General features: G+C 58.4%; 54 protein-coding genes, 1 rRNA gene, 1 other RNA gene and 1 riboswitch (1 of these 57 only partly in view). Of the genes, 24 read left to right on the forward strand and 32 right to left on the reverse strand.

Annotation, left to right across the window (positions count from 1 at the left end):
* Positions 1-1,382: ribosomal RNA gene (locus ACYCZ5_RS07480) — 16S ribosomal RNA — on the reverse strand; the annotation flags it as partial.
* 483 nt (positions 1,383-1,865) lie between these two features.
* Between ACYCZ5_RS07480 and tsaD the strand changes: the two genes are divergently transcribed.
* Positions 1,866-2,891 (forward strand): tRNA (adenosine(37)-N6)-threonylcarbamoyltransferase complex transferase subunit TsaD, encoded by a 1,026-nt coding sequence (gene tsaD / locus ACYCZ5_RS07485; RefSeq protein WP_461544173.1) that lies wholly within the window; start codon positions 1,866-1,868, stop codon positions 2,889-2,891.
* Here the strand turns inward: tsaD and plsY are convergent.
* Entirely contained in the window at positions 2,879-3,499 is a 621-nt protein-coding gene (plsY, locus tag ACYCZ5_RS07490; protein WP_461544174.1) for a glycerol-3-phosphate 1-O-acyltransferase PlsY, read from the reverse strand. The two genes, tsaD and plsY, sit on opposite strands and share 13 nt — an antisense overlap.
* A 76-nt stretch (positions 3,500-3,575) precedes the next feature.
* On the opposite strand from plsY, the gene folB reads away from it, so the two are divergent.
* From folB to ACYCZ5_RS07515, 5 genes are all read left to right on the forward strand, one after another.
* Positions 3,576-3,926, forward strand: coding sequence for a dihydroneopterin aldolase (gene folB / locus ACYCZ5_RS07495; protein ID WP_461544175.1), 351 nt, complete (start codon positions 3,576-3,578; stop codon positions 3,924-3,926).
* 97 nt (positions 3,927-4,023) lie between these two features.
* Entirely contained in the window at positions 4,024-4,668 is a 645-nt protein-coding gene (locus ACYCZ5_RS07500) for an outer membrane beta-barrel protein (RefSeq protein ID WP_461544176.1), read from the forward strand.
* A gap of 121 nt (positions 4,669-4,789) precedes the next feature.
* Positions 4,790-5,011, forward strand: a complete 222-nt coding sequence (gene rpmE / locus ACYCZ5_RS07505) for a 50S ribosomal protein L31 (protein ID WP_461544177.1) — start codon at positions 4,790-4,792, stop codon at positions 5,009-5,011.
* 67 nt (positions 5,012-5,078) lie between these two features.
* Positions 5,079-6,509 (forward strand): M48 family metalloprotease, encoded by a 1,431-nt coding sequence (locus tag ACYCZ5_RS07510; RefSeq protein WP_461544178.1) that lies wholly within the window; start codon positions 5,079-5,081, stop codon positions 6,507-6,509.
* Complete coding sequence (locus ACYCZ5_RS07515) at positions 6,510-8,156, forward strand: ArnT family glycosyltransferase (RefSeq protein ID WP_461544179.1); 1,647 nt, start codon at positions 6,510-6,512, stop codon at positions 8,154-8,156. It abuts the gene before it with no gap.
* Between the two features lie 7 nt (positions 8,157-8,163).
* Here the strand turns inward: ACYCZ5_RS07515 and ACYCZ5_RS07520 are convergent, their stop codons facing one another.
* From ACYCZ5_RS07520 to aroC, 3 genes are all read right to left on the reverse strand, one after another.
* Positions 8,164-9,831, reverse strand: a complete 1,668-nt coding sequence (locus tag ACYCZ5_RS07520) for an ArnT family glycosyltransferase (RefSeq protein ID WP_461544180.1) — start codon at positions 9,829-9,831, stop codon at positions 8,164-8,166.
* Between the two features lie 273 nt (positions 9,832-10,104).
* Positions 10,105-10,584 (reverse strand): hypothetical protein, encoded by a 480-nt coding sequence (locus ACYCZ5_RS07525; protein ID WP_461544181.1) that lies wholly within the window; start codon positions 10,582-10,584, stop codon positions 10,105-10,107.
* 8 nt (positions 10,585-10,592) lie between these two features.
* Positions 10,593-11,687, reverse strand: coding sequence for a chorismate synthase (gene aroC, locus ACYCZ5_RS07530; protein WP_461544182.1), 1,095 nt, complete (start codon positions 11,685-11,687; stop codon positions 10,593-10,595).
* A 90-nt stretch (positions 11,688-11,777) separates the two neighbouring features.
* Here aroC and ACYCZ5_RS07535 point away from each other — a divergent pair, with 90 nt between their 5' ends.
* Positions 11,778-12,554: a TatD family hydrolase gene (locus ACYCZ5_RS07535; RefSeq protein WP_461544459.1), complete on the forward strand. Its 777-nt coding sequence runs from the start codon at positions 11,778-11,780 to the stop codon at positions 12,552-12,554.
* Between the two features lies 1 nt (position 12,555).
* Positions 12,556-13,326, forward strand: coding sequence for a tRNA threonylcarbamoyladenosine dehydratase (locus tag ACYCZ5_RS07540; protein WP_461544183.1), 771 nt, complete (start codon positions 12,556-12,558; stop codon positions 13,324-13,326).
* Here ACYCZ5_RS07540 and ACYCZ5_RS07545 read toward each other — a convergent pair.
* The 3 genes from ACYCZ5_RS07545 to thpR are packed head-to-tail and all read right to left on the reverse strand — an operon-like array spanning position 13,323 to position 15,284.
* Positions 13,323-13,751, reverse strand: coding sequence for a pyrimidine dimer DNA glycosylase/endonuclease V (locus ACYCZ5_RS07545; protein ID WP_461544184.1), 429 nt, complete (start codon positions 13,749-13,751; stop codon positions 13,323-13,325). The genes ACYCZ5_RS07540 and ACYCZ5_RS07545 overlap by 4 nt on opposite strands.
* Positions 13,752-13,754: 3 nt before the next feature.
* Complete coding sequence (gene corA, locus ACYCZ5_RS07550; RefSeq protein WP_461544185.1) at positions 13,755-14,714, reverse strand: magnesium/cobalt transporter CorA; 960 nt, start codon at positions 14,712-14,714, stop codon at positions 13,755-13,757.
* Positions 14,715-14,741: 27 nt separating this feature from the next.
* Positions 14,742-15,284 (reverse strand): RNA 2',3'-cyclic phosphodiesterase, encoded by a 543-nt coding sequence (thpR, locus tag ACYCZ5_RS07555; protein WP_461544186.1) that lies wholly within the window; start codon positions 15,282-15,284, stop codon positions 14,742-14,744.
* Between the two features lie 89 nt (positions 15,285-15,373).
* On the opposite strand from thpR, the gene ACYCZ5_RS07560 reads away from it, so the two are divergent.
* Together ACYCZ5_RS07560 and ACYCZ5_RS07565 are read left to right on the forward strand one after the other, a co-directional pair.
* Positions 15,374-19,192 carry a DUF3683 domain-containing protein gene (locus ACYCZ5_RS07560; RefSeq protein ID WP_461544187.1) on the forward strand — a complete coding sequence of 1,273 codons (3,819 nt, stop codon included), beginning with the start codon at positions 15,374-15,376 and terminating at the stop codon, positions 19,190-19,192.
* A gap of 11 nt (positions 19,193-19,203) precedes the next feature.
* Complete coding sequence (locus tag ACYCZ5_RS07565; protein ID WP_461544188.1) at positions 19,204-20,823, forward strand: hypothetical protein; 1,620 nt, start codon at positions 19,204-19,206, stop codon at positions 20,821-20,823.
* A gap of 10 nt (positions 20,824-20,833) precedes the next feature.
* Here the strand turns inward: ACYCZ5_RS07565 and phoR are convergent, their stop codons facing one another.
* From phoR to ACYCZ5_RS07600, 7 genes are all read right to left on the reverse strand, one after another.
* Positions 20,834-22,129, reverse strand: coding sequence for a phosphate regulon sensor histidine kinase PhoR (phoR, locus tag ACYCZ5_RS07570; RefSeq protein WP_461544189.1), 1,296 nt, complete (start codon positions 22,127-22,129; stop codon positions 20,834-20,836).
* Between the two features lie 65 nt (positions 22,130-22,194).
* Positions 22,195-22,884 (reverse strand): phosphate regulon transcriptional regulator PhoB, encoded by a 690-nt coding sequence (gene phoB / locus ACYCZ5_RS07575; protein WP_461544190.1) that lies wholly within the window; start codon positions 22,882-22,884, stop codon positions 22,195-22,197.
* Positions 22,885-22,970: 86 nt separating this feature from the next.
* Positions 22,971-24,422 (reverse strand): high affinity choline transporter 1, encoded by a 1,452-nt coding sequence (locus ACYCZ5_RS07580; protein ID WP_461544191.1) that lies wholly within the window; start codon positions 24,420-24,422, stop codon positions 22,971-22,973.
* An 89-nt stretch (positions 24,423-24,511) separates the two neighbouring features.
* A complete protein-coding gene (locus tag ACYCZ5_RS07585; RefSeq protein WP_461544192.1) occupies positions 24,512-25,114 on the reverse strand; it encodes a peroxiredoxin C in 603 nt (200 codons plus the stop codon).
* An 81-nt stretch (positions 25,115-25,195) separates the two neighbouring features.
* Complete coding sequence (gene msbA, locus ACYCZ5_RS07590) at positions 25,196-26,950, reverse strand: lipid A export permease/ATP-binding protein MsbA (RefSeq protein ID WP_461544193.1); 1,755 nt, start codon at positions 26,948-26,950, stop codon at positions 25,196-25,198.
* A 27-nt stretch (positions 26,951-26,977) separates the two neighbouring features.
* Positions 26,978-27,562 carry a hypothetical protein gene (locus ACYCZ5_RS07595; RefSeq protein WP_461544194.1) on the reverse strand — a complete coding sequence of 195 codons (585 nt, stop codon included), beginning with the start codon at positions 27,560-27,562 and terminating at the stop codon, positions 26,978-26,980.
* 79 nt (positions 27,563-27,641) lie between these two features.
* Positions 27,642-29,456, reverse strand: coding sequence for a TonB-dependent receptor domain-containing protein (locus ACYCZ5_RS07600; RefSeq protein ID WP_461544195.1), 1,815 nt, complete (start codon positions 29,454-29,456; stop codon positions 27,642-27,644).
* A 118-nt stretch (positions 29,457-29,574) separates the two neighbouring features.
* Positions 29,575-29,764, reverse strand: a riboswitch (cobalamin riboswitch).
* 90 nt (positions 29,765-29,854) lie between these two features.
* Between ACYCZ5_RS07600 and ACYCZ5_RS07605 the strand changes: the two genes are divergently transcribed.
* The 5 genes from ACYCZ5_RS07605 (at position 29,855) to ACYCZ5_RS07625 (ending at position 31,872) form a co-directional block, all read left to right on the forward strand.
* Entirely contained in the window at positions 29,855-30,055 is a 201-nt protein-coding gene (locus ACYCZ5_RS07605; RefSeq protein WP_461544196.1) for a hypothetical protein, read from the forward strand.
* On the forward strand, positions 30,052-30,366 hold the full coding sequence (locus tag ACYCZ5_RS07610) for a cell division protein ZapA (protein WP_461544197.1): 315 nt from the start codon (positions 30,052-30,054) through the stop codon (positions 30,364-30,366). Before ACYCZ5_RS07605 ends, ACYCZ5_RS07610 begins: the two co-directional genes overlap by 4 nt.
* A 13-nt stretch (positions 30,367-30,379) precedes the next feature.
* Positions 30,380-30,558: non-coding RNA, 6S RNA (gene ssrS, locus ACYCZ5_RS07615), on the forward strand.
* A 52-nt stretch (positions 30,559-30,610) separates the two neighbouring features.
* On the forward strand, positions 30,611-31,075 hold the full coding sequence (locus ACYCZ5_RS07620) for an EVE domain-containing protein (protein WP_461544198.1): 465 nt from the start codon (positions 30,611-30,613) through the stop codon (positions 31,073-31,075).
* Positions 31,075-31,872 (forward strand): sulfite exporter TauE/SafE family protein, encoded by a 798-nt coding sequence (locus tag ACYCZ5_RS07625; protein ID WP_461544199.1) that lies wholly within the window; start codon positions 31,075-31,077, stop codon positions 31,870-31,872. Before ACYCZ5_RS07620 ends, ACYCZ5_RS07625 begins: the two co-directional genes overlap by 1 nt.
* Before the next feature lies 1 nt (position 31,873).
* Here ACYCZ5_RS07625 and ACYCZ5_RS07630 read toward each other — a convergent pair whose 3' ends face one another.
* The 5 genes from ACYCZ5_RS07630 to ilvD form a co-directional block, all read right to left on the reverse strand.
* Positions 31,874-33,376: an alanine/glycine:cation symporter family protein gene (locus ACYCZ5_RS07630; RefSeq protein WP_461544200.1), complete on the reverse strand. Its 1,503-nt coding sequence runs from the start codon at positions 33,374-33,376 to the stop codon at positions 31,874-31,876.
* A gap of 154 nt (positions 33,377-33,530) precedes the next feature.
* Positions 33,531-33,845 carry a c-type cytochrome gene (locus ACYCZ5_RS07635; protein WP_461544201.1) on the reverse strand — a complete coding sequence of 105 codons (315 nt, stop codon included), beginning with the start codon at positions 33,843-33,845 and terminating at the stop codon, positions 33,531-33,533.
* Positions 33,846-33,986: 141 nt separating this feature from the next.
* Positions 33,987-34,586, reverse strand: a complete 600-nt coding sequence (locus ACYCZ5_RS07640) for a c-type cytochrome (RefSeq protein ID WP_461544202.1) — start codon at positions 34,584-34,586, stop codon at positions 33,987-33,989.
* A 28-nt stretch (positions 34,587-34,614) separates the two neighbouring features.
* The gene (locus ACYCZ5_RS07645) at positions 34,615-35,238 is read right to left on the reverse strand and encodes a nucleotide-binding protein (protein WP_461544203.1); all 624 of its coding nucleotides are present in this window, start codon (positions 35,236-35,238) and stop codon (positions 34,615-34,617) included.
* A 24-nt stretch (positions 35,239-35,262) separates the two neighbouring features.
* The gene (ilvD, locus tag ACYCZ5_RS07650; RefSeq protein ID WP_461544460.1) at positions 35,263-37,113 is read right to left on the reverse strand and encodes a dihydroxy-acid dehydratase; all 1,851 of its coding nucleotides are present in this window, start codon (positions 37,111-37,113) and stop codon (positions 35,263-35,265) included.
* Positions 37,114-37,169: 56 nt separating this feature from the next.
* Here ilvD and lgt point away from each other — a divergent pair, with 56 nt between their 5' ends.
* The 8 genes from lgt to ACYCZ5_RS07690 all read left to right on the forward strand — a co-directional run bounded on the left by lgt (position 37,170) and on the right by ACYCZ5_RS07690 (position 44,133).
* Complete coding sequence (gene lgt / locus ACYCZ5_RS07655; protein ID WP_461544204.1) at positions 37,170-37,958, forward strand: prolipoprotein diacylglyceryl transferase; 789 nt, start codon at positions 37,170-37,172, stop codon at positions 37,956-37,958.
* Positions 37,955-38,923: a phospholipase A gene (locus ACYCZ5_RS07660; protein WP_461544205.1), complete on the forward strand. Its 969-nt coding sequence runs from the start codon at positions 37,955-37,957 to the stop codon at positions 38,921-38,923. The genes lgt and ACYCZ5_RS07660 overlap by 4 nt, the downstream gene beginning before the upstream one ends.
* A gap of 63 nt (positions 38,924-38,986) precedes the next feature.
* Positions 38,987-40,276: an HlyC/CorC family transporter gene (locus ACYCZ5_RS07665; protein WP_461544206.1), complete on the forward strand. Its 1,290-nt coding sequence runs from the start codon at positions 38,987-38,989 to the stop codon at positions 40,274-40,276.
* 122 nt (positions 40,277-40,398) lie between these two features.
* The gene (locus ACYCZ5_RS07670) at positions 40,399-41,613 is read left to right on the forward strand and encodes a type II secretion system F family protein (protein WP_461544207.1); all 1,215 of its coding nucleotides are present in this window, start codon (positions 40,399-40,401) and stop codon (positions 41,611-41,613) included.
* A 51-nt stretch (positions 41,614-41,664) separates the two neighbouring features.
* Positions 41,665-42,528 (forward strand): prepilin peptidase, encoded by an 864-nt coding sequence (locus ACYCZ5_RS07675; protein ID WP_461544208.1) that lies wholly within the window; start codon positions 41,665-41,667, stop codon positions 42,526-42,528.
* Positions 42,525-43,121, forward strand: coding sequence for a dephospho-CoA kinase (coaE, locus tag ACYCZ5_RS07680; protein ID WP_461544209.1), 597 nt, complete (start codon positions 42,525-42,527; stop codon positions 43,119-43,121). The genes ACYCZ5_RS07675 and coaE overlap by 4 nt, the downstream gene beginning before the upstream one ends.
* 71 nt (positions 43,122-43,192) lie before the next feature.
* On the forward strand, positions 43,193-43,951 hold the full coding sequence (gene zapD, locus ACYCZ5_RS07685) for a cell division protein ZapD (protein ID WP_461544210.1): 759 nt from the start codon (positions 43,193-43,195) through the stop codon (positions 43,949-43,951).
* Positions 43,948-44,133 carry a DNA gyrase inhibitor YacG gene (locus ACYCZ5_RS07690; RefSeq protein WP_461544211.1) on the forward strand — a complete coding sequence of 62 codons (186 nt, stop codon included), beginning with the start codon at positions 43,948-43,950 and terminating at the stop codon, positions 44,131-44,133. The genes zapD and ACYCZ5_RS07690 overlap by 4 nt, the downstream gene beginning before the upstream one ends.
* On the opposite strand, the gene ACYCZ5_RS07695 is transcribed toward ACYCZ5_RS07690, so the two are convergent.
* The 6 genes from ACYCZ5_RS07695 to ACYCZ5_RS07720 form a co-directional block, all read right to left on the reverse strand.
* Positions 44,115-45,059, reverse strand: a complete 945-nt coding sequence (locus ACYCZ5_RS07695) for a Nudix family hydrolase (RefSeq protein WP_461544212.1) — start codon at positions 45,057-45,059, stop codon at positions 44,115-44,117. The genes ACYCZ5_RS07690 and ACYCZ5_RS07695 overlap by 19 nt on opposite strands.
* Positions 45,046-45,909 (reverse strand): ATP-binding protein, encoded by an 864-nt coding sequence (locus tag ACYCZ5_RS07700; protein WP_461544213.1) that lies wholly within the window; start codon positions 45,907-45,909, stop codon positions 45,046-45,048. The genes ACYCZ5_RS07695 and ACYCZ5_RS07700 overlap by 14 nt, the downstream gene beginning before the upstream one ends.
* 30 nt (positions 45,910-45,939) lie before the next feature.
* Complete coding sequence (gene argJ / locus ACYCZ5_RS07705) at positions 45,940-47,157, reverse strand: bifunctional glutamate N-acetyltransferase/amino-acid acetyltransferase ArgJ (protein ID WP_461544214.1); 1,218 nt, start codon at positions 47,155-47,157, stop codon at positions 45,940-45,942.
* Between the two features lie 7 nt (positions 47,158-47,164).
* Positions 47,165-47,662, reverse strand: a complete 498-nt coding sequence (locus ACYCZ5_RS07710) for a Crp/Fnr family transcriptional regulator (RefSeq protein ID WP_461544215.1) — start codon at positions 47,660-47,662, stop codon at positions 47,165-47,167.
* A gap of 22 nt (positions 47,663-47,684) precedes the next feature.
* Complete coding sequence (secA, locus tag ACYCZ5_RS07715) at positions 47,685-50,399, reverse strand: preprotein translocase subunit SecA (RefSeq protein ID WP_461544216.1); 2,715 nt, start codon at positions 50,397-50,399, stop codon at positions 47,685-47,687.
* A gap of 83 nt (positions 50,400-50,482) precedes the next feature.
* The gene (locus ACYCZ5_RS07720) at positions 50,483-51,406 is read right to left on the reverse strand and encodes a M23 family metallopeptidase (protein ID WP_461544217.1); all 924 of its coding nucleotides are present in this window, start codon (positions 51,404-51,406) and stop codon (positions 50,483-50,485) included.
* A 32-nt stretch (positions 51,407-51,438) separates the two neighbouring features.
* Here ACYCZ5_RS07720 and ACYCZ5_RS07725 point away from each other — a divergent pair, with 32 nt between their 5' ends.
* Entirely contained in the window at positions 51,439-51,861 is a 423-nt protein-coding gene (locus tag ACYCZ5_RS07725; protein WP_461544218.1) for a DciA family protein, read from the forward strand.
* Here ACYCZ5_RS07725 and ACYCZ5_RS07730 read toward each other — a convergent pair.
* From ACYCZ5_RS07730 to ACYCZ5_RS07755, 6 genes are all read right to left on the reverse strand, one after another.
* Positions 51,858-52,055, reverse strand: coding sequence for a hypothetical protein (locus tag ACYCZ5_RS07730; protein WP_461544219.1), 198 nt, complete (start codon positions 52,053-52,055; stop codon positions 51,858-51,860). The two genes, ACYCZ5_RS07725 and ACYCZ5_RS07730, sit on opposite strands and share 4 nt — an antisense overlap.
* 12 nt (positions 52,056-52,067) lie before the next feature.
* The gene (lpxC, locus tag ACYCZ5_RS07735) at positions 52,068-52,979 is read right to left on the reverse strand and encodes a UDP-3-O-acyl-N-acetylglucosamine deacetylase (RefSeq protein ID WP_461544220.1); all 912 of its coding nucleotides are present in this window, start codon (positions 52,977-52,979) and stop codon (positions 52,068-52,070) included.
* An 86-nt stretch (positions 52,980-53,065) separates the two neighbouring features.
* Positions 53,066-54,226 (reverse strand): cell division protein FtsZ, encoded by a 1,161-nt coding sequence (ftsZ, locus tag ACYCZ5_RS07740; protein WP_461544221.1) that lies wholly within the window; start codon positions 54,224-54,226, stop codon positions 53,066-53,068.
* 66 nt (positions 54,227-54,292) lie between these two features.
* On the reverse strand, positions 54,293-55,522 hold the full coding sequence (gene ftsA, locus ACYCZ5_RS07745; RefSeq protein ID WP_461544222.1) for a cell division protein FtsA: 1,230 nt from the start codon (positions 55,520-55,522) through the stop codon (positions 54,293-54,295).
* Positions 55,523-55,541: 19 nt separating this feature from the next.
* A complete protein-coding gene (locus tag ACYCZ5_RS07750) occupies positions 55,542-56,246 on the reverse strand; it encodes a cell division protein FtsQ/DivIB (protein ID WP_461544223.1) in 705 nt (234 codons plus the stop codon).
* A protein-coding gene (locus ACYCZ5_RS07755) for a D-alanine--D-alanine ligase (RefSeq protein WP_461544224.1) crosses the window boundary here: on the reverse strand, positions 56,236-56,973 show its 3' portion. It continues 174 nt past the right edge of the window; the window shows 738 of its 912 coding nt (coding positions 175-912); the start codon falls outside the window, past its right edge; its stop codon occupies positions 56,236-56,238. Before ACYCZ5_RS07755 ends, ACYCZ5_RS07750 begins: the two co-directional genes overlap by 11 nt.

The raw sequence follows: 56,973 nt of genomic DNA on the forward strand, positions 1-56,973 counted from the left end.
GAACGTATTCACCGCGACATGCTGATCCGCGATTACTAGCGATTCCGACTTCATGCTCTCGAGTTGCAGAGAACAATCCGGACTACGATCGGCTTTCTGAGATTGGCTCCCCCTCGCGGGTTGGCGACCCTCTGTACCGACCATTGTATTACGTGTGAAGCCCTACCCATAAGGGCCATGAGGACTTGACGTCATCCCCACCTTCCTCCGGTTTATCACCGGCAGTCTCATTAAAGTGCCCAACTAAATGATGGCAATTAATGACAAGGGTTGCGCTCGTTGCGGGACTTAACCCAACATCTCACGACACGAGCTGACGACAGCCATGCAGCACCTGTGTCCAGGCTCCCTTTCGGGCACCAATCCATCTCTGGAAAGTTCCTGGCATGTCAAGGGTAGGTAAGGTTTTTCGCGTTGCATCGAATTAATCCACATAATCCACCGCTTGTGCGGGTCCCCGTCAATTCCTTTGAGTTTTAACCTTGCGGCCGTACTCCCCAGGCGGTCAACTTCACGCGTTAGCTGCGGTACTAAAGAAGTCTCCTTCCCCAACACCTAGTTGACATCGTTTAGGGCGTGGACTACCAGGGTATCTAATCCTGTTTGCTCCCCACGCTTTCGTGCATGAGCGTCAGTATCGACCCAGGGGGCTGCCTTCGCCATCGGTATTCCTCCACATATCTACGCATTTCACTGCTACACGTGGAATTCTACCCCCCTCTGCCGTACTCTAGCCTTGCAGTCACAAATGCAGTTCCCAGGTTAAGCCCGGGGATTTCACACCTGTCTTACAAAACCGCCTGCGCACGCTTTACGCCCAGTAATTCCGATTAACGCTCGCACCCTACGTATTACCGCGGCTGCTGGCACGTAGTTAGCCGGTGCTTCTTCTGACGGTACCGTCATTAGACACAGTTATTAACCGTGTCCGTTTCTTCCCATCTGAAAGAGCTTTACAACCCGAAGGCCTTCTTCACTCACGCGGCATGGCTGGATCAGGCTTGCGCCCATTGTCCAAAATTCCCCACTGCTGCCTCCCGTAGGAGTCTGGGCCGTGTCTCAGTCCCAGTGTGGCGGATCATCCTCTCAGACCCGCTACAGATCGTCGCCTTGGTAGGCCTTTACCCCACCAACTAGCTAATCTGATATCGGCCGCTCCGAAAGCGAGAGGTCCTTGCGGATCCCCCCCTTTCCCCCTCAGGGCATATGCGGTATTAATCCGGCTTTCGCCGAGCTATCCCCCACTTCCGGATACGTTCCGATATATTACTCACCCGTTCGCCACTCGCCACCAGGTGCAAGCACCCGTGCTGCCGTTCGACTTGCATGTGTAAAGCATGCCGCCAGCGTTCAATCTGAGCCAGGATCAAACTCTTCAGTTTAATCTAGCTATTTTGTTGCAAGTTCTTTCGAACCCGCAGATCTCACTCAAAGCGAATTTACATTTCTGTATCTCCGATCAGTGCGAGGTACTTCTGTATGTCTTGAGTTCGACCCACATCACCTAAGCGATATGCGTCCGCCTCCACACACGTACCCACACTAATCGGTTGTTTTTTCTAACTTTTAAAGAACTTTTTCCGTCTTTCCTTCACCACCGTGGCAGCGAAGAGGTGCGCATTATAGAGACTAAATTATTTCCGTCAACCTAATTTTCACACTATTTATTTCTGCTACTGAAGCGCGATCTTTTTATCGACCTCAAGCAAACGCACTGCTTTGTTTGCTTCACTTCAACTCCGCAACAGCGAAGAGGCGCGCATTATAGGGAGCAAAAATATTGCGTCAATACTTTATTGAAATATTCTGGAAATAATTATCTGGGCACACGATGCCTACGATCAGATTCACTACAATGCTCATATATGAACACTCTCATCCTTGGCATCGAATCCTCCTGCGACGAAACCGGACTTGCGCTCTACCAAGCCGGACAAGGCTTGCTGGCACATACACTGCATAGCCAGATCGCACTACATAATGAATATGGCGGCGTGGTGCCCGAACTCGCTTCACGCGACCATGTGCGCCACGCGCTGCCGCTGTTACGCCAGGCACTACATATAGCCCAGCGCTCGCTGAATGACATCGACGCAATCGCCTTTACCCAAGGCCCCGGCTTGTCCGGCGCATTATTAGTAGGAGCCAGCATCGCTAATGCACTGGCATACACATTGGATGTGCCGACCATAGGCGTGCACCATCTTGAGGGCCACCTGCTCTCGCCGCTGTTATCCGATCCGGCACCATCTTTCCCGTTCGTTGCGCTGCTGGTTTCAGGCGGGCATACGCAACTTATGCGCGTCGATGGCGTGGGGCAGTACACATTGCTCGGTGAATCGATGGACGATGCTGCGGGTGAAGCGTTCGACAAGAGCGCGAAGCTACTGGGACTGGATTACCCGGGCGGCGCCCTGCTGGCCAAGTTGGCGCAGAACGGCACGCCTGGCCGTTTCAAGCTACCTCGCCCGATGCTGCACAGCGGCGATCTCGATTTCAGCTTCAGCGGCCTCAAGACTGCCGTGCTACTGGCCGTACAGAAGAATACGAATGACGATCAGACACGCGCCGATATCGCGCATGCCGCACAAGAAGCCATAGTGGACGTACTCGCCAGCAAGGCATTGTCTGCGCTGGGACAGACCGGATTGGACCAGCTGGTCGTCGCTGGAGGTGTCGGTGCCAACAAAGCATTGCGCGAACGACTGGATACCGCCGTCTCCCGCCGCGGGGGACGCGTGTTCTATCCTGATATGGAGTTCTGCACCGATAACGGCGCGATGATCGCCTTCGCGGGTGCGATGCGCTTACAAAGACAGGCGGGACAGCGCGACTACCGCTTCAACATCAAGCCGCGCTGGGATCTGCGGGAACTGAATTACGCGGACTGAGCTTCCTTCTTCTTGCCGCCGATCTTGCTTTCCTTGCCGGACATCAGGTTCTGGATGTTCTTCTTGTGACGCCAGATCAGCAGCATGGACATCAGCGCTGTCGCGAGCACCAGCTCAGGACGCAGATGCACCAGCATGGCATACACGGGAGCCGCGATCGACGCGACCAGCGCCGACAACGAGGAATAACGGAACACCACCGCCACCAGCAACCAGGTTGCCAGCACCGCCAGGCCCATCCAAACGCTCAACGCCAGCAAAACCCCCAGCGCGGTCGCTACGCCCTTGCCGCCCTGGAACTTCATGAACACCGGGAACAAGTGACCGAGAAAGACTGCCAGCGAGACCAGCGCTACCAATATCAATCCATCGCCATTGTGCGGCGCGAACTTGATAGCCAGATAAACCGCCAGCCAGCCCTTGGCCGCATCACCCAGCAAGGTCAGGATCGCCGCCGCCTTTTTGCCGCTGCGCAACACATTGGTCGCCCCGGGATTGCCGGAACCGTAAGTGCGAGGATCAGCCAGACCGAATGCTTTGCTCATCAGTACAGCGAACGAAATGGAGCCCAGCAGATAGGCGAGCACAACAAAGATCAGGGTGGTCATCTGTAATACCTTAAAATGCGGAGCGCGGATTCTACTCGAATGCGCCCTTGCAACCAAACAAGCACCAGACCTACATATGGACATCATCTTCCTGCGCGAACTCAAGGTCGTGACACTGATCGGCATCTACGAAAGGGAAAAACGCGTCCCGCAGACTTTGCAGATAGATCTGGACATCGCCCTGCCCAACAGCCGCGCCTGCCAAAGCGACGACATCAACGATGCGCTGGACTACGCCCAAGTCGCCCAACATCTGCAGAAGGTACTAAGCGAAGGGCACTTCTCCCTGCTCGAAGCGCTGGCCGAGCATATCGCCCAGATCATCCTCAAGGATTTCAATGCCCCATGGGTCAGGGTCAGTGTCGCCAAGCTGCAAGCCATCCGCAACTGCAAGCAGGTCGGCATCAGCATCGAGCGAGGACAGTGATATAACCATATTGACCTATAGGAATACGGCGTGCCAGTATGCGTCCCGATTCATAGACTCCATTCTTGAACGGCGCACAAGCACAAAGGAAAACCTGATGATTTTCAAGTCAATCTGCCTAGCACTTGCATGCATCGTAACGACACTGCCAGCCCAGGCAGCGAATATCTTCTCTACAAAATACGACTCATATATCAGCCTCAGTTCTGGCCGCTCAAATTCCCCCGGCACCTGCGCCTACATATTGGCGAACGGCGCCAGTTGCTCAGAGAAAGATACGGTATACCGCGTTGCGTATGGACATCAATTCACCTCCAACTGGGGCATAGAAGTCGGTTACGGGGATTTTGGTCGTGCAAGCGAAAAGGGCACCCTACCTGCTACGCCATCCGGTGTTCCCGGAAGTGGCCCCATCCCTTATACATGGGAATGGAGCGCCATAGGCTGGGAGGTCGCCGGAACAGGCACCCTGCACTTGGGCGACTCGCTCTCCATAACCGGAAAGCTAGGAGTTCTCAGCGCAGACATAGGCTCGGAAATAATAGTCACAACCAGCACCAATGAGATCTGGCACAGCGTCACCAGAGACACCAGCACCAATATCAGCCGCGGCCTTGGCATCCGCTATGATTTCAATAAGGATTTTGCACTTCGACTGCAGCACGAGAGCTTCGGAGAACTCGGCAAGACCAAAAAAATCAAGACAACCACCACCTACCTAGGCTTCCTGCTCAAATTCTGACAATACAGGTGTGCATAAAGCATTTGCCCACCCCCCTGTTTTTATGGATAATGCGCGCCCTTATACATATACATCCGTGCGCGTACCCAAGCCGCGCCCAACCTAAAGCAAGGAACACAAAATGAGAGCAGACATCCACCCAACATACGCTGAAGTCGAAGTGACTTGCAGCTGCGGCAACAAATTCAATACCCGCTCCACCATCGGCAAGCCGGCTCTGCACGTTGAAGTCTGCTCCGAGTGCCATCCGTTCTACACCGGCACACAGAAGATCGTGGACACCGCGGGCCGTATCGAGAAGTTCCGCAACAAGTACAACATGGGCGGCAAAGCCGCTGCTTAATGGAATGTCGTTAAGCGCATAGAATAAAAGGCAGCGCAGGCTGCCTTTTTTCTTTCCGGGAGGACATATGTCTCGATCGATCTCTTTCCTGTTCTTCGGTATCGCCGCACTGGCGCTCGCCGGTTGCGCACAGAATCCGGTGACCGGGCAGCAGGATTTCGTGATGATGTCCGAAGCCCAGGAGATCAGCCTGGGCCGCCAAGCCGATGCGGATGTGCGCAAGCAATACAAGGTCTATCCCAATTCCGCCCTGCAAACCTATGTCGACCGCGTCGGTCAGGACCTGGCCAAGCACAGCCACCGCAACAATCTGCGCTATCGCTTCACTGTCCTCGACTCCCCCGAGATCAACGCCTTCGCACTGCCCGGCGGCTATGTCTACATCACGCGCGGCATCATGGCTTACCTCAACTCGGAAGCAGAGATGGCTGCGGTATTGGGACATGAGATCGGCCATGTGACGGCACGCCACGGCGTACGCCAACAGAGCGCATCGCAAGCGACCAACCTCGGCATCCAGCTGGCATCCATCCTCGTTCCTGAATTGAACAATCAGGCATTTCACGACGTAAGCAATTTGCTGGGCGGTGCGCTGCTGTCCGGCTATGGACGCGAGCACGAACTGGAATCCGACCGTCTCGGCGCGCAGTATCTGGCGCGTACGGAATATGATCCGCAAGCAATGATCCGCGTAGTCGGCGTATTGAAGAACCAGGAACTGTTCGATGCCGAGATCGCCAAACAGGAAGGCCGTGAACCGCGCCGTTATCACGGCACCTTCGCCACCCACCCCGACAACGACACGCGCCTGCAGCAAGTAGTCGGCGAAGCCAAGACTCTCACCGTCGTGGATCCCGCCGAGAACCGCGAGGAATATCTGCGCCAGACTGCAGGACTCATTTTCGGCGACAGCGTGGACGAAGGCGTGGTGCGCGACAACCGCTTCATGCACCGCGACCTAGGCATCACACTCATCTTCCCCGCAGATTGGAGTGTGAAGAATCTGCCTGCCCAGCTGCTCGCGCTCAGTCCGAACAACGATGCGCTGCTGCAATTCATGCTGGACCCAAAACCTTCCGGCACCGCCGTGGAATACGCCCGCAGCAAACTAGGCAGGAACGCCAAGATTGCGACCGTGCAGATCGACGGCCACACTGCCGCGCTGGGCGAGATCGACAACACCCTGCTCGGCGTAATCTATGATGCGGGACGGGCTTTTCTGATCCAGGGCAACACCAAGGCGGCACAGACTTTCGCCGCCAATCGCGCAGCGATGGAAGCCACAATCCGCAGCTTCAAGATGTTGAGTGCAGAAGAACGCAAACAGATAAAGCCGTTGACGTTGCAACTCGTCACGGCAAAGCAAGGCGACACCTATGCGGCGCTTGCACAGCGCTCGCCATTGGGGCGCAATGCAGAAAGATACCTGCGCCTGATCAACGCGCAATACCCGCAAGGTGAACCGGTCGCGGGGCAACTGATGAAGGTCGTCGAATAAATGTACGAATACTTCACCAAGCTGAAAGAGCCGGAGATCACACCGCTCAAAGCGGCGTTATTGCTGGCGTTATGTGCCGTCTGGATCTTGACCGGCCTGATCGGACACGACCCGTGGAAACCGGATGAGCTGTATGGCTTCGGCATCGTCTATCACTTCGTCACCAGCGGCGACTGGCTGGTGCCCACCCTCGCCGGACAGCCATATCTGGATAAACCGCCGCTGTATTACTGGACCGCTGCCGCGTTCGCGCAAATGTTCTCCTCGTGGCTGCCGCTACACGACGGTGCGCGACTGGCCACCGGCCTCTACACCGCTCTCACCCTGCTGTTCGCCGGACTGACTGGACGCGAACTGTTCGGCAACAACCGCGGCTGGCCCACCGCCATCATCCTCATCGGCTGCCTCGGCATGCTGGTACGCGGCCATGAGATCCTCACAGACAACGCACTGCTCACCGGTAGCGCGATGATGTTGTACGGCTACGCCTTGAGCCTGCGCAGGCCGCAACTGGCCGGACTCATCATGGGCATCGGCCTGGGCATCGGCTTCATGAGCAAAGGCGTCATCGCGCCCATCCTGTTCTCCGCGATCAGCCTGAGCCTGCTGTCGTTCAGCAACTGGCGCACGCGCACCTATCTCACCACGCTGGGCATCGCCGTGCTGAGCGCCTTGCCGTGGCTGTTGATGTGGCCGATGATGCTGCACCAGCATTCAATCGAGCTGTTCCACGAGTGGTTCTGGACGCGCAACATCGGACGCTGGTTCACCTTCGCTGCCCACGGGCAATTCAACGACACCTTCTATTACCTCAAGTCGCTGCCCTGGATGGCCTGGCCTGCCGCACCGCTCGCCGCATGGACGGTATGGGAAGCACGCAAACGCATGTGGCATGAAGCGGAGTTCCAGTTACTGCTGGTCAGCTTCATCGTGATGCTGGTTGCCCTGAGTTTCGTGCCGGACATCAACGACCAGAACGGCATGCCGATGTTGCTACCCATCGCCTTGCTCGCCACCGCATCACTCTCGACCTTGCGTCGCGGTGCGGCCAACGCGCTCGACTGGTTCGGCATCATGACCTTCGCGCAGATCGCCATCCTGATGTGGTGGGGTTGGGCCGGTCTGCTGCTCGGCTATCACGCCAAGATCGTCAACATGCTGCGCGACTATCAGCCCGGCTTCGAGGCGGAGTTCTACAGCACGCCGTTCTGGATCGCGATCACGGTGACTGTACTGTGGGTGTTCCTGATCTGGCGCGTGGGCCGTTCGGTGCGTCGCTCGCTCATCAACTGGGCCAGCGGTGTCACCTTGCTGTGGATACTCACCATGACGCTGTGGCTGCCCTGGCTGGATAACGGCAAGAGCTACCGCTACATGATCAACGATCTGAACGCCAACCTGCCCAAGCGGTACAACTGCGTCGGCGGTTTGCACATCGGTCAGAGCGAACAGGCCATGCTAGAGTACTTTGGGAAAATCCGACTCGACTACAGCCCGCGCAAGTGCGACCTGTTGCTGGTGCAAGGCGGCGCAGTGGCCAAGCCGATAGAAGACGAGATCGGCTGGGAGAAGTTGTGGGAAGGCGGACGACTGGGCAACACGCAGGAACGTTTCCGCCTCTATCAGCGCCTGCAGCGCATACGCTGAGTCGGTTTCAGCGCGGCCGGTTCACGGCAAGGATACGGATATCTTCCAGCGGCTCTTCACCGCGCGCTAATCGCAGGAAACGTGGAAAGGTGCCGGTCTTGTGCACCACCCAGTCGCCCTCTGCAATCTGCTCGTAACGCCCTAGCTTCGATGTGATCGAAGCCATATCCTTCTCGCTGACTAACAGGTAGTACTTACCGGAAGCCGGCAGCTGTTCCGGGCTGACGGCGGTGAACACCGGCGTGCTGTTGTACACCGCCAGTTCGCGTGAAACGATACCCATGTTGTAGCTGTAGATTGGGGCAGCTGGCATATCTGCCAATCGCTTGTTCGCGTTGTAAGCCACGCTATATGCGGCAAATGTCAGCGCCGAAGTCAGCACTAGGAAGGCATACAAGGCCAGCATGCCGAACAGCGGAAACACCAGCAACACATTGGCACGCATCTGCTGCCGCAGCACGACCGCATACCCCAGCATCGCCAACACCATCGCCGCCACCAGCGACAGCACCGCAGCATGTCCCACATGCACACTCAAGCCGACCGCCAATGCCAGCAGTAAAAGCGTGAATGCAGCTTGCGCAACCAGCAGCGCCCAACCCTCCGGCAAGTTCCGCAGGCGGTCCGACAAAAACTTGCCGCACAGGATGGCCGCAAACGGGAACAGGATCACCGTGTAGTGATCGAGCTGAAAGCTGGTGGCGCTGAACAATGCAAAGGTCACAAAGAACGCACCACACAAGAAAACGAAACCCGAATTCTCATCCACCGACCGCTGCGCGAACTTGCGCACACCCGAGAACATCGACGCGATGAACACCGCCACCCAAGGCAGGAACGCCCACAGGAACACCAACACGAAATAGTAAGGACTCCCGCCCCCGCTCGTATCCTGTATCGGCCCGGAATTGAAGAAACGCCCGAACTGACTATCCCACAAGAAGAACTTGATACCGGAAACATTCGTCTGCCCGAACACCACCTTCTCCGGATGCGCATCGAACTGCAGATACAAGGCAGCCAGTTCCGGCGCGGTGAACAGCAACGACAGCCCGAACGCCAACCACCACTTCACACTCCTCAACTTGCGCCACTGCTTCTGATACATCCACAAGATCACCAACCCGCTGGTGATGGTGATCATCGTGAACACGCCCTTGGTCATCACCGCACCCGCCGTGAACGCCGCGCCGAGCAACAGATACTTCAACCGGGACTGCGCGTCATAACGCAACCAGTAGTAACACGCCCCCATGATGAAGCCGGTCAGGTAAGTCTCCGCCTTCACCTCGATGGAAGAATCCATCAGATGAAACACCGACACATACACCAACACCGACAACCAAGCCGCCTCGCGCCCATAGAACAAACGCGCGATGCGATAAGTGTAATAACCGCCGACGATATGGAACAAAAAGCCCGGCAGGATGTAAGCGAACGTACTCACCCCCAAAAACTCGAATGACAACGCCGTAAGCCAGAACGGCATATGCGGCTTGTCCAGCCAGTCCTTGCCGTCCAGCATCAGGTTCGCCCAATCGTTGCTCAGCGCGATGTGCTGTGACAGCGCCGCATAGGTGATGGAGTCACCACCATTGATGATGGGGGAAAGCATCGCTGCTGCATTGACGAGCAGCGCGAAGAGGGAGAGGTATTTGATATGCGAAAGATTCATGAACCAGCAGCCCTACAAAATTATCTAGTAACGAATGAGTACCGCCCATTTCCCTTGAGCGCCGCCGAGTAGCGCAGGTAAGTCAGGGGGAGTCGGCGAGGACTGTCTGAGCGCGTAGCGCGAGTTCCGCAGCCACCTGACTTGCCAAGCAACTCAGGGGACCCACGAAGTGGGCGGCAAACCAGGGTCGCCTTTTCTTTGGTTACTTTCTTTGGGCGAAGCAAAAGAAAGTACCTTGCCGTCGGGCAACCCCGACGGTTTATGACGAGCCCGCTACGCCTTCTTGTTTACTTTGGATTGACCAATATCAAACACATCTGAATCCAGAACGAAGGTCTCTCTCATCCCATCCGCAGTCATCGATGTCCATAGGATTTCCCGTTGAATCAGGGATTCAACGCCAGCGCCAGGAAGAGATAAGTTATTTACTTGCCCCCAAGTTAGAACACAACCACCACCCATAACAAATGCAGAAACAACAGCTTTTTCGTCTTGGCTTAGTCGGATATATAAGTCTTCTGCATGTTTTCTTTTAGCTTTTCGCTCAGCAGACTCAGAGAATATGGAGTGAAGTGCTGACGCAACTAAACGCACAATGGGGAAAAAAATAATTGAACAGAATGCGGCAATTACCCAGTCTCCCCAGTAGAGGTAGATACAAAGCCCCAACAAGCCAGCAGCAGAGGTGGCAACACTACGGCCAAAATCGGTTTCGGCGTAAACCCGCTCTGCCCATTTATCAAGAGTACTCAAGAGCTCCCCTAGCGCAACTTCACCGTCTCACAAACCACATCCGAATTCTGCCCCCGATTCCTCAATGCATGATCCATCAACACCAACGCCACCATCGCCTCCGCGATCGGCGTAGCCCTGATCCCCACACAAGGATCATGCCGCCCCTCAGTGGAGACCTTCACCGCCTCCCCCGCCTTGTTGATGGAGTTGCGTTCGATGCGAATACTGGAAGTCGGCTTGATGGCATAGCGCGCCACGATGTCCTGCCCGGTTGTGATGCCGCCGAGAATGCCGCCGGCGTGATTGGAGGCGAAACCGTTGGGGGTGAGTTCATCGCCGTGCTGGCTGCCTTTCTGCGTGACGCAGGCGAAGCCGTCGCCGATCTCCACGCCCTTCACCGCATTGATGCCCATCAGCGCATGTGCGATGTCGGCGTCGATGCGGTCGAATACCGGCTCGCCCCAGCCCACCGGCACATTGTGCGCGATGACGGCGAGCTTGGCACCGATGGAATCGCCGGACTTGCGCAGATTGTCCATATAGTCTTCCAGCTGACCGACATAACTGGCGTCGGCGACGAAGAAGCTGTTGCCTTCGGCGCGCACATCGCCCCAGCTCTTGAACGGCACCCTGATCTCGCCGAGCTGTTCCAGATAGCCGAACACTTCCACGCCGTAGGTCTCACCCAGCCATTTCTTGGCGATGGCACCGGCTGCGACGCGCCCCGCCGTCTCGCGTGCCGAGGCGCGACCGCCGCCTCGATGGTCGCGGATGCCGTATTTCTGCCAGTAGGTGTAGTCGGCGTGGCCGGGACGGAAGGTGTCGGCGATGTTGCCGTAGTCCTTGCTGCGCTGGTCTTCGTTGCGGATGAGCAGCGCGATGGGCGTGCCGGTGGTCTTGCCTTCGAACACGCCGGACAGGATCTCGACCGTGTCCGATTCGCGGCGCTGGGTGACGTGGCGCGAGGTGCCCGGCTTGCGGCGGTCGAGGTCGGTCTGGATGTCGGCCTCGCTCAGCTCCATGCCGGGTGGGCAACCGTCGACGATGCAGCCGATGGCCGCGCCGTGCGATTCGCCGAAAGAAGTGACTGTGAACAGGGTGCCGAATGTGTTTCCAGACATGGTGTTATCTCGCTTAATTGATTGGGCAAGTTTAACATGGCGGCACTTACCTAAAACACCGTCATTCCCGTGCAAGCGGGAATGAAGAATATGTTCATTGATACCCACTGCCACCTTGACGCTGAAGAATTCGGCGACACACAAACTGACATCGTGCGCGCCGCACTGGATGCCGGTGTGCACCGCATCGTGGTGCCCTCGGTTGCGCGCGCCAATTTCGACACCGTGCGCGAACTGTGCCAGCGCCTCCCGTCTTGCTCACCCGCCTACGGCATCCACCCGATGTACACCGACGATGCGCTGCCGGATGACCTGACGGCGCTGCGCGACCTGCTGCAGCAACATCGCCCCGTCGCTATCGGCGAGATCGGGCTGGATTTCTTCATCGACCATTTCGACCGCGCGCGGCAGGAGTATTTCTTCGTCGAACAGCTCAAGCTTGCGAAAGAGTTCGACCTGCCGGTGTTACTGCATATCCGCCGCGCGCAGGATGTGATCCTCAAGCATCTGCGACAGCACAGGGTGGTGGGCGGCATCGCGCACGCCTTCAACGGCAGCCGCCAGCAGGCGGACGAATTCATCAAGCTCGGTTTTAAGCTCGGCTTCGGCGGCGCAATGACTTACTCGCGCGCCACCAAGCTGCGCGAACTCGCCGCCACCTTGCCGCTGGAAAGCATCGTGCTGGAAACGGATGCGCCGGACATCCCGCCCGATTTCCTCGAACGCAGCCAGCCGAACAAGCCGGAATACATCGCGCGCATCGCGCAGACGCTGGCCGATCTGCGCGGCATGTCCATCGAAGAGATTGCGCGCATCACGACAGAGAATGTATCTTCCGCGCTCCCCGACCTACCCGTGACCCGCTGACATGCCGCACCGCCATCCCCTCGACGACCTGCACGAACGCCGCTTCGGCGGCCTTGACCGCCTCTATGGCGACGGCTCACGCATGACTTTGCACAAGACGCGCGTCGCCGTCATCGGCGTGGGCGGCGTGGGTTCATGGGCGGTGGAGGCGCTGGCGCGCAGCGGAATCGGCAACATCACGCTGATCGACTTCGACCATGTGGCTGTGTCGAACGTGAACCGGCAGATCCAGGCGTTGGACAGCACGCTGGGCATGGCCAAAACCGAGGCGCTCGCCACGCGCATCGCGGACATCAATCCCGCTTGCCGGGTAACGGCGGTGGATGATTTTCTGACCGAGGAGAACATGCGGCAACTGCTGCCGGCGGATGCGTTCGATGCGGTGATCGATTCCTGCGACGAGGTGAAAGTAAAGGCGGCGCTGATCGTGCATGCGCGTTTCAACAAACTGAAACTCATCGTGTGCGGTGCGGCAGGCGGCAAGCGCGATGCATTGAAACTGCGGCGCGACGATCTGGCACGCACCACGCACGATGCGCTGCTGGCACGCATCCGCACCATGCTGAAGAAGGATTTCAACATCCATCCGCGCAGCAACGGCAAGTTCGGTGTGACCTGTATCTATCTGGAGGAACCGTCGCAGCGCGGCGCGGCCTGCTCGACCGCCGACCTGAGTTGCTCTGGCTATGGATCGGCGGTGACGGTGACGGCAGCCATGGGATTTGCGGCTGCTAGCTGGTGCATCGACAAGTTGCTAATCGTCAAATACTAAACAACCTCCCACGCTTCCACTTCACCCGCCACCGCCCTGAACAAGGGATGCAGCGCCGGTTGCCCGCACTGCCGCAAACGCTCACACGCTGCCGAATCACGCACTTGCAACTTGTTGCGCAGATGCGCCAGCTCGTATGCAATCTGTCCCTGCGTGACCGTGATCTTCCTGCGCGTGGTCTGCGGCCCGATCTTGCTGGCATCAAATTTATAACCGCGCCGCTCGGCTTCGCGCTGCACTGCGCGCAAATAGTCGGCGATGGCGGCCAGCGGCTCGGGGTGCGCGCGGAAGCGCTGCAGTTGCGGGTGATGGCGATAACCCTTGGTCTCGCCGCGCAACACCTTCTGCGCCAGCAGCGTCTCGCGCCACAAAGCAACCAGCCCTTTGACATCGAGATGTTGCGGGTGCAGCGACCAGATGCGCATGGCTTATCTCAACCAGCCTTTGCGCCAGAATATCAACAGCGGGACGATGACCGTGAATGCCATCAGTGACAGCGCGAAGGGGTAACCCAGCTTCCATTGCAACTCGGGCATGAAGCGGAAGTTCATGCCGTAGATGGACGCGATCAATGTGGGCGGCAGCAAGGCGACCGACACCACTGAGAACAGACGCACGATCTTGTTCTGGTTGATGTTGATGAAGCCGATGACGGCATCCATCAGGAAGTTGATCTTGTCGAACAGGAAGGCGGTGTGCCCGTCCAGCGAGTCGATGTCCTGCTGGATCTGGCGCACCTCGTCGACCTGTGCGGCACTCAATGATTTGGTGCGCAGCAGGAAGGACAATGCACGGCGGATATCCATCACGTTGCGGCGGATACGCCCGTTCACATGCTCGGCATGGGCGATCTCGGCCAGCGCCTCGCGCGCCTGCGCATCGCTCAAAGTGTCGTTCAACACACTCCGGCTCACCCGCCCCAGATCGGCATACACTTCTTCCAGCGCATCGGCGGAGTACTCGATGTCCATGCCGAACAGGTCGATCAGCACATCGCGACTGTCCTCTATCGGCCCGGATTCAGACTGCATGCGCAGCCGCAACAAGCGGAAGATGGGCAGGTCTTCTTCGTGGATGCTGATCAGTGTCGTGTCCGCCAGCACGAAGGCCACCGCTACGCTGTGCGCGTGACTTTCGGTACCCAGCAGGAAATCGGAACGCAGATGCAACCTGCCTTCCTGTTCATAGAAACGCGCACTGGCTTCGATGTCGCGCAGATGCTCGGGGCTGGGCAGATGTAACCGGAACGACTGCTGCACATGCGCCACTTCTTCGTCGGTCACACCGTGCATGTCTATCCAGACCGGCTTGAGCGCGGCCAGATCGGCATCCGTCTCGATGGACAGACGCTGCAGGCGACCGTTGTTCAGCGTGAATGCGTAGAGCATGTTCCTCCTCCAAATGTAGCAACCATTCTATGCCTGCACCCCGAAGCGGCACAGCACTTCGTAACGCGCACCTTGCGCATCCCCCAGCGATTGCACCAGCACGAATTCGCGGCAGCGCCAGCGCACGGACGGCATGGGCGGCAGCGGCGCATCCGTCCATTGCGCATGGCGCAACAGCGTGACATGCGGTTTGTATGGCCGCTGTTCAAAATGGAATGCATGCTTGCGCAGACTCTCCTCCAGTCGGGCGACCAGCACGACCAATTCATCCGGTGTCGTCGCGGGTGCCGCGTAGACGATGTGGTTATGCCCCCAGTAATGTGCGCCGACCAGATCGAGATCGAATGGCTGAGAATCCAGCTCTTGCGCGATTAGGCACAAGGCTTCCAGCCGCGCTTCTGGCACTTCACCCAAAAATGCCAAGGTGCAATGCAGGGTCTCATCGCGCATGGCTTTGCCGCCGCACAAGGCTTGCAGCGGCGCCTGCCATGCCGACAGCGCGGCACGCTCGGTGGCGGCGGGCCACAGGGCAAAGAACACCCGGCGGGTAGTTTCAGGGGCGGATTCCATGCGATAGATGCTACCGCCATATGCGCGTCGGGGTCGAGTAAGAACGCACATTCGGGTAGAATGCGCGCCTTGTAACAGGGGCTACCTGCATGAACGCGCGTTTACGTGAAATACCCTACAACTACACCTCCTTCTCCGACCGTGAGATCGTGCTGCGCCTGCTCGGCGCCGAAGCCTGGGAGATCATCAACACCCTGCGCGCGGAACGCCGCACCGGACGCTCGGCACAGATGCTGTATGAAGTGCTGGGAGATATCTGGGTCCTGACACGCAACCCCTATCTGGAAGACGACCTGCTCTCCAACCGCAAGCGCCGCCATGCCCTGATCGGTGCGCTGCACCATAGACTGAACGCCATCGAAGCGCGCAGACAGGACAACGAAGTGGTCAAGCGCCTGCTCGAACTCACCACTGCTGCGGTGGAAAGCTTCGCCGAAGATTTCGAGATCACGCTGAAACTGCGCAAGCGCACGCTGCGCTCGCTGGCGCGCATCACCCGCCGCGACAACATCCAGTTCGACGGACTGGCGCGCGTATCGCATGTCACCGACGCCACCGACTGGCGCGTGGAATACCCCTTCGTGGTGCTCAATCCGGACAACGAGGACGAGGTCGCGCCGCTGGTGCGCGCCTGCATCGAACTCGGCCTGACCATCATCCCGCGCGGCGGCGGCACCGGCTATACCGGCGGCGCCGTACCGCTGGATAAGTATTCCGTGGTGATCAACACCGAGAAACTGGATGCGATCTCGGCGGTGGAACCCATGGTGCTGCCCGGTCACGACCAACCCTATGCCACCATCCATTGCGGCGCGGGCGTGGTGACGCGGCGCGTGATGGAAGCGGCGGAAGCAGCCAATCTGGTGTTTGCGGTCGACCCAACCTCGGCGGACGCTTCCTGCATCGGTGGCAACGTGGCCATGAACGCGGGCGGCAAGAAAGCCGTGCTATGGGGCACCGCGCTGGACAATCTGGTGTCGTGGAAGATGGTCGCGCCGGACGGACGCTGGATGCAGGTCGAGCGCATGGACCACAACTTCGGCAAGATCCACGATGCCGAACATGCCACCTTCCGCATCAGCCGTTACGACCGCCACGACAAACCGATGTCGGGTCAGCCTGTGACCCTGACCATTCCGGGCAACGCCTTCCGCAAGACCGGACTGGGCAAGGATGTGACCGACAAGTTCCTGTCCGGCCTGCCCGGCATCCAGAAAGAAGGCTGCGACGGCATCATCACCTCGGCGCGTTTCGTGCTGCACCGCGCACCGGAACACACGCGCACCGTGTGCCTGGAGTTCTTCGGCCAGGTGCGTGAAGCGGTGCCCGCCATCGTGGAGATCACCTCTCTGCTCGACAACCGCGCTGGCAAGCAAGTGCTGCTGGCCGGACTGGAACATCTGGACGAGCGTTATCTGAAGGCGGTCGGCTACGCGACCAAATCCAAACGCGGCGCCCGCCCGAAGATGGTGCTGATCGCCGACGTGGTGAGCGACGATGAAGCGGCGGTCGGTGCCATGGCATCGGAGATTGTGCGCATCGCCAACTTGCGCCACGGCGAAGGCTTCATCGCCGTCTCCGCCGACGCGCGCAAGAAGTTCTGGCTGGACCGCGCGCGCACCGCCGCCATCGCCAAACACACCAACGCATTTAAGATCAACGAGGACGTGGTGATCCCGCTGCCGCGCATGGGCGACTATTGCGACGGCGTGGAGCGCATCAACATCGAGTTGTCGCTGCAGAACAAGATCAAGTTGCTGGATGCGCTGGATGAATTCTTCGCGGGCGAGTTGCCGCTGCATTATCAGGACGACGCACAACTGGGCGATGCCGAGTTGCTGGGTGAGCGTCCGCAGGCCGCGCGCAAACTGTTGACCGAAGTGCGCGCACGCTGGAGCTGGCTGCTGCAACATCTGGATGCGCCGCTGAGCGACTGCCCGTTCGCACCGGAAGACAAGCAGGACGCCGTCACCGTGTTCGACGCGGTGCAACGCCATCTGCTGCGCGCCTCCTGGAAGCGCGAACTGCGCGAACCGCTGCGCAATATCTTCAGCGGTAGCACTTACCAACTCATCCTCGACCAGTGCAATGCCACCCACCAGCGCGTGCTGAAGAGCCGCGTGTTCGTAGCACTGCATATGCATGCCGGCGACGGCAACGTGCATACCAACATCCCGGTCAACTCCGACGACTATGCCATGCTGCAACAGGCGAACGGCGCGGTGGATCGCATCATGCAACTGGCGAAAGACCTCGGCGGCGTGATCTCCGGCGAGCACGGCATCGGCATCACCAAGTTCGACTTCCTCGATGAGAAAGAGATCGCGCCGTTCATCGCCTACAAGCACAAGGTCGATCCGGACGGACGGTTCAACCGCGGCAAGCTGATGCCGGGCAGCAATCTGGAACGAGCCTACACACCCAGCTTCAACCTGATGGAACTGGAGAGTCTGATCCTCGAAAAGAGCGAGCTGGGCGACATCTCCGACTCGATCAAGGATTGCCTGCGTTGCGGCAAGTGCAAACCTGTGTGCTCCACGCATGTGCCGCGCGCCAACCTGCTTTATTCGCCGCGTAACAAGATCCTCGCCACCTCGCTGCTTATCGAGGCCTTCCTGTACGAAGAGCAGACGCGGCGCGGCGTGTCCATCCGCCACTTCGACGAGTTCAACGATGTGGCCGACCATTGCACCGTGTGCCACCGCTGCGAGAAACCCTGTCCGGTCGACATCGACTTTGGCGACGTCTCGGTCTCCATGCGCAACTTCCTGCGCAAGCAGGGGCAGAAGCGGTTCAATCCGGTCACCTCAACCTCTATGCTGTTCCTCAATGCCACCGATCCGGCCACCATCAAACTGGTGCGCAAGGTGATGATCGAATGGGCGTACAAGGGGCAGCGTTTGGCGCACCGGTTAGCCAAGCGCTTCGGGCTGCTCAACGGCCAGACCAAACAGCCGCCTGCCACCGTGGGCAAACCGCCACTCAAGGCGCAGGTGATCCACTTCATCAACAAGCCCATGCCGGGCGGCCTGCCGAAGAAGACGGCGCGCGCCTTGCTCGACATCGAGGACGACACCGTGGTGCCAGTGATCCGCAATCCGCATACCCTGAACGAGGAATCGGAAGCGGTGTTCTATTTCCCCGGCTGCGGTTCCGAGCGTCTGTTCTCGCAGGTGGGATTGGCGACACAGGCCATGCTCTACAACCTGGGCACGGTCACTGTGTTGCCGCCCGGCTATCTGTGCTGCGGTTATCCGCAGACGGCTTCCGGCAATGCCGACAAGGGCAGCCAGATCACCACCGACAACCGCGTGCTGTTCCACCGCGTGGCTAACACGCTGAACTATCTGGACATCAAGACGGTGATCGTGTCCTGCGGCACTTGCATGGACCAGCTGCTGCAATACCAGTTCGACAAGATATTCCCGGGCTGCCGCTTGCTCGACATCCACGAGTATCTGCTGGAGAAGGGCGTGAAGCTGGACCAGCCGACCGGCGTGCGCTACATGTATCACGAGCCTTGCCACACACCGATGAAGACGCACAAGTCACTGGACGTGGTGAAGTCGCTGATGGCGACCGACGTGCCGCTGAACGACCGTTGCTGCGGCGAAGCGGGCTCCTTCGGTGTAGCGCTGCCGCACATCGCGACGCAGGTGCGCTTCCGCAAGGAAGAGGAACTGCGCAAAGGCAGTGCCGACCTGCGCGCTGACGGCTACGAAGGCGAGGTGAAGATACTGACTTCATGCCCCGCCTGCCAACAAGGCCTGTCGCGCTATACTGATGACGTGGACGCCGCTGCCGACTACATCGTGGTGGAGATGGCCAAACACCTACTGGGCGAGAACTGGCAGGCGGAATACGTGATGTTGGCCAACGAGGGCGGCATCGAGCGCGTGTTGTTATAGAAAGGGTGAGCATGCTGGCACTGGAACCGACTGACGATCTGGCCAAACCGGCATTCCACGATGTCGAAGGTTGCAAGAAGTGGTTGAGCCAGCTGCAACTGACCAACATCGGCATCGCACAGGGCACGCTGCGCAAGCAAATAGACGAACTGAATCGCTACGCGATGAAGGGAGAGATACGCCTCGCCATCCTCGAACAGTTGCGCACCCCTGTCGCGCAACTGCAAAGCGATTTTGCCAATCGCCTCATCGGCAAACCCTTGCCGCTCACGGACGACGAACACATGCTGCTGACCGCGCTCGGCAGCATGTGGCAAGCCATGCAGAATGGCTACTTGCGCTGCCTGCAGAGCGCGGCCGCCGGCGATGCGCAGATGGAGAAGCGGCGCGCCAAGCTATGGCAACGCAGCCTGTACTACGGCATGCAGCAGATCGCGGAATACACCCGCGCCGGATACGAACCGGATCGCGCCACTTGGCAGCAATTCCATGCGCTGTATCTGAACATCGAATCTTCCGGACTACAGAACGAGTCCGTCAAGGATGAGCATTTCCACGACAAGTATCCGCTCAGCTGCCAGACGCTGTATCTGACCACCCTGCTGATGCACCGCGCGCGCTTGCTCGGTCTGACCCGCGAGCAACGGTATACGGCAGAGCATTGGTTGCTGCTGTGGGCAGACACACTTGTCCTGTTGCAGCGCTGCACGGCCACCAAGGAAGATGCGCCGCCGCTGGTGGTGGATCTGGAAAGCTATCGCGGTCTGCAATCCGCCGCGCATGCCCGTGCTTCGGCAGGTATGCGCTGCCTGCCGATGGTGCCGCTATCAAAGCAGATCCGCATCAAGACCATCCTGCTGCAACAGGGCCAGACACCGAAGAAGGTAGACCTGACCACCGACTTGTCCGGCAAGGAATGTATCGATCTGCTGGGTAGATTGCACCAGTGCTGGTGCGAGGCAAGAGCGGACACGCTGGTGGAGATGCCGCGCGAAACGAGTTCGGCAAATATGTGCGTCGGCCTGGAAAAGATCTACTCCCATATCGCGGGCAAACCGTTCAAGCCGGTGAAGGATGTGGGCAAAGCCATGCAGGATGCGCAGGTTCAGATCGCCACCTTCGGTCGCGTGCTGGATGAGACCGGGCAGCATGACCTGAAAGAACTGGGCTTCCTGCCCGAGGATTGGCTGGTGGAAGAGAACACCCTGCTACGCGGCCGCCTGTTGAGAAGCTCTCCGACGGGTGACCGCATGGCGGCCCATCACATCATCAGCATATTCACTGCGGATTCCCGCGTGCACAAAGCAGGTGTGATCGACCGCATCGAAGTGGCCCACAGCGGCCAACTCTACGTGACCGTGCATTACTTGCCGGGCCAGCCGCAAGCCGTGATCGCCAATGCGGCAGAATCCACGCAAGCCATGCTGAAATCCGGCTCCGCGCCTTGTTTGATGTTGCCGGCCATGGAGAAGCTGCGTATCCCGGCCAGTCTGGTGATGCCGCGCGACTGGTTCCAGGCCGGACGCGAGATCGACCTCACACTGGCCGACCGCAGCAAACAGAAGGTCAGGCTGGGCATCAGTGTGGAGCGCGGCGTGGATTACGAGCGCGTCAGTTTCAAGCCTGCCTGATACTGCACGCTCAGTTCTGCATACGGGCAACGGGGAAGATGATGGAGAACGTGCTGCCCCGCCCTTCCTCACTGACGATGTGCAGCCTCGCCTGATGGCGCATGGCGACATGCTTGACGATGGCCAAGCCTAGCCCGGTACCTCCTGTCTCGCGCGAACGGCTGCGGTCCACGCGATAGAAACGTTCGGCCAGTCGCGCAATGTGTTGCTGGGCGATGCCAATACCGCTGTCCTGCACGGCGAATACGGCATGTCCGTCGTGCTGCGACCAGCGCACCTGAATGTCACCGCCATCGGGGGTATAGCGGATGGCGTTGCTGACCAGATTGGAAAACGCACTGCGCAATTCGTCACGGCTACCGCTCAGGTCCACGCCGCAATTCTCCTGTAACTCGATGCGGTGTCTGCCGTTGCTCAGCAGTTTTCCGTCGCGCATGACTTCGTCCAGCAGCGCCCCCACCTCCACCTTCTCTTCGCGCAAGCGGTTCTGATCGTCTTCCAGCCGCGACAAGGTCAGCAGGTCGTCCACCAGATGCTCCATACGGTCGGTCTGCTCGCCCATCAGATACAGGGCGCGCTGCGCCATCTCGTTGTCGCGGCTGGGCATGTCCTGCAGGGTCTCGACGAAGCCGTTGACGACCGTGAGCGGCGTGCGCAATTCGTGCGAGACGTTGGCCACGAAGTCGCGCCGCATGGTCTCGATACGCTGCAACTGGGTGATATCGCGACTGATGAGCAGGCGCTGGTTCTCGCCATAGGAGATCAGCTTGATGGAAAGGATCAGATCGTCCTGACGCGCACCGTGCAACACCAGCGGCTTGCCGAACTCGCGTGCCGCAAGGTATTGCACGAAGGCCGGCTGGCGCGCCAGATAGGTGATCTGTTGACCGATGTCGTAATCGCTATCCAGCCCGAAATGTATCGCGGCCAGCGGATTGCACCATTCGATGCGGTCCGCATCGTCCAGGATGACCACCCCTTCCGGCAGCGCCGCGGTGGCCTGCTCCATCTGCTCAAGGGAGGCGATATGTCTTTCGCGCTGCAAACGGTTGGTGCGCACCATCTTGTTCAAATGAGAGAACACTTCTTCCCACAGGCCGGAGCCATCCGGCAAAGCCAGCTTCTCGGGGTCTTTCAACCAGCGCAGCAGAGCGGCCAGATTGCGCAGATGATGCAGCGATCGCAACGACATCCCGACGGCGAACACGAATACCGCCGGCAAGGCACCCGCGATGGCCCACACCAGCAACGAGAACAGGAGCAGGAAAAAAGGATAGAAGAAAGCGCGTTGCCAGAAATCGCTCACGGCGTGATCTCGTTATTGGACGGCGGCATTATACGGTGGGAATCCGCCGCGGCCAGTCTCCGTGCTCAGGTTCTGGAGAAGCGATAGCCGCTGCCGCGCACGGTCTGCACCATCTTGTCGGTTTCCGTGGGTTCAAGCGCCTGACGCAGGCGGCGGATATGCACGTCGACGGTGCGCTCTTCGACGAACACATGGTCACCCCAGACCTGATCGAGCAACTGCGCACGGCTATAGACGCGCTCGACATGGGTCATGAAGAAATGCAGCAGGCGGAACTCGGTGGGGCCGAGTTCGATGTTCGTGCCGTTGGCGGAGACACGGTGTGTGGTCGGCGAGAGCTCGATGCCTTCCACGCGCACGGTCTCGTCGCTCATCTGCGGGGCGCGGCGGCGCAGTACGGCACGGATGCGCGCCATCAGTTCGCGCGGCGAGAACGGCTTAGTGATGTAATCGTCCGCCCCGGATTCCAGCCCCAGGATCTTGTCGCGCTCGTCGGTGCGCGCAGTCAGCATGATGATGGGGATGTCGCGTGTGCGGGAATCCGCGCGCAGCTTGCGCGCGATCTCGACACCGGACGCGCCCGGCAACATCCAGTCGAGCAGGATCAGGTCCGGTAATGCACGATTGATATGTGCGAATGCGGAAGTCGCGTCTTGTGCCTTGATCGCGCGGAAGCCGCATTGCGCGATATTGAATGCCAGCAACTCCTGAATCGCCGGTTCGTCTTCCACCAGCAGGATATCGGCTGTCGTCATCGTGTGCTCCATCTCTCTTTACGGTTCGCCGACGATGGTATGAAACTATTGTGACAGTAACATGACAGCGGATATTACGATGTTGGCTACACTGTTTCGCGCGCCGGACTTTCCGGCTTTGAAAGCAGAGAGCCGAGAACCATACCGACAATGCTCATCAAGAACCCGGCAAATTGGGGCGGCAGCGCCGCCTCGGGCGCGATGAACTCCATCGGCAACCAGGCTGCCACACCCAGCCCCATCGCCCAGTAGGCACCCTGCGTCGTGGCGCGTTTCCAGTACAAGCCTGCCACCAGCGGCGTGAAAGCCAGCACCAGTGTCACCTTGTAAGCGTTCTCCACCATCTGGTGGATGCCGGTGTCCTGATCCAGCGCCCACAAAGCATAGAGCGTGACGCACACAGAGAAGATACCCACCACCCAGCGCGTCATCACCAGCATCTTCTTGTCGGACAGGTTCTTGCGGGTGAGCCAGCCCTTGAGCACGTTCTCGGACAGCGTGACGGAAGGCGCTAGCAATGTACCGGAGGCGGTACTCATGATCACCGACAGCAGCGCACCATAGAAGACCACTTGCGCGAACAGCGGCAGATGGACCTTGACCAGTTCAGGCAGCAGCTTCTGGCTATCATCCGCCATCCACTGCGCGGTCAAAGCCGGGTCTATCAGGTTGGCGGAATAGGCCATGAACAGTGGTACTGCCGCAAAAAGGAAATATGCCACGCCGCCCAGCACCGTGCCCCACACCGCCACGTTCTCGCTCTTGGAGGCATTCGCGCGCTGGAACACGTCCTGCTGCGGGATGGAGCCGAAACCCATGGTCAGCAGCCCGGAGATGAAAGCGACCATAGCCACCGCGTTCAGATCGGGCCAGAAGTGGAACTTGCCGTTGTCCACCGCATGCTGCACGACCGGCGCGACACCGCCTGTCATTTCCGCCAGCAACATTGAGATATAGATGAGGCCGATGACGATGACGATCATCTGCACAAAGGTGGTGAGCGCCACCGACCACATGCCGCCGTACAGGGTGTACATCAGCACGATGGCCGCGCCGATGAGGATGCCTTGCGCCTGTGTGATGCTGCCGTCCGACAGCACGTTGAACACCAACCCCAGCGCGGTGACCTGCGCAGACACCCAGCCCAGATAGGACAAGGCGATGGCGATGCCGGCGATGACTTCGACCTTGTGACCGAAACGCTCGCGGTAGAAATCTCCGAGGGTGAGTAGGTTCATGCGATACAGCTTGCGCGCGAAGAACAGGCCGAACAGGACCAGACACAGCGCGGCGCCGAACGGGTCGGAGATCAGCCCGCCCAGATCCTCTTCCATGAACGTGGCGGGGATGCCCAGCACGGTCTCGGCGCCGAACCAGGTGGCGAACACCATAGCCAGCACGATGTACATCGGCAAGGAACGCCCGGCGGTGATGTAGTCGCGCGCGTTATGCACCTTGGTAGCGGCATACATGCCGACGCCGATGGAGAGGATCAGATAGAGAAAGACGAAGCCGACCAGCATGATAAGGATCCGCATGAATTGAGAACGACGCGGATTCTAGCAGCCTTGAGCACGATGCAAAAAGGCTCCCGAAGGAGCCTTTTCGTCGAACGGAAGCGAGTCGCTTACAGTTCTTTAGCGTGTGCTGCCAGGTATTTTGCGACGCCTTCAGTCGATGCACCCATACCAGCCTTGCCTTTGCTCCAGCCTGCCGGGCAGACTTCGCCGTGCTCTTCGGTGAATTGCAGCGCGTCGATCATACGCAGCATCTCGTCGATGTTACGACCCAGCGGCAGGTCGTTCACCACTTGGTGACGCACCATGCCTGCACGGTCGATCAGGAAAGAACCGCGATATGCCACGCCACCATCGGCTTCCACGTCGTAGGCCTTGCAGATCTCGTGCTTGATGTCAGCGACCAGAGGATACTTAACTTGGCCGATGCCGCCCTTTTCAATTGCTGTGTTCTTCCAAGCCAAGTGGGTGAACTGTGAGTCAATGGACACGCCGATCACTTCCACATTGCGCTTCTTGAATTCTTCCAGACGATGATCGAATGCGATCAGCTCGGACGGGCACACGAAGGTGAAGTCCAGAGGATAGAAGAACACCACGGCGTATTTGCCGCTGATGTGCTTCTTCAGGTTGAAGGTTTCATTGATCTCGTTGTTGCCCATCACGGTAACAGCGTTGAAATCGGGAGCCTGCTTGCCTACGAGTACTGCCATGGTGACCTCCATCAAAGGGTTAATGTTGAGTGAAATGCTAGGGTTTGGAATTTACCAGAAGTATCCCTGCTGTCAACCGGCTTATGCAGAAAATTCCTGCATGCCCGCCCCGCCGAACTGGGTGCGATACAACTGCGCATACGCGCCGTCCTTTGCCAGCAGTTCAGCGTGAGTACCCGCTTCCACGATAGCGCCCTTACTCAAGACCACGATGCGGTCTGCCTTCTCGATGGTGGAAAGACGGTGGGCGATCACCAGCGTGGTACGACCGCGCATGAGTATCTCCAACGCAGCCTGCACGTGACGTTCGGACTCACTGTCCAGCGCCGAGGTCGCTTCATCCAGGATCAGGATCGGGGCGTCCTTGAGGATGGCGCGCGCGATGGCGATGCGCTGACGCTGCCCGCCGGACAAGCGCACGCCCTTCTCCCCGACCAGCGTCTGCAGCCCCTGCGGCATGTCCTTGATGAATTCCATCGCATGCGCAGCGGTGGCTGCCGCGACGATCTCGCTCTCCGGCACTTCACGCATCTGACCGTAAGCGATATTGGCGGCGATGGTGTCGTTGAACAGCACCACCTCCTGGCTCACCAGCGCGATGTTGGCGCGCAGGCTGGCCAGCGTCACGTCATGAATGTCCTGCCCATCGATCTGGATCTGTCCATCGCTCAACTCATAGAAACGAGGCACCAGATTCGCCAAGGTACTTTTACCGCTCCCCGAAGCACCCACCAGCGCCACCACCTGCCCCGCAGGAATGTCCAGATCGATGCCGTGCAAGACCGGTCTGCCGCCGGGTTGATAGGCGAAATCGATGTGCTGGAATCGTATCGCCCCCTGTACCCGCCCCAACTGCGATTGCCCTTGGTCAACTTCGCTTGCGGTATCCAGCAAAGCAAAGACACTTTCTGCAGCGGCCAAGCCGCGCTGGATGAATTCATTGATACTGGTGATACGTTTGAGCGGCGCTGTAAGCATCAGCATCGCCGCGACGAATGACAGAAAACTGCCGACGGTGGTAGCGTCACTCTGGGCTTGGCCGATAGCCAGATAGATGACGAAAGACAATGCGATTGCCGCCACCATCTGCACAATGGGGACGTTGGCCACCGCTGCGGCGGCCTGCTTCATCATATGACGGCGCACCCAATTGATCTCCTGATTGAAGCGTTGCTGCTCATAATGCTGCCCGCCGAACAACTTCACCACCTTGTGCGCGGTCACACTTTCCTCGATCACTTGCGTGATGCTACCCATCGCCTGTTGCGTGTCCCGGCTGGAACTGCGCAGACGACTATTGATCGCTTTGATCACCCAGGCCACCACAGGCGCAACCGTGAGCGAGATCAGGGTCAGCTTCCAGTCCAGGTAGAACAACCAGCCCAGCAGCCCTAGGATGATGATGCTATCGCGGATAGCGATAGTGACCACACTGGTGGCAGCAGCCGTGACATTGGTCACATCGTAGGTGAGTTTGGAGATCAACGAGCCGGTCGCATGATCGTCGTAGTAACGCGTCGGCAAGGACATCAGTTTTCCGAACATCTCCGCGCGCAGATCCATGACCACCTTGTTACCCACCCAGTGGATGGCATAAGAACCAAAGAATGTCGCGATACCCCGAACGAAGAATATGACCAGAATGAATACGGGCGCCCAGTGCATCACCGCAGCATCTTTGTGCACGAAAGTACCGTCGAGGAAGGGTTTGAGTAATGCAGGCAGCAAGGGCTCGGTCGCAGCGGCCACTACCATGCCCAGAATAGAGATCGCGAACGCCCGCCAATGCGGACGCACGTAACCCATCAAACGCAGATAGAGTTGCGCGCTGGTCATCTGGGGGTGGAGCTCTGAAGCGATGGATCAGCGTGCATCTGCCTGCCGAGTCTTGTTACCGAGCAATGCGAACAACATCTGTACGCCAGCTGCAGAACCGATATAGAACACCGCCACGGCCACATATGGACCGTAATATTGCGCCACGCTGGAGACATACTGGATAACGCTCATGCGGTCGAAATATCCGGCCAGCAGATAGAAACTCACGTTGGCGATGATGAATGCCGCACTGCCCGCCGCCGCACCGGCCAGCAACAGGCCTGACATGCCTTTGAGCGTCAGATCATAGCGCGGCGCGTACCAGCGACCGACGGACCACAGTGCGGCGTAAGCGAACACCAGGAAGGCATAGGCCGAGGTCACACAATAGCCGCTCACTTCACGGAAGTTGATCGCGTAATAATCGACCATTGCCGCTTCGACCATCAGTAGCGCCAATATGGCCAATGCACCGCGCACTCGGCCAAGGAAGAGCCCGGCCAAAAAGAACACTGCGTAGGAAGCATCGGGCAAAGCCATTGCCGAACCAAAGTGGTTATATCGCGTCATTGCCATCAAGAGCAGCAATGCCGATGCGATCCAGACTGTTTTATTTTGCAAAATATTCATTGAGATTCTCCCGAGGTTCCTGCCAGCGATCACTGGCAGGAACTTTACCAGAAATGGCGTTGATCCGCCGCGCGGCCTGTTACGGCTTGTAATTCAAACCAACATAAAAGACTCGCCCCAAGGTGTTGTAGCCGTGTGCCAGCATGTAATCCTCATTGAACAAGTTGTCCACACGCGCATTCAAGCCCAGGTGCGGCGCGAAATCCCATTGAGCAGACAGGTTGATCACACTATATGCGTTCAGCGTGTTGGAACCATCGATTCGGGCGCTGCTTGAATGCCACTCCAACCCCGCGCGCCCAGTTTCGAAAGTGCGGGCGATAGTGAGCGTATTCAGCGTTTGCGCACGCTTTGATAGTTGCGCGCCGGTTTTCGCATTGCGCGGACTTTGCAACGTCAGCGTATTTTCGATCTCCAGCCCATTTTGTTGTACGCCATACACCAACTCCATCCCCTCAATCACGGCTTCGTCGAGGTTGTCCGTCGTAGAATAGCTGCTGTTGGTCACGATCAGATCGCGAATGCGGTTGCGGAACAGCGCGGCGTCCAGATGCAGCCCTGCCTGCAAGTAATGTGCGCCCAACTCAAGATTGCGTGCACGCTCGGGCTTGAGATTTGGATTGCCCTGATAACCATAGGAGAGCGGGTAATACATGTCATTGAAGGTCGGGGCCTTGAATGCTGTGGACACATTGGCCGTGATGCGCCAGCTATCCGTCACCTGCAATCCATAGCCCAGCAAGCCGCTATTGGCGGTGCCGATATCCGAATAACGATCCTGACGCAGATTCGCTTGCACCTGATGCGCGCCGTAGTCACCCGTGTATCCGGCGAAATAGCTGTTGCTGCTACGGGCATCCATAGTGAAAGCGGTGCTACCGCTCACTCGCTGTTTCAACCTTTCCACGCCCAACAACAAGACACCTTGCTCACCTATAGCCAGCGTGTTCTGCCAGGAGAACTGGTCATTCACGGTTTTGAATTGCGAAGCACGAGCTCCATTCTTGTAGCTGGTGACATCATCCGCGCCTTGAGCCAGCATCAACCGGCTTTGCCAAGCGGGCAACAGCTGATCGGTCAAGCTCAGCGACCATTTCAACAAGGTGGCATCGCTATCGTGCGTGTCTGTCGCAAGTCCATAGGCATTGTCGTACTTCACCTTTCCCTGGCTGCCAAACAACGACACGTCGATCCGGCGTGCCTGATTGAAAGCATAGCCGGTGCGTGCCGACAAGCTGGTGTTGTCGTATCCGTCCGCATCAGGGTTGGCAGAAGGGGACACTGCAGTATTGACGGCTGATACACCGTCCGTAGCGAATTTTGACACGCCCAGATAGAAGTTCGCATCATTCAGCTCGGCGCCGAAGGACGCACTCGCACGCCGCGTGGCATGTGTGCCATATCCGGCGCTAGCACTCGCCGCCGGTGCGCCCTTGCCGCGCTTGGTGAATATCTGCACAACTCCGCCGATGGCCTCTGCCCCGTACAGACTGCTGGCGTTGCCGCGCACGACTTCGATACGCTCGATCTGATCCAGCATCAATTGATCGATGGCAGTCGCGCCCGATGTGGCCGACCCGATACGCACGCCGTCCAGCAGCACCAATGTATGGCTCGAATTGGTGCCACGCAGGAACAAACTGCTTTGGGAACCGACTCCGCCGTTCTGCGTCACTTCCGCACCAGCCAGATTCCGCAGCAAGGCCGGCACATCTGCCGCCCCGGAATCCTGAATATCGCGTTGAGAGATGACTGTAGTGTGCGACAGGGTTTTAGCCAGTGTCTGCTCGGCGCGCGTGGCAGTGACCACCACTTCGTCCAGACCGTCTGTTGCGGCTTGCGCCAAGGGAATGACCGCGAACAACAGTGCGGTGGAAAAGAATTTTTGTTTCATGGTGCTTCCTAAATTTAAGTTCCAAGCGACCCCGTTGGAACATTGAACAAAATCAGGAAAGCGGAGAGAAGAGAAGAAAGCCCTTGAAGACAGGGCATCCATGCGCCTCCCGCGCATTTCCTGAACCTCGCCCAAGGCCGGTATCCGGGCTCACAAGTCTTGGTCCGCCGCCTTCCCATGCTTGCGCACAGTGGCATATCGACGAACCCACACTTGCTTACCGTTGCGGGGGCAGCACAGGCGTTACACCTGTTTCCCGTTTAACCGAAGGACTCGCGCCCTTCAGCACCTTGAAGCGGAGCGGATTGTAGCAGGCCGGCAAACGGCGATTCCAAAATACTTGCAAAACATTCCGTTACCGATTGACTTAACAGGGAAATAAAAACTATAGTGCGCCCATGCTTAGCGACTTGGACTCTCTCGAACAAAAACTGCACCTGCTGGTGCAGCTCAATCAGCGCCTGCGCGACGAGAACCAGCAATTGCGTCAGCATGTTGCCTCGGCCCTGAACGAGCAACGCAAACATCAGGACAAGATCGACCAAGCCGCCTCGCGCCTTGAAAAACTCCTCGACCAACTTCCCGCCGAAGCATCATGAGTGAAACCAAGACCAGCTTTCTGGATGTGAACATCCTTGACCGAGAGTTCCGTGTCGCCTGCCCGGACGACGAACGGGGCGAATTGCTGGATGCGGTCAAATACCTCGACGTGAAGATGCGCGAGATCCGCGATGCCGGCAAGATCGCCTCGGTCGAGCGTATCGCCATCATGGCTGCACTCAACATCGCGCACGAATTACTCACCACGCGCGTCGGCGGTGGCTTTGACCTCGCGGAATTGAAGCGTAGAATGCAGGGCATGCAGGCGACCATCGATGAAGCCTTGGTCGACCAGGATCGGTTGTTTTAGCCGATCGACAGTTTGTCCCCTGCGGTGTTCGTGAGATTCATAATTCTTTGAACCAATGAGCTAATGCTTAGGTTGCGCCCCATTCAAGTTACTGTTGTGAGCTTCCCTCGCGGAAGCACCTGATGTAACCGGGAACCGACCCTCTTGAACCCAGGTTCAAGATATTGAGTCAACGGCACAGGCGGGGGCCTTTATTCCAGTGCGATCCTTCGGGATCGCACTTTTCATTTGAAGGGATACTTCCATGCGTTACTGGCTGATGAAATCCGAACCTTCCGATGTCAGCATCGACGATCTGGCGACGCTGCCCGACCAATCCGTCGCTTGGTACGGCGTGCGCAACTATCAGGCTCGCAACTTCATGCGCGACCAGATGAGCATCGGCGACGGCGTGCTGTTCTACCATTCCAACTGCAAGGAACCCGGCATCGCGGGCATCGCCGAGGTGTGCAGCCCGGCCTATCCGGATGCCACGCAGTTCGACCAGAAGAGCAAATATTTCGACGCCAAAGCCACACCCGAACAGCCGCGCTGGATGAATGTGGATGTGAGGCTGGTGAAGAAGATCGCGCTGATCCCGCTGGACGTACTCAGACAACATCCAGAACTGGAAAACATGCGTACCCTGCAACGCGGCAATCGCTTGTCCATCACTCCGCTAGACCCGGCGGAGTGGAAGTTCATCACGGGCAAGTTAGTACACAACTGATGGAGTGGTATGTCGCCTATCTGCTGCTGGGTGCCGTTGCCGGTTTTCTGGCGGGATTGTTCGGCGTTGGCGGCGGGCTGGTGCTGGTGCCGGTGTTGTTGCTGATGTTCGATGCTCAGAGTTTCGCGCCTGAACACATCATGCATCTTGCGCTCGGCACTTCGATGGCGACCATCCTGTTCACCTCGCTCGCCAGCATGCGCAAACATCACCAGCATGGCGCGGTGAACTGGCAAGTCGTGCGCAACATCACGCCCGGCATCCTGCTCGGCACCGCCATCGGCGCATTGACCGCCTCCAACATCCCGGCCAAGGGCTTGGGGATCTTCTTTGCGATGTTCGTCTATTTCGCTGCCGCACAGATACTCATCGACAAACGCCCGCACGCCTCGCGTCAACTTCCCGGCGTTAGCGGCATGACTGGCTTCGGCACCCTCACAGGTTGGATCAGCAGTCTGGTCTCCATCGGCGGCGGCACGCTGGTCGTTCCCTTCCTGCTGTGGTGCAACCTGTCGATACGCAACGCTATCGGTACCGCCTCAGCCATCGGCTTCCCTATCGCAGTCGGCGGCACTTTAGGTTACATCACCGTCGGCGCTCACATCACAGCACTACCGTTTCCGCATTTCGGATATGTCTACCTGCCCGCCCTGTTCTGGATCGCGCTCGCCACCATGCTCACTGCCCCCTTGGGTGCGAGGGCGGCGCATAGTTTGAATGTGGGCTTGTTGCGCAAATTGTTTGCCGGGCTGCTGCTTATCCTGGCGACCAAATTGCTGCTCAAGGTACTGACCTGATTCAGCGTTGCGCCTCACGATCCAGCTCGCCGCTGGACAGCTTGGCTTCGTAATCGGCCAAGGCGAGTTTTACCTTCCCGCTCAGCACATACAGGCCGATCAGATTGGGAAACGCCATGGACAGCACCAGCAGGTCGGTGAAGTCCACCAGATTGGCTGCGCTCGCCACCGAAGCGACCACCACGAAGCCGATGAACACCGCCTTGTACAACATGGAATAGCGTTCACCGAACACATACACCCAACACCGTTCGCCGTAATACGACCATGAGATCGCCGTACTGTAGGCGAACAGTACGACGGACAGAGCCAGTATCGAAGGGAACCAATCAGAAGCGGTGGCGAATGCCATGGAAGTCAAAGTAGCCCCCTGACTTGCCGCACGGATCGCCTCATATTCGGGTGCGTTGTATACGCCCGTGATAATGATCACCAGCGCGGTCATAGTACAGATCACCACGGTATCGATGAATGGCTCGTACAGTGCGACCAAACCCTGGCGCACGGGATATTTCACCGATGCAGCGGAGTGCGCGATCGCTGCCGACCCCAGCCCCGCCTCGGAAGAGAACGCGGCGCGCTTGAATCCCTGCACGATGGCGCCCACCATGCCACCGGCTACCGCGATTGGCGAGAAAGCCTCTGTAATGATCTTGCCCAAGGCTTCCGGTACCAGCTCTGCGTTGCTGCCGATGATCCACAGACAGGTCCCCACATAGATGATGACCATGGTCGGCACCACCGCTTCAGCCACATGTGCGATGCGGCGCAGACCGCCGATGATGACCAGGCCTATGGCAACGGCCATCAACAGACCATAAGCGATGGGAAAGTCGCGAAAGAATTCGATCTGGGTCTGGACCGCCCCCATGGACTGGCTGACCTGGAATGCACTACCGGCACCGAAAGAACCGAGGATAGTGAAGACCGCAAACAGGATCGCCAATATCTTTCCGGTACGGGGTGCACCGTGCTCTGCCAGCCCTTTGGAAAGATATTCCATCGCACCGCCCATCAACCGGCCGTCGGGACGCACCTCACGATACATCTGCGCCAGACTGGCTTCGGTGAACTTGGTGCTCATGCCGAGGAAGCCCGCAACGATCATCCAGAAGGTCGCGCCCGGACCGCCTATGGAAATGGCGATTGCCACACCGGCGATATTGCCCAATCCGACTGTGGCGGAGAGTGCGGTGGAAAGCGCCTGGAACGATGTGACTTCGCCTTGGTCGTCCGCCGTCCGGTATTTGCCGCGGATGACATGGAAAGCGTGGCGCATCATGCGCAGATTGACGAAACCGAAACGCAGCGTCAGGAACACTGCCGCCACAATCAGCCATGCGACGATCAGTGGCATCGAAGGTTCGCCGGGGAATATGTCGAAAAAGATGACTTGCGCCAATAGACCGTTGATCGAACCAAACATCGCATCGAGGCTGGATTCACCGGCCCACGCCATCTGCGGCATGAACCCCGTCATCAGCCATAAGATCGTCTTATTCACCCTCATCCCGACTTCCCCTCCCCGTTTCATGTGCCCGATTAAACCCTGAAGCTGTCGCAGACTCAAGCTTCGATTGGCATATGGCGATTACCCGGCAATAAAAAAGCCGGCTTGCGCCGGCTTTTTTATTTGCTTCCAATCACACTTCGAAGGATCACAGACCCTTGATGAAAGCGATGATCTCAGCCATGTCCGCATCGCTGACCTTCGGGTTAGCCGGCATAGGCATAGAACCCCATGCGCCGCTGCCGCCCTTCTTGATCTTTGTTGCGACCTTGTCCCAAGCTGCGTCATCGCCCTTGTACTTGGCGGCGACATCCTTCCAGGACGGACCGACCACCTTCTTGTCCACTTTGTGGCAAGCGGTGCAGTTGTTCTTCTTTGCGACTGCCGGCATATCGGTTGCCATGGCGGAGCCCGCAACCATCAGACCAGCTGCTGCAATCATGCTAACGACGATAGATTTCATGTTCTCTCCATATTTTTGGTTTGACTACATTTCACTACGAGCGGAGCGATTACCCCGGCCGCATTCTAAACAACCCCGCACGAATTGCAAACCACAAAGCGGTAGGCGATTAACGCACCATTTTATGGATCGGTTGACGCATCACTCCAGTTGCAGCACGAACTGCACAAGTCCGGTCAGCTCCTCGCCGCTCAGCGCCGGCTGCGGAGGCATGGCGATACTGCCCCAATTCCCCTTGCCGCCTTTGCGCACCTTGGCCTCTACGACAGCTTGGGCATCCGCTAGCCCGCGATACTTTTGAGCCACTGCGCGCCAAGCCGGCCCGACCAGCTTCTTATCCAGCGCATGGCAGGCGAAGCAGTTCTTCTTCTTTGCCAGAGCGATCGCATCAGCTTCGGAAAGCCCGCCTCGCGTCACAGGTACGACAACAGGTGCTTGCTCCTTCACAACGGTTGCTTCAGCCTTGGCAGCCTCCACCATCTGGACGGGCGTCACCTGCGATGGAATGACAATGGCGGGCTTGACTGCAACCGGTTTGGACTGGGCAGGCTGCACACTCGGAGCGACTGCCGCGTCCCTTGCCGCCGCCTGCTGCGGCGTAGGTGCCACTGGAGCTTGTACCGCCTTCTCTTGCGTGGCGGCCTTTTCAACCGCAACAGGCGGCGCGACAGGACTTTGTTGCGCATCAGGTTGGCACCCTGCGAAGGCAAGCAACACAGTCAATATCCATATTTTTTTCATATTCTTCTCCAACATCGTTGATTGTGAATCAGAGTCCTTCGCCGTTCTCCAGCCAGTTCAGCAGGAATGACCACTGTTCCAGCTCGCGATGCGCCAACGAGGGCGGCAGGTCGAACAAGGTCTTTCCTTCAAAACCGGCATTCACATAAGCCTGTGTCTCACGCAGGTAGGCAAGTACGGGCAGATCGAGGCCTTTCAGGAACTGCTCCAATGTCAACGCTGCTCGAGTGCGCGGATCCATGCGCATGCCGACCACACCAACGAATATCTTGCCTTTGCGGATCGCCTTCTCGTGGTGTAGCGACTCCAGAAAGTCGCGACTGGCCTGAATATCGAATGCAGAAGGCGCGATGGGAACGACCACCCTGTGCACCAGTTTCAAGGCATGTTCCAGATTCTTGCCGTGCAGGCCCGCCGGGGAGTCGATCACCAGCCAATCAAGCGGCGCATCGTGTGCACTGCCAGATTGCATCAATTCGATGCCCGGCAGATCCATCTGACGCGTTGCAAGCCATTGCGTCGCAGACTTCTGCCGATCTAGATCGAGGATGGCGACGCGCTTCCCCTGCGATGCCAGATAGCCCGCGATATTGGTGGAAAGCGTCGTCTTGCCGCTGCCGCCTTTCGGATTTGCAATCAGGATCGCTTTCACGATGGCCTCCCCATGAGCTGTTGGTTACTTCTCCACTTGCGACACGTCCCGCACCGCGCCCTTGTCCGCGCTGGTCACCATCGCAGCGTAGGCGCGCAAGGCTGCCGAGATCTTGCGCGGGCGTTCCGCGACCGGCTTCCAGGCTTTGCTGCCTTTCGCTTCCATCGCTGCACGACGCCGCGCCAGTTCGGCATCAGAGATCGCCAGATCGATGGTTCGATTCGGAATATCGATCTCGATACGATCGCCCTCTTCCACCAAACCGATCGCCCCGCCGCTGGCCGCTTCGGGCGAAGCATGGCCGATGCTCAAACCCGAAGTACCACCGGAGAAGCGTCCGTCGGTGAGCAAGGCACAGGCTTTGCCCAGCCCTTTCGATTTCAGGTAGGAGGTCGGGTATAGCATCTCCTGCATGCCGGGGCCGCCCTTGGGGCCTTCATAGCGGATGATGACCACATCGCCCGCCACGATCTGATCGGCGAGGATGCCAGCTGTGGCCGCATCCTGACTTTCGAACACACGCGCACGTCCGGAGAATTTCAAGATACTTTCATCCACACCTGCGGTCTTGACGATGCAACCGTCCAACGCGATGTTGCCGTGCAGCACAGCCAGCCCGCCATCCTTGGAATAGGCGTGCGCTTGGTCACGTATGCAACCCGCGGCTCTGTCTGCATCTAGTTCCGGATAAAGCATGGATTGCGAGAAGGCGATGGTGGTGATGATGCCGCCAGGAGCGGCGCGGAAGAACTTCTTCACTTCCTCGTTCTGGGTTTGTGTGATGTCCCATTCCTTGAGTCCGTCGCGCAAGGTCTTGCTGTGCACCGAACCGACTTCGCCGTGCAACAGACCCGCCCTGTCCAGCTCGCCGAGAATCGCCGCGATACCGCCCGCGCGATGCACATCTTCCATGTGATATTCGGATGAAGGCGCGACCTTGCACAGCGTCGGCACATGGCGAGAGAGTCTATCCATATCCTTCATGGTGAAATCCACGCCCGCTTCGCGCGCGACGGCCAGCAGGTGCAGTACGGTGTTGGTCGAGCCGCCCATGGCAATGTCTAATGTCATGGCGTTCTCGAACGCATCGAAGGTCGCGATGCTGCGCGGCAGCACCGATGCATCGTCCTGTTCGTAATAGCGCTTGCACAGATCGACGATCAGGCGGCCGGCGCGCAGGAACAACTGCTTGCGCTCGGCATGCGTCGCCACCAGCGAACCGTTGCCCGGCAATGACAAGCCCAAGGCTTCGGTCAGACAGTTCATCGAGTTGGCGGTGAACATGCCGGAGCAGGAACCGCAGGTGGGGCAAGCGGAGCGCTCTATGGCATCCACCTCTTCATCGCTGACGCGGCTGTCGGCAGCGGCCACCATCGCATCCACCAGATCCAGGCCTTTAACCTTGCCCTGCCAGTTGACCTTGCCCGCTTCCATCGGCCCGCCGGAAACGAACACCACGGGGATGTTGAGGCGCATGGCAGCCATCAGCATGCCGGGCGTGATCTTGTCGCAGTTGGAGATGCACACCAGCGCGTCGGCGCAATGTGCGTTACACATGTACTCCACGGAATCGGCGATCAGGTCGCGTGAAGGCAGCGAATACAGCATGCCGTCGTGGCCCATGGCAATGCCGTCATCCACCGCGATGGTGTTGAATTCCTTGGCGATGCCGCCCGCCTTCTCGATCTCACGCGCCACCAGCTGCCCCATATCTTTGAGGTGCACATGACCGGGCACGAACTGGGTGAAGGAGTTGGCGATAGCGATGATGGGCTTGCCGAAGTCGCCTTCGGTCATGCCTGTGGCACGCCACAGGGAACGTGCACCGGCCATGTTGCGGCCGTGGGTGGAAGTACGGGAACGGTAATGCGGCATATTCAGCCTCTCAGGCAACGTATAATCAGAGCGTTGATTCTAACCTATCTGAGGCTATGCTCGTTCATCCCCAATTCGACCCCGTCGCTCTGCAGCTCGGCCCTTTCGGCATCCACTGGTATGGCCTGATGTATCTGCTCGGCTTTGCCGCCTTCATCTGGCTGGGTCGCAAACGTTTGCAAGCGATGAACCGGCCGGCCTGGGATGCAAAACTTCTGGATGACCTGCTGTTCTATGGTGTGCTGGGCGTGATACTGGGCGGGCGTTTGGGCGAGGTGCTGTTCTATGCCCCCGGCTATTACTTCTCCCACCCGCTGAAGATATTGGCGGTATGGGAAGGCGGCATGTCCTTCCACGGTGGATTTCTGGGTGTGCTGGTCGCCATGGCCATTTTTGCCCGCAGTCGCAAGCTGGAATGGCTGGCGCTGATGGATTTCATAGCCCCGCTGGTGCCGCCCGGCTTGGCCCTCGGCCGACTCGGCAACTTCATCAACGGAGAATTGTGGGGAAGGCCGACCGACATGCCATGGGGAATGGTGTTCCCGCATGTAGACAATCTGGCACGTCACCCTTCCCAGTTATACGAATTCGCGCTGGAGGGCATCGCGCTGTTCGCGCTGCTCTGGTGGTTCTCCGGCAAACCCCGCCCGGTCGGTGCGGTGTCGGGACTGTTCTTGATCGGCTATGGCAGCTTCCGCTTCCTTGGGGAGTTCACACGCAATCCCGATGATGGCATCTTCGGCTTGATGACGTTCGGCGTGAGCATGGGGCAATGGCTGAGTCTGCCGATGGTGCTGGCTGGCATCTGGTTGATGAAACGAGCAGGCTCGAAACACACGCCATGAGACCCATTCTGCTCGCGCTCACCCTGGCTATCGCGGGCACTGCGCATGCGGCGGCGCCCAACTGGAAGACTTGCGCCACCGTCGAACAGGAGCTCGAGCGCCTCGCTTGTTATGACAAGCTCACGGGACACCGCTATATCCAGCGCTCTGCGCTTACTCGCGCATGGGATCTGGACGGCCTCGGTAATCCGGACTCCGCCGGGGTGCGCAGGCTGGAACCTTATCGCGCCAACCGCCTGATGGTGCATCACACCTCCCGCATCAATGCGCAGCCTGCATCACCAGCACACCCAGCCTCGACGCCGCACACATACCAGCCGAACGAACTGAAGTTCCAGTTCAGTGCGAAATCCGAGATTGGCAATTTCCGCGAATTGGATCTGCTAGGGTTCCAAAATTTCCGTCTGTGGGCAGGCTTCACTCAGCAGTCGTATTGGCAATTATTCAACGGCAGCCAGTCTTCCCCGTTCCGGGAGACCAACTATGAACCCGAACTCATCGGCACTTTCGGTACCGGGCATGGCGACGGCTGGAGATTATTGAACATCGGCATTTCGCATCAATCAAACGGCCGCGGCGATTACCTGTCACGCAGCTGGAACAAGATCTATGCACAGGGCGGATGGGAATACGGCGACTATTACCTGTTGGCAAGAGGCTGGTGGCGCTTTCCTGAATCGGCCATCAATGATGACAATCCCGATATCCAGCAATATCTGGGCAGAGCAGAACTGGAAGCGCACTGGTCACCCGATTCGGATGATGAAGTGACGCTGCTGGCACGCAGCAATCTTTCCTTTGGCCAACCGCGCGGCTATCTGCAGCTGGACTGGTCTACACCGGTGCGCTACTGGCATCTATCCCATCTGAGTCTGCAGCTGGCCACAGGCTATGGACAGAACCTCATAGACTACAACCACAACCAGACAAGCTTCGCTTTCGGGCTGACATTCAAGGACTGGTGAAGTTGACACTGCCGGACTCCCTCACCGATACTCTCGCTCCATTCTTCAACAAGGTGTGCCGTTTTGGATGACATCTCACTGGGCGCGCTATTCGGCATCCTGATCGTCCTGCTGATCTGCAGTGCTTTCTTCTCCGGTTCCGAAACCAGCATGATGGCGATCAATCGCTATCGCCTTAACACACTGATGCGCAAGGGAAACCGCAGCGCAAAGCTGGTCAACCACCTGCTAGGCAAGGTGGACAAGCTGCTCGGCTCCATCCTGTTCGGCAACACACTGGTCAATGTGGCTGCCGCCGCTGTAGCCAACATCATCGTATTGAGAATATACGGGCAGGACGATCTGGCCATCCTGCTGGGCACCCTCGCACTCACCTTCGCCTTGCTAGTGTTCAGCGAGATCACCCCAAAAGTACTGGCTGCCAGCTACCCGGAAAAGCTGGCCCTGCCCGCGAGTTATCTCCTTTCGCCATTGATCACGCTGTTCCATCCCGTCGTCTGGGTCGCCGGCCTGCTTGTCAAGAACCTGCTACGCCTGTTCGGTATCAAGCTATTGACCGACCAGAGCCGGTCTCGGGCCACGCTGGAGGAGTTGCGCTCCATGGTCCTTGAAGCCGATCATTACTTGCCGCACAAACATCAGAAGATGCTGCTCAATCTGGTCGATCTGGAACGCATCACGGTGAACGATGTAATGATTCCCCGCAACCAGATCGAGTCACTGGATTTCGCAGCCGAGTCGGAAGATTTGAAACGCCAGATCATCACCAGCCACCATACGCTGCTACCGGTATATGAGCACTCCCCGAGCAACATCATCGGCATCCTGCACATTAAACGCGTGCTCTCGCTGTTGCAGGAAGAAGTGCTGGATCCCGCCCAACTTCGCGAGATACTGCATACACCCTACTTCATCCCTTCCGAAACGCCACTCCTGAAGCAATTGCAGCAATTCCAGGAACGCCAGTCCCGCCTCGGCCTAGTGGTCGATGAATATGGCGAACTGCTTGGCCTGGTCACGCTGGAGAACATCCTGGAGGAGATCGTCGGCGATTTCACGACCCAATCCCCGGCTCATGGCGGGAAATACCTGAAACAGGATGACGGCAGTTATATGCTCGAAGGCGGCAGCAGCCTGCGCGACCTGAATCGGAAACTGGGTATGCATTTCCCCTTGAAAGGTGCCAAGACGCTCAATGGTCTGATCCTGGAACATCTGGAGGACATTCCTGAGGCGGGTACCAGCATGAAGATCGGGGACTATCCTATCGAAATCATCCAGACACAGGACAGAGCCATCAAGGTCGCCCGGATATTTCCCCCGCAATCAAGCAAGCGTACGGCAAAGGCTTGATTACTTTACAAAGTGGGCAATGCCATGCATGATGCAAAAAGCCTTTATAATCCGGCACGTTTAGAGTAGCGCTCATAATCAACCCAAACTCTGTCCGCGCAGCATTCCAGTCGAGGAAAAAGATGGCTATCGAAAAAACCGAGAAGGTCAAAGAAACACTGTATCACTGGGAAGGCAAAGACAAATCCGGCAAAACCGTGAAAGGGGAGATGCGCGCGCCCGGCGAGGCTACTGTATCCGCTCACCTGCGCCGTCAGGGCATCAAGGTCAGCAAGGTCAAGAAGAGTTCGCAGGGGAAAGGCTCGGTCAGCGAAAAGGACATCACCCTGTTCACCCGCCAGCTTGCCACCATGCTGAAGTCCGGCGTGCCACTCCTGCAAGCTTTCGATATCGTTGGCAAAGGGCATGACAACCCTGCAGTCTCCCACTTGCTGATGGCGATCAAGACCGACATCGAAACGGGCAGCAGTCTCGAACAAGCCTTTCGCAAATACCCGCTATATTTCGACGACCTGTTCTGCAACCTGATCGGCGCCGGTGAAGCGGCGGGTATCCTGGATACCCTGCTGGATAGATTGGCTTCCTACAAGGAGAAGATCCAGGCCATCAAGGGCAAGATCAAATCCGCTTTGTTCTATCCGGTTTCCATTATCGCGGTGGCCTTCATCATCACCGCGATCATCATGATCTTCGTCATCCCTGCCTTCAAGGAGTTGTTCAGCAGCTTCGGTGCCGATCTGCCCGCCCCCACGCTGGTGGTGATGGCGATCTCGGATTTCTTCGTGGCGTGGTGGTGGGCCATCTTCAGTATCGTCGGCGGCACCCTCTACGGCTTCTTTTATGCATGGAAACGCAACAAGAAGATGCAGCGCGTGATGGACCAGATCATGCTCAAGATTCCCATATTCGGCCCTTTGGTACGCAAAGCCACTATCGCGCGCTGGACGCGTACGCTATCCACCATGTTCGCGGCCGGTGTACCGCTGGTCGAAGCTTTTGACTCGGTGGCAGGCGCATCGGGTAACGCGGTGTATTACGACGCCACCAAGCAGATCCAGCGTGAAGTCACCTCCGGCAGCAGCTTGAATGCCGCCATGATCAACACCAATGCCTTCCCGGCCATGGTGCTGCAGATGGTTGCCATCGGCGAAGAGTCCGGCTCGATCGACTCGATGCTTTCAAAAGTCGCAGACTTCTTCGAAGCGGAAGTCGATGAAGCGGTGGAAGCCCTTTCCAGCCTGATGGAGCCCATCATCATGGTGGTGCTGGGTACGCTCATCGGCGGTATGGTGATCGCCATGTATCTGCCGATCTTCAAGATGGGCCAAGTGGTTTAACGCACGATCCGGCGCGGCATACCGCCGCGCCCACTCTCAGAAGACGTTCAGATGATCCAATTGCTGCAAGATAATCCTGCATTGTTCGTGACTGTTTGCGGCCTGCTGGGCCTGATGGTCGGCAGTTTTCTCAACGTCGTCATACACCGTCTGCCCAAGATGATGGAACGCGAGTGGCATGCGCAATGCGCCGAACTATCCGGCGAATCGATTCCGGAAAGTGCACCCTACAACCTGATCGTGCCGCGCTCCGCCTGTCCGCATTGCCAACACGCCATCGGTGCAATGGAGAACATCCCTGTCCTTAGTTATCTGATGCTGCGGGGGAGATGCAAGGGATGCGAGGCACACATCTCGGCACGCTACCCTATCGTCGAGATTCTAAGCGGAATACTTTCTGCATATGCCGCCTGGCACTTCGGCTTCGGCCTCGCGACCGGCGCGGCCCTGATCATGATCTGGGCACTCATCGCGCTCACCTTCATCGACTTCGATACCCAGTTGCTACCAGACGCCATCACTCTGCCCTTGCTCTGGCTGGGACTGCTGCTCAATATCAATGACACTTTCACCTCACTCACCAATGCGGTCGTTGGCGCTGTAGCCGGCTATCTTGTGTTGTGGAGCGTGTACTGGCTGTTCAAACTGGTGACCGGCAAGGAAGGCATGGGCTACGGCGACTTCAAACTGCTGGCTGCCATAGGCGCATGGCTGGGCTGGACCATGTTGCCATTGACCATCCTGCTGTCCTCACTGGTCGGTGCCGTGGTCGGCATCGCCCTGATCGTCATCGCGAAACAAGGCCGCAACATCCCTATCCCCTTCGGCCCTTATCTGGCCGGAGGCGGCCTGATCGCATTATTCTGGGGCCAACCCTTGACCCAAAGCTACCTGCAACTGCTGTCAGCGCCGTGAACACCTGTTACGGCTTGACTGGCGGCATAGGCAGTGGAAAGAGCACCGTTGCCAAACTGCTTGAAGAGCTTGGAGCGCGCATCGTCGATACCGACGAGATATCCCACAGATTGACCGACGCGAACGGCTTGGCATTACCAGCCATTCAACAAGTGTTCGGTGACACTTACCTCGACAAGGATGGCGCGCTCGATCGCGCCAAGATGAGAGCACTGGTGTTCTCCGACATGGATGCCAAGCAAAGACTGCAAGCCATCCTGCACCCCTTGATCCTGGAGCAGGCCAAGTCTGACGCGCGCTCACCGACCGAGGCCCCATATACTTTGGTCGTCGTACCGTTGCTGTTCGAAAGCGCACGCTATCGCGATTGGCTGAACGGTGTGATCGTCGTGGATTGCCCTGCAGAACAGCAGGTCGCCCGCACCTTGCAGCGCAGCGCACTGGATGAATCGATGGTGCGCGCGATCATGGCACAGCAGATGGACCGAGCCAGTCGGCTACAACATGCGGATGAGGCCATCCTGAACGACGGCAGTCTGGAACAACTCAAAGAACGTGTAGCCGAATTGCATAAGCGTCTGGCAGAACGCTGAAAAGCATTTGACGATATCCGGCTCGGCCTATAATCTTTCGCCCAAAGTACACCGCCTCAAACATCCGAAAAGTGATCAGCTACGAATTCCCGTTGAACGAACGTGTGCGCACCCTGTTGCGCCTGGAGGATCTGTTCTCGCGCATCCATCGCTTCATCTCGCGCGAAGACTGCGAAGATCATCACGCGGCGCTCGCGGTGTTATTCGAGATACTTGAAGTCGCCAGCCGTGCTGACCTGAAATCCGATCTCTTGCAGGAACTGGAGCGCCAGAGAAAGTCGCTCAATACCTTGCATAACAATCCTGCCATATCCGAAGATGCGCTGGATGCCATCCTGAACGAGATAGAAGCCGACTGTAGCCGACTGCTGGAGATATCAGGCAAGATCGGCCAGCATTTGCGTGACAACGAATGGCTGATGGGCATCAAGCAGCGCGCGGTCATTCCAGGAGGCGTGTGCGAGTTCGATCTTCCCTCGTATCACTACTGGCAGAATCAATCCGTGCAAAAGCGCCGCAGCGATCTGGACAGCTGGCTGGCACCATTGCTGCCGCTCAAGGATGGTATCGACATCATGCTCAAACTGTTGCGCGAGAGCGGCCGCCATCATCGCTTCACCGCCCACAACGGCACTTTCCAGCAGATGCAGGGCGGTAAAGTCGCGCAATTGCTGTGCGTCACGCTGGATAGCGAACTGCCCTGCATCCCCGAGATCAGCGCCAACAAGTACGCGCTGAACATCCGCTTCATCTCAGCCAACTTCAGCGCCAAGACCACACTCTACGAACACGACGTGGATTTCAGCCTGGTCTTTTGTTCTTTGCAATGAGCAAGCCGCTCATCGTCACTTGCCCGACATGCGGCAAAGAACATGCATGGGACACAAGTAACCGCTTCCGCCCCTTTTGCAGCGAGCGATGCCGTCTTATCGATCTGGGAAAATGGGCCAACGAAGAATACCGCGTCGAGCAACGCGAAAGGGATGCAGGCGATCAGGATCCCCAAGCCTGACGCAGTAGCGCGATGCCATGGGCGCCGTGCTCCCATGCAGACTGCATATCATCCTGTTTCAAACCACCCAAGGCATACACCGGGATCGTTGTTTCAGCTGCTATCGCCGCGAACTTATCCCACCCCAGATGCACCGCCCCCGGATGCGACTGTGTCGGCAACACCGGCGACAGCAAAGCGAAGTCGCAACCCAGCATCTCTGCACGGCGCAATTCTTCGATGCCGTGGCATGAGGCCGCACACCAATCCACGTCCGGGCGCTGCGGTAACGACGCCAGCTGAGCCGAGGTCAGTTGCACACCGTCCGCTCCCACCTCTTGCACCAGCGCCACATCGCCATTGAGCAACACCTTTGCACCGCAGGAGTGTGCAAGTGCCACCACCTGCTGTGCCAGGGAATGCAACGCTGCGCCTGACAGGTTCTTTTCACGCAACTGAACGAGCTTCAAGCCTTCATCCAGTCTGGCCTGAAGGCTCGCCATGAATGCCGCCACGCCAAGCTCGGCAACATTGCTGATGGCATAAAAAGCAGGCAGCTCCAGCGCACGCAAGATCGGTGCATTCGCCGGCAGGATCGGGGCGACGTTCGTCGCCCCCGGATGCAGCCATGCGAACTGCTGGCCCTCATGCGGATGCAACTCGCCCGTCCATGCTGTCACGCGAAAGAAACTCAGGCGCACGGTCGCGTGCGGATAGGTGAACACACGGGTGAGCCAGGGATAGGCGGTCTGCACGGTGATACCGAGTTCCTCGTACAGCTCGCGCACCAATGCATGATGTGCAGTCTCTCCGGCCTCCACCTTGCCACCGGGGAATTCCCAGTAGCCTGACCATATCTTGTCCGAAGGACGTTGTGCAAGGAGAAAACTGCCATCGGGACGCTGCAGGACCGCAGCGGAGACTTCTACGAACTTATCTTTTGACATGCTGCCCGCACCAGTCGCGCGCGAATTGCCCCGCCACCCGGCCGCTGCGCGAACCGCGCATCAATGACCACTGCAGCGCAGCAGTGCGCACCTCATCAGACATGATCTGCCTCCATCCATGATGCTTCAACCAATGGGCTGCCACCGCCAGATACTCTTCCTGGGAGAACGGGTAGAAGGACACCCACAGACCGAAACGCTCGGACAGCGAGACCTTTTCCTCCACACTTTCCGCGGGGTGAACTTCATCACCCGCATATCTAGTGGCGAGGTTGTCCTGCATGGAGTCGGGCATCAAGTGGCGGCGATTGGAGGTCGCGTAGATGAGCAGGTTGTCGGAGAACGCAACCAGATCTCCGTCCAGCGCCGCCTTGAGCGACTGGTAACCGGGTTCGTCGGTATTGAAGGAGAGATCGTCGCAATACAGGATGAAGCGCTCGGCGCGCCCCTGAACCAGAGCGACGATGTACGACAAGTCGATCAGCCCCTGTTTGTCGATCTGGATGACACGCAGGCCTTGCCCCGCATATTCGTTCAACAGGGCTTTTACGAGAGAGGATTTTCCCGTGCCGCGCGCGCCAGACAACAGCACGTTGTTCGCCGTGCCACCGCGCACGAATTGCTGCGTGTTCTGTTGGATGCGTTGTTTCTGCTCGTCTATGCCGAGCAGGTCGGAAAGCACGATACGCTGGAAATTCAAAACGGGATGTAACGTGCGTTGCTGGTGGTCCCAGCGGAATGCGGCGGCAGATTGCCAATCGGGCGCTTGCGGCTGTGCGCCGGGCAGGATATTTTCCAGGCGAACTAGCAAGCCTTCGGCACGGGAGAGAAACTTGTCCAACTTATCCATAGAACACTTCCCCCGTGCGGGAGCTGCAAATCAACTTCTGTAGCTCGCGTTGATCTTCACGTAATCGTAAGAGAAGTCGCACGTCCACAGCGTCGCATCAACCGCCCCGCGGTTCAGCACCACGCGAATGGTAATGTCGCTCTGCTGCATCACGCGTGCACCATCCTCTTCCTGGTAGCTCGCGGCACGGCCACCGTTCTCAGCCACCAGCACGTCATCAAGATAGAGTTTCAATGTCGCGACATTGAGATCACCCACGCCCGCGTAGCCGATCGCGGCGAGGATGCGCCCGAGGTTGGGATCGGAAGCGAAGAATGCCGTTTTAACCAAAGGAGAGTGTGCAATGGCGTAGCCGATCTTTTTGCACTCGGCTTCGTCCTTACCACCTTCGACCTTGATGGTGATGAATTTGGTCGCGCCTTCGCCGTCGCGCACGATCGCCTGGGCCAACACAGTGGCCACATCGGTGATGACAGCCTGCATCGCCGCGCGTTCACTAGCGGCGATCTGCGCACCGCTCTTGCCGGTCGCGATCAGCATCAATGCGTCGTTGGTGGATGTATCGCCGTCCACAGTGATGCAATTGAAAGACTTGTTCGCGGCATCACGCACCATCTCTTGCAGCAAAGGCTGCTCGATCACGGCATCGGTCGCGATGTAGCCCAGCATGGTCGCCATGTTGGGGTGGATCATGCCGGAGCCTTTGGAGATGCCCGTGACAGTGACGGTTCTGCCGCCGATCTGTACCTGACGAGACACAGCCTTGGCGACGATGTCGGTAGTCATGATGGCATGAGCGGCGTCATACCAGTTATCAACCTTGAGATCGGCGATGGCTTGCGGCATGCCGGCGACGATCTTGTCGACAGGCAGCGGTTCCATGATGACACCGGTGGAATAGGGCAGCACCTGCTCTGGAGCGCACCCCAGCAGCTTGGCCAGTTCGGCGCAGGTAGTGCGCGCGGCACTCATGCCCTGCTCGCCCGTTCCGGCGTTGGCATTGCCGGTGTTGACCACCAGCGCGCGGACGCCTCTGCCGACAGCGAGGTGTTCTTTCGCTACGGTGACCGGGGCGGCGCAGAAGCGGTTGGTGGTGAACACGCCGGCGACAGTCGCGCCGTCATCCAGCTTGATGACCAGCAGATCCTTGCGGTTGGCCCGCTTGATACCCGCTTCTGCGATACCCAAGGAAACGCCCGCAACGGGCAACAGTTGTGCCGCGACGGGCGTAGTGAGATTCACCGGCATGATGTTTTCAGAGGTGACGGCCGGTCTTGTACAGATAGTTGGTCATCTCGACCGACTGGGCGTTCATGCGGCGCACGATGCCATGGGTGTGGCGCACGATGCCGCGCATGACGTAATACACGATAGCGGGCTGGGTATTCAACAGCGACTCCAGCTTGCAGCGGTCAAGGATCAGTACCTGGCAATCGGTTTTAGCGGTGATGGTGGCACTGATCTGCGAAACATTACCGCCCACGAAAGTGATGATTCCGGCCAGATCGCCCGGCTGCAAAAGATGCAGCGTGGCCTGTTCGCTGCCGATGTTCGCGGTCGCTTCGACTTCACCGCTGGCCAGCATGACCAATGAATTCTTCAGCTTTTCCTCGCCCGGGCGCAGCAGACTCTCACCCGCCTTGAACTCGCGCACTTCGAACAACTGTCCCAGCGACTCTATCTCTGCATCGCGCAGTTCTTCCGTGAGTGTCGAGTTATGCAAAGTCTGCAGAATCATTTGATCTGTCACCATCTTTGGTCTCCCTAGATTTTTATTAATTCAGTTTGCCGTGGCACTGTTTGTATTTCTTGCCGGAACCGCAGGGGCACGGATCGTTCCTGCCGACTTTCTCGCCTCCCCGCACGAACGGCTTGTGCTCGGCATCCTCATTGCCACCCGATGCCAGCGCTTCCTCGTAGGCCGCGTGATGATACTGCACATTTTCGGGGGCGTGGGACACTTCAGCCGCCTGCACCGCCTCTTCGCTGCGTATCTGCACATTCATCAGTGTCTGGGTCACATCGCGCTTGATCCCATCCAGCATGGCCGAGAACAGCTCAAAGGCCTCACGCTTGTATTCCTGCTTGGGGTTCTTCTGCGCATAACCGCGCAGATGGATGCCCTGGCGCAGATGATCCAGCGAAGCCAGATGCTCACGCCAGTGCTGATCCACAGCCTGCAACATCACGATGCGCTCGTAGCCATGCATCACCTCGGCACTGACTTGATCGACCTTGGCCTGATACTGCCGACTTGCCGCCTCGGCGACGCGCACAGCCAGGCCTTCGGCATCCAGTTGCTTGTCCTGCTCCATCCACTCCACAACGGGGAGATGCAACTGGAATTCGGCGGCCAGCGCCTTTTCCAGTCCGGGCACATCCCATTGTTCTTCCATGCTGCCGGGAGGCAGATGAAGTTCTACCAGTTCACGTAATACGCCGCCGCGCATGGCAGCCACCGTCTCGGTGATATCCGTACTCTCAAGCAACTCGGCACGCTGCTGATAGATCACTTTGCGCTGGTCGTTGGCAACATCGTCGTATTCCAGGATCTGTTTACGCATATCGAAGTTGCGGGCTTCAACCTTGCGTTGCGCGTTCTCGATGGCGCGCGTCACCCAGACATGCTCGATGGCTTCGCCTTCCGGCAACTTGAACCTGTTCATGATCGCCGCCACACGGTCGGAGGCGAAGATACGCAGCAAGGAGTCTTCCAGCGACAGATAGAAGCGACTCGATCCTGGATCGCCCTGCCGGCCGGAACGTCCACGCAGCTGGTTGTCTACCCGGCGCGACTCGTGTCGTTCAGTGCCGATGATGTGCAGGCCGCCGCTGGCCAATACCTGTTCATGCACCGGCTGCCATTCGGTACGCAACTGCGCCACGCGCTGTTCGCGGGTCTCGGCATCCAGACTCTCGTCCATACGCACCAACTCGATCGGCTTTTCGACATTACCGCCCAGCACGATGTCGGTACCGCGACCGGCCATGTTGGTGGCGATGGTGATCATGCCGGGACGCCCCGCCTGCGCGACGATCTCCGCCTCGCGTGCATGCTGCTTGGCGTTCAACACTTGGTGAGGCAACCCGGCCTTCTCCATCAGGCCGGACAACAACTCGGAAGTCTCGATGGATGTGGTACCCACCAGCACCGGTTGCCCGCGCTTGTGACAGTCGCGCACATCTTCGATGACGGCGGCATACTTTTCCTTGGCGGTCAGATACACCTTATCCATCAGATCCTGACGCACGGTCGGGCGGTGCGGCGGCACGATGACCGTCTCCAGGCTGTAGATGGACTGGAACTCGAACGCCTCAGTATCGGCCGTGCCGGTCATGCCCGACAAGCGGTTGTACATGCGGAAATAGTTCTGGAAAGTGATGGAGGCCAGCGTCTGGTTCTCCTTCTGGATCGCCACGCCTTCCTTGGCCTCCACCGCCTGATGCAGACCGTCGGACCAGCGGCGACCCGCCATCAGGCGCCCGGTGAATTCGTCGACGATCACCACCTCGCCATCCTGGATCACGTAATGCTGGTCCAGATGGAACAGATTGTGCGCACGCAAAGCCGCGTAGAGGTGATGGATCAGTGTGATGTTCGCGGGGTCATACAAGCTGCCGCCTTCCGGCAGCAATCCCGCTTGGGACAGCAACTGCTCGGCATGCTCATGCCCAGCCTCGCTCAACAGGATCTGGTGGCTCTTCTCATCCACACTGTAATCGCCGGGTGCCTCGTCGTCAGCCTGACGAACCAGCTTGGGTGCCAATGCATTGACCCGCACATAGATGTCGACATTGTCTTCCGCCTGTCCGGAGATGATCAGCGGGGTACGTGCCTCATCGATCAGGATGGAGTCCACCTCGTCCACGATGGCGAAGTTCAGTCCGTGCTGAAAGCGGTCTTCGGCACGCGCGGCCATGTTGTCGCGCAGGTAGTCGAAACCGAACTCGTTATTGGTTCCGTAAGTGATGTCCGAACTGTAGGCGGCCAGCTTGTCACCGTGATCCATATTGGACAGGATGACACCTACAGACAGGCCGAGGAATCGATACAGCCGCCCCATCCACTCCGCGTCGCGCGAGGCCAGATAGTCGTTCACTGTCACCACATGCACGCCCTTGCCTGACAAGGCATTCAGATAGGCAGGCAGGGTCGCCATCAAGGTCTTGCCTTCACCGGTGCGCATCTCGGCGATCTTGCCGTAATGCAGCACCATACCGCCGATCAACTGGACATCGAAATGGCGCATCTGCAGCACGCGTCTACTGCCTTCGCGCACCACAGCGAACGCTTCCGGCAGCAGTGCGTCCAGTGTCTCGCCTTTGCCCACGCGTTGTTTGAACTCGGCGGTCTTGGCTTGCAACGCCTCATCAGACAGCGCCTGGATCGAAGGCTCCAGCGCGTTGATGCGCGCGACAGTCTGGCGATATTGTTTGAGCAAACGGTCGTTGCGGCTACCGAAGACGGATTTCAACAATTTGGAGATCATGCTTGTATTTTCTGTGACGATTGTTGCGAACAAATAAAAAAGGGTGAGGTACCCACCTCACCCCTGCCATAAAGAGACATGCTTCAACTGGCTGCTTTTTCCAGGAAGCGCACCGGATTCTGTGCCGCCCCCCTGTATCTCACTTCGAAATGCAGGTGATTGCCTGTAGAACGCCCGGTGCTGCCGACTCTTGCGATCTCGTGCCCGCGGCGTACGACCTCGCCGACCTTGACCAGCAGCATGGATGCATGTGCATAGCGGGTGATGATCTGGTTACCGTGATCAATCTCGACCATATTACCATATTGGGGATGCAAGCCCGCGAACACCACGACACCGCCGGCCGAGGCATACACTGGCGTACCCGCCGGCACCATATAGTCCACCCCTTCATGCATCGCGTTCTTGCCGGTGAAGGGATCGATGCGCCAACCGAAGTTGGAGGAATACCAGCTCACCGTGATCGGCGCCACCGATGGCAACATCTTCTTGTCCAGCTTGTCCTGCTGCAGCAAGGTCTCCAACGCGACCAGCTTGTCGCTTCTATCCCCCAGCAGCGAATTCAGATCGTCCATCTGCCGCATCATGGTTTCCAGTGAGATATCCTGCTGCGGGGGAACGGTCAGCAATGGACCGCCCTGTGCAGGCTTCTGTCCGAAGGAGAACTCCTGCGGCTTCATACCGCTCAGCTTGGCCAAACGCGCACCCAGACCATCGAGACGCTGCAATTGCGCCTGCATCTGGCCCAGACGCACCGCCATCGCATCCAGACTCTGGCGCATGAACAGTTCCTGCTTGCGCAGTTCCTCGTCCTGCGCACTGGCCAGCCAGCCGCGCAACTCATTACTGATGGTGCCGGACTGGAAACGTACGATGGCGTATTGCGCCATCAACACGGCAGCGACAAACAGGCCCAGCGCCACTAAAGCAGCCAGCGTCATATGCGTACCGGTCAGCGTCAGGCTGCGTGCTTTTGCAGAACTGTTCGAAACTAGAATAATATTCATGCATACACTCCCTACGAGATTCCAAAACGACTGTGCCCAACCGCCTGAATGACTTTCTGGACTCCGATCCAAAACTGAAGCAACTTGCACTAGCAGCACGCCAGCTCGTGTGGCTGCAGCATCAATATCGGTCCATCGCGCCGCCTTCTTTAGTCCAAGGTAGCCGTGTGTTGCGGTTTGAAAACAATCATCTGACTCTGGCTGCCGACAATGGCGCGATCGCCAGCAAACTCAAACAACTCGCCCCTCAATTGATTTCTTCATTTCGAACAAGGGGATGCGAGGTTACTGGAATTCAAACTCAGGTGCAAGTGAACGCCAATCCGCCGCCGGCGCCTTTGCCGGCGAGAGAAGTGGGGGAACAAGGTCGTGTTGCTCTGGATGAGCTGGCGCACGATCTGCCGGAAGGTGGGCTGAGATCAGCCATTGAACGTCTGGCCCACAAAAGACGCTAAACAAAGACGCGCCAAGCGACCAACCCGAAGCGCTCCAGCGCGTACAGCACCGCAAATACCAGCAGCAAAAACAGCAGAAAACGCACGATATGGCTGATTAAAGTCAGGTATCGCAGGTCTCGCGTGAACAGATAGGCCAGACCCGAGACAGCCAACAACAGCGCCGACAGCAACAAAACCAGTCGGATCAGCATACCGGCCCCGGATCAGACCGGCTGCAGTTGCAGGCGCAAAAAGTCCGGCGCCTCTTCGGCCTTGGTGAATGTGACGAATTCCCATGCCGTCTCGTCCGCCAGCAAGGCGCGACAGAGGGCGTTGTTCAATGCGTGTCCGGATTTGTAGCCGGAAAAAGCCCCAATCAGCGGGTGACCCAGCAGGTACAGATCGCCGATGGCGTCCAGCACCTTGTGCTTGACGAACTCATCCTCGAAACGCAATCCATCCGGATTGATCACACGGTACTCGTCCATCACGATGGCATTGTCCAGATTGCCGCCCAATGCCAAGCCCTGCGCGCGCATGTTCTCCACATCCTGCATGAAGCCGAAGGTACGTGCCCGGCTGACTTCCTTTATATAGGAATGCTCGCCCAGGTCGACCACGACGTTCTGCTTGGTATTGGCGAATACCGGATGGGCGAAATTGATGGTAAAGCTCAGCTTGTAGCCGTTGAACGGCTCGAAACGCACCCACTTATCCCCGTCTTTTACTTCGACAGTCTTTTTGATACGGATGAATTTCTTGGGGGCATCCTGCTCGACGATGCCGGCCGATTGCAGCAGGAAGATAAAAGTACCCGCACTTCCGTCCATGATCGGCAACTCTGGGCTGGTCAGTTCGACGATGGCGTTATCGATACCCAAACCGGCCAAGGCCGACATCAAGTGTTCGACCGTCGCCACGCGTGCACCCTTCGCCTCCAGACAGGTAGACAGGCGCGTGTCATGCACCGCATGTGCTTCGGCACGGATGTCCGACGACTGCGGCAGATCCACGCGGCGGAACACGATGCCGCTGTCGACGGCTGCGGGACGCAAGGTCAGATAGACCTTCTCGCCGGTATGCAAGCCGACACCGGTCGCTTCGACCACCGTCTTCAATGTGCGCTGTTTGACCATTCCTGTTTTCCCGACTGATACGCTGACGAGTTTAGCACAGGCCGCAGCAACGGCCCGCCCCTGCCCCACCGGCGATCACGTCTTGCTCAGTCCGCCTGTTTACGCAGGAAAGACGGGATATCCAGCGTCTCGACACCGGACTGTTTCATCGCCTCCACTGCCTCGCGATGACGTCCGCTGCGCATCACTGCCGGCATGTCCAACTCGCTGAAATCGACCATGGGCGCATCATGCGTACCGGTACGCAACTGGGCCTGCGGTACCAGCACCGGTCTTGTCTGCGGCTTGCGGATCTCGCCCAAGCCGGTCGCAACGATGGTCACGCGCAGTTCATCGCCCATGTTCTCGTCGAACACGGAGCCGACGATCACTGTCGCTTCGGAAGCCGCGAACTGGAAGCAGTTCATCACTTCATGGAACTCCTCCAGCGTGATCTCGCTGCTAGACGTCACGTTGACCAGAACACCGCGCGCACCGGTCAGATCCACATCCTCCAGCAGCGGGCTGGCGATGGCTTGCTCTGCCGCACGTTGCGCACGGTTCTCACCAGACGCCGCAGCAGACCCCATCATCGCCATACCGTTCTCGGACATCACTGTGCATACGTCGGCAAAGTCCACGTTAATCATGCCCGGCACATTGATTACTTCCGCGATGCCGGCCACCGCGCCATGCAGCACCCCATTGGACGCCTTGTAGGCTGCCGGCATGGTCGTCTTGCCGCCGAGGACTTCCATCAGCTTTGCATTCGGCACGATGATCAGTGAATCGACATAGGCCGCCAATTCTTCGATGCCCTGCTGTGCGATTGCCATACGTTTGCCTTCGAACACGAACGGTTTGGTGACGACTGCCACGGTCAGGATGCCCATCTCCTTGGCCACCTGCGCCACGATAGGTGCGGCACCGGTACCCGTGCCGCCGCCCATGCCGGCGGTGATGAACACCATGTTCGCTCCGCTGATGATCTCAGCGATGCGCTCGCGGTCTTCTTCCGCTGCGGCCTGGCCGATCTGCGGCTTGGCACCTGCTCCCAGACCCTTGGTCAGCGCCGATCCGATCTGCAACTGCACGCGTGCTTTGCTGCGTTTTAATGCCTGCGCATCGGTATTGATGGTTATGAACTCGACCCCTTGCACCCCCTGTTCGATCATGTGATCGACCGCATTGCCGCCGCAGCCGCCCACGCCCACCACCTTGATCACCGCGCCTTGCGGTTGTGCATCCAACAGTTCGAAAGCCATCATTTTTCTCCTTAAAGTTGATAACAAATAATTAATACAAACCCGACCGATCTCACAGCACGCCTACTGCTAGAAGTTCCCCTTGAACCAATCCTTCATCTTTCCCAGCACATCCTTGAACGACCCCGTTCCCACTCTCGACACCTCCTCGCGCTGGTGACGCTCCAGTCCGTACACCAGCAGACCGACGCCGGTCGCATACCGCGGCGTCTTCACTACAGCCGACAGTCCGCCGATGTTGCGCGGCAGCCCCAAGCGCACCGGCAGATGGAATATCTCCTCGCCCAACTCGACCATGCCCTGCATGGCAGCGCTGCCGCCGGTGATGACGATGCCGGAGGACAGCAGGTCTTCGAAGCCGCTGCGACGGATCTCCGTCTGCACCAGTGAATAGAGCTCCTCCACGCGCGGCTCGATCACTTCCGCCAGTGTCTGGCGCGACAACATGCGCGCACTACGCTCGCCCACACCCGGCACTTCGATCGGCGCATCGTTCGCCAGCTGACGCAAGGCACAGCCGTACTTGATCTTGATGTCCTCCGCGTCCTTGGTCGGAGTGCGCAGGGCCATCGCGATATCGTTGGTGATCTGGTCGCCCGCGATGGGGATCACCGCCGTGTGACGGATCGCACCGCCGGTGAAGATCGCCACATCGGTGGTACCACCGCCGATATCCACCAGACACACGCCCAGTTCCCGCTCGTCGTCAGCCAACACAGCTTTGCTCGACGCCAGCGGCTGCAGGATCATGTCTTCCACTTCCAGCCCGCAACGGTGGATGCACTTGAGGATGTTCTGCACCGCCGATACCGCGCCGGTCACGATGTGAATCTCCACTTCCAGACGCAGACCGCTCATACCCATCGGCTTCTTGATGCCGCTCTGCCCGTCGATGCTGAACTCCTGCTCCAGGATGTGCAGGATCTGCTGATCGCCCGGCAGACTGATCGAACTCGCGGTCTCGATGGCGCGCAACACATCGGTCTGCGCCACTTCCTTGTCCTTGATCTTGATCATGCCGTGCGCATTCGAGCTGCGGATGTGGCCCCCGGCGATACCGGTGTAGACCTGCCGGATCTTGCAGTCCGCCATCAGTTCCGCTTCCTGCAGTGCCTGCTGGATTGCGCCCACCGTGGCATCGATGTTCACCACCATGCCTTTTTTCATGCCGGATGATTGATGCATGCCTGCACCGATCACCTCCAGCGTTCCCTCCGCCGTCACCTCGGCCACGATGCACGCGATCTTCGACGTACCGATGTCCAGACCCACGATCAAACTCTTGCTCTCTTTGCTCATCACCTTCTCCTGACTACCCTTATGCCGCGCCTAGCGGCGGCTGCACAGCAAATCCATTGCGATAGCGCAGATCGATACGGCGCGCGTTCGGCACGCGCACCGCCACGCTGTATGGAAAGACTTTGACGAAACGCGCCAACCGTTCGCGCATCGCTTCGCGTCCCAGCGCGAGCTCCATGCCATCGTCCAGTTTTACCTGCCAGCTCATGCGCGGCGACAGGTCCAATCGCACGATATGTCTTTGCATAGGCAGCAACTCCTGCTCCAACTCGCCATACATGCGCGCCACCACCAAGGAGTTCTCCTGCTCGCCGGAGAACTCGGGCAATGCTTCATCGCTCTTCGCCTCGAACAACTCACCATAGGTGTTCACTAGCGCGGTCTTGTTCCAGCGTGCCAACGCAATGTGTTCCTCGATCTCCACTTCCAGTTGCCAAGGGAATTTGCGCCGCACGCTCACCGACCGCACCCATGGCAACTGCTGGAATGCAGCACGCGTCTCGGCCAGATCGACCGTGAAAAAATTGCCGCGCACCTGCTCGCGCACCACCTCCTCCAGTTGGGCGACATCAACCTGTTGCGGCGTTGCAGTCAGCACCACCGCGCGCAGAGAGAACGCCGGCAACTGCGCCACGTAGCGCAACATGCCGTACACCATCAGCAGCAGGCTGAAGCCGAACAGCACGTTGGCGATACCGCGCAGCAGATGAGCGTTATCCCACATGCGCGCCCTCCAATATCTGCACCACCAGTTGCTCGAAGCCAATACCCGCCTGGCGCGCTGCCATCGGCACCAGGCTGTGGTCGGTCATGCCGGGCGCGGTATTCACTTCCAGCAGGTACATCTTGCCGTCCTCGCCGCGCAGGAAGTCCACACGCCCCCAGCCCTGACCGCCGATCAGCTGGAAACCCAGTTGCGCCATGTGCTGCATCTCGGCTTCCTGCTCCGCATCCAATCCGCATGGACACAGGTAGCGTGTGTCGTCGCGCAGATACTTCGCTTCGTAATCGTAGAATTCGTTCGCCGGTTCGATCTTGATCGCCGGCAACGCCTTGCCGTTCAGGATCGCCACCGTATATTCACCGCCGCTCATAAAACTCTCGGCGATCACCACCTTGTCGTGCTTGGCCGCCTCGGCGTAGGCAGCGGGCAATGCATCCACCGTCTTGACCTTGATCACGCCGACACTGGAACCTTCGCTGGCGGGTTTCACAAACAACGGCAGATCGAGATGCTCCGCCACTGCGTTCCAATCGGTCGGTGCGGTCAGCGCCTCGTATTCCGGGATCGGCAATCCGGCCGCCTGCCAGATCATTTTGCTGCGCCACTTGTCCATGCCGATTGCCGAAGCCATCACGCCGCTGCCGGTGTACGGGATACCCATCAGCTCCAGCGCGCCCTGTACCGTGCCGTCCTCGCCGCCCCGTCCATGCAGCATGACGAATACGCG

This window comes from Sideroxydans sp., assembly GCF_054604835.1.

What these genes read in the sequence shown, in the direction of transcription:
- ACYCZ5_RS07640 (WP_461544202.1), bottom strand. Translation starts at nt 34,586, where the DNA reads ATGAAAAAAATATGGATATTGACTGTGTTGCTTGCCTTCGCAGGGTGC.
- ftsZ (WP_461544221.1), bottom strand. Translation starts at nt 54,226, where the DNA reads ATGATGGCTTTCGAACTGTTGGATGCACAACCGCAAGGCGCGGTGATC.
- ACYCZ5_RS07585 (WP_461544192.1), bottom strand. Translation starts at nt 25,114, where the DNA reads ATGGCAGTACTCGTAGGCAAGCAGGCTCCCGATTTCAACGCTGTTACC.
- ACYCZ5_RS07605 (WP_461544196.1), top strand. Translation starts at nt 29,855, where the DNA reads ATGCTTAGCGACTTGGACTCTCTCGAACAAAAACTGCACCTGCTGGTG.
- ACYCZ5_RS07610 (WP_461544197.1), top strand. Translation starts at nt 30,052, where the DNA reads ATGAGTGAAACCAAGACCAGCTTTCTGGATGTGAACATCCTTGACCGA.
- argJ (WP_461544214.1), bottom strand. Translation starts at nt 47,157, where the DNA reads ATGCCGGTGAATCTCACTACGCCCGTCGCGGCACAACTGTTGCCCGTT.
- ACYCZ5_RS07580 (WP_461544191.1), bottom strand. Translation starts at nt 24,422, where the DNA reads ATGCGGATCCTTATCATGCTGGTCGGCTTCGTCTTTCTCTATCTGATC.
- ilvD (WP_461544460.1), bottom strand. Translation starts at nt 37,113, where the DNA reads ATGCCGCATTACCGTTCCCGTACTTCCACCCACGGCCGCAACATGGCC.
- ACYCZ5_RS07660 (WP_461544205.1), top strand. Translation starts at nt 37,955, where the DNA reads ATGAGACCCATTCTGCTCGCGCTCACCCTGGCTATCGCGGGCACTGCG.
- ACYCZ5_RS07635 (WP_461544201.1), bottom strand. Translation starts at nt 33,845, where the DNA reads ATGAAATCTATCGTCGTTAGCATGATTGCAGCAGCTGGTCTGATGGTT.
- ACYCZ5_RS07535 (WP_461544459.1), top strand. Translation starts at nt 11,778, where the DNA reads ATGTTCATTGATACCCACTGCCACCTTGACGCTGAAGAATTCGGCGAC.
- ACYCZ5_RS07600 (WP_461544195.1), bottom strand. Translation starts at nt 29,456, where the DNA reads ATGAAACAAAAATTCTTTTCCACCGCACTGTTGTTCGCGGTCATTCCC.
- ACYCZ5_RS07690 (WP_461544211.1), top strand. Translation starts at nt 43,948, where the DNA reads ATGAGCAAGCCGCTCATCGTCACTTGCCCGACATGCGGCAAAGAACAT.
- lpxC (WP_461544220.1), bottom strand. Translation starts at nt 52,979, where the DNA reads ATGGTCAAACAGCGCACATTGAAGACGGTGGTCGAAGCGACCGGTGTC.
- folB (WP_461544175.1), top strand. Translation starts at nt 3,576, where the DNA reads ATGGACATCATCTTCCTGCGCGAACTCAAGGTCGTGACACTGATCGGC.
- msbA (WP_461544193.1), bottom strand. Translation starts at nt 26,950, where the DNA reads ATGACCAGCGCGCAACTCTATCTGCGTTTGATGGGTTACGTGCGTCCG.
- tsaD (WP_461544173.1), top strand. Translation starts at nt 1,866, where the DNA reads ATGAACACTCTCATCCTTGGCATCGAATCCTCCTGCGACGAAACCGGA.
- ACYCZ5_RS07560 (WP_461544187.1), top strand. Translation starts at nt 15,374, where the DNA reads ATGAACGCGCGTTTACGTGAAATACCCTACAACTACACCTCCTTCTCC.
- ACYCZ5_RS07515 (WP_461544179.1), top strand. Translation starts at nt 6,510, where the DNA reads ATGTACGAATACTTCACCAAGCTGAAAGAGCCGGAGATCACACCGCTC.
- lgt (WP_461544204.1), top strand. Translation starts at nt 37,170, where the DNA reads ATGCTCGTTCATCCCCAATTCGACCCCGTCGCTCTGCAGCTCGGCCCT.
- ACYCZ5_RS07750 (WP_461544223.1), bottom strand. Translation starts at nt 56,246, where the DNA reads ATGTGGGATAACGCTCATCTGCTGCGCGGTATCGCCAACGTGCTGTTC.
- ACYCZ5_RS07500 (WP_461544176.1), top strand. Translation starts at nt 4,024, where the DNA reads ATGATTTTCAAGTCAATCTGCCTAGCACTTGCATGCATCGTAACGACA.
- aroC (WP_461544182.1), bottom strand. Translation starts at nt 11,687, where the DNA reads ATGTCTGGAAACACATTCGGCACCCTGTTCACAGTCACTTCTTTCGGC.
- ACYCZ5_RS07545 (WP_461544184.1), bottom strand. Translation starts at nt 13,751, where the DNA reads ATGCGCATCTGGTCGCTGCACCCGCAACATCTCGATGTCAAAGGGCTG.
- rpmE (WP_461544177.1), top strand. Translation starts at nt 4,790, where the DNA reads ATGAGAGCAGACATCCACCCAACATACGCTGAAGTCGAAGTGACTTGC.
- ACYCZ5_RS07520 (WP_461544180.1), bottom strand. Translation starts at nt 9,831, where the DNA reads ATGAATCTTTCGCATATCAAATACCTCTCCCTCTTCGCGCTGCTCGTC.
- ACYCZ5_RS07595 (WP_461544194.1), bottom strand. Translation starts at nt 27,562, where the DNA reads ATGAATATTTTGCAAAATAAAACAGTCTGGATCGCATCGGCATTGCTG.
- corA (WP_461544185.1), bottom strand. Translation starts at nt 14,714, where the DNA reads ATGCTCTACGCATTCACGCTGAACAACGGTCGCCTGCAGCGTCTGTCC.
- ACYCZ5_RS07540 (WP_461544183.1), top strand. Translation starts at nt 12,556, where the DNA reads ATGCCGCACCGCCATCCCCTCGACGACCTGCACGAACGCCGCTTCGGC.
- ACYCZ5_RS07710 (WP_461544215.1), bottom strand. Translation starts at nt 47,662, where the DNA reads ATGGTGACAGATCAAATGATTCTGCAGACTTTGCATAACTCGACACTC.
- phoB (WP_461544190.1), bottom strand. Translation starts at nt 22,884, where the DNA reads ATGACGACAGCCGATATCCTGCTGGTGGAAGACGAACCGGCGATTCAG.
- ACYCZ5_RS07565 (WP_461544188.1), top strand. Translation starts at nt 19,204, where the DNA reads ATGCTGGCACTGGAACCGACTGACGATCTGGCCAAACCGGCATTCCAC.
- ACYCZ5_RS07675 (WP_461544208.1), top strand. Translation starts at nt 41,665, where the DNA reads ATGATCCAATTGCTGCAAGATAATCCTGCATTGTTCGTGACTGTTTGC.
- secA (WP_461544216.1), bottom strand. Translation starts at nt 50,399, where the DNA reads ATGATCTCCAAATTGTTGAAATCCGTCTTCGGTAGCCGCAACGACCGT.
- ACYCZ5_RS07510 (WP_461544178.1), top strand. Translation starts at nt 5,079, where the DNA reads ATGTCTCGATCGATCTCTTTCCTGTTCTTCGGTATCGCCGCACTGGCG.
- ACYCZ5_RS07695 (WP_461544212.1), bottom strand. Translation starts at nt 45,059, where the DNA reads ATGTCAAAAGATAAGTTCGTAGAAGTCTCCGCTGCGGTCCTGCAGCGT.
- ACYCZ5_RS07720 (WP_461544217.1), bottom strand. Translation starts at nt 51,406, where the DNA reads ATGAATATTATTCTAGTTTCGAACAGTTCTGCAAAAGCACGCAGCCTG.
- ACYCZ5_RS07620 (WP_461544198.1), top strand. Translation starts at nt 30,611, where the DNA reads ATGCGTTACTGGCTGATGAAATCCGAACCTTCCGATGTCAGCATCGAC.
- plsY (WP_461544174.1), bottom strand. Translation starts at nt 3,499, where the DNA reads ATGACCACCCTGATCTTTGTTGTGCTCGCCTATCTGCTGGGCTCCATT.
- ACYCZ5_RS07700 (WP_461544213.1), bottom strand. Translation starts at nt 45,909, where the DNA reads ATGGATAAGTTGGACAAGTTTCTCTCCCGTGCCGAAGGCTTGCTAGTT.
- ftsA (WP_461544222.1), bottom strand. Translation starts at nt 55,522, where the DNA reads ATGAGCAAAGAGAGCAAGAGTTTGATCGTGGGTCTGGACATCGGTACG.
- thpR (WP_461544186.1), bottom strand. Translation starts at nt 15,284, where the DNA reads ATGGAATCCGCCCCTGAAACTACCCGCCGGGTGTTCTTTGCCCTGTGG.
- ACYCZ5_RS07625 (WP_461544199.1), top strand. Translation starts at nt 31,075, where the DNA reads ATGGAGTGGTATGTCGCCTATCTGCTGCTGGGTGCCGTTGCCGGTTTT.
- ACYCZ5_RS07670 (WP_461544207.1), top strand. Translation starts at nt 40,399, where the DNA reads ATGGCTATCGAAAAAACCGAGAAGGTCAAAGAAACACTGTATCACTGG.
- ACYCZ5_RS07730 (WP_461544219.1), bottom strand. Translation starts at nt 52,055, where the DNA reads ATGCTGATCCGACTGGTTTTGTTGCTGTCGGCGCTGTTGTTGGCTGTC.